Origin of the sequence: Microbacterium sp. ZW CA_36, from assembly GCF_044987475.1 — a bacterium.
Lineage (GTDB): Bacteria > Actinomycetota > Actinomycetes > Actinomycetales > Microbacteriaceae > Microbacterium.
In genome coordinates this window covers 1-56,987 of sequence record NZ_JBJDRL010000014.1, presented here as the reverse complement: position 1 = coordinate 56,987, position 56,987 = coordinate 1, and the positions used below count along the sequence as shown (strand labels likewise).

Below are 56,987 nucleotides of genomic sequence, written 5' to 3'. Positions count from 1 at the left end.
TCATGGCGAAGTTCAACGAGCGCGAGGGCAACAGCTGCCACATCCACCTCTCGGTGCGGTCGGTCGCCGGCGATCCCGTGATGGCGGGCGACGGCGAGCACGGCTTCAGCCCGCTCATGGAGCACTGGATCGCCGGCATCCTCGCCACCCTGCGGGAGTTCACGCTGCTGTTCGCCCCGAACATCAACTCGTACAAGCGGTTCGCGAAGGGCTCGTTCGCTCCCACCGGCATCGCGTGGGGGATCGACAACCGCACGTGCGCACTGCGGGTCATCGGTCGGGGTCAGTCGCTCCGGGTGGAGAACCGGGTGCCCGGCGGCGACGTCAACCCGTATCTCGGCATCGCGGCGATCATCGCCGGCGGCCTGCACGGCATCGAGCATGAGCTCCCGCTGCCCGACCGGCTCGAGGGCAACGCGTACACGTCCGGCGTCGACCACCTGCCGACGACGCTGCGCGAGGCCGCGCAGCTGTTCGACGAGTCGGCCATCGCTCGCGCCGCCTTCGGCGACGACATGGTCGACCACTACCTGAACCAGGCGCGCATCGAGATCGAGGCCTACGACGCGGCCGTGACCGATTGGGAGAGGGTCCGTGGTTTCGAACGGCTCTAGTGGCGAAGGGCGCCGGCCGGTCATCGGCCTGACGACCTACCTCGAGCAGGCGAAGCAGGGGGTGTGGGACGTCCGCGCCGCCTTCCTGCCGCAGCAGTACTTCGACTCGGTGACGGCGTCGGGCGGCATCGCGGTGCTGCTGCCGCCGCAGCCCGAGCCGGATGCCGCAGCGGCGGCGGTGCTCGAGGGCCTCGACGGTCTGATCCTCACCGGGGGGCTCGACGTCGACCCGTCGCTGTACGGCGCCCAGCGGCATCCGCTCACCGACCCGGCGCGTCCCGAGCGCGACGCGTGGGAGCTGGCCCTGTTCCGCGGGGCGGAGCAGCGCCGCATGCCGGTGCTCGCGATCTGCCGCGGGCTCCAGCTCGTCAACGTCGCGCGCGGCGGCACGCTGCACCAGCACCTGCCCGAAGCGCTCGGCACGGAGCGGTTCCGCGTCGGCGGCGGTGTGTTCGCGACGAACGAGGTCGTCGTCGACGAGGGGTCGCGTCTCGCGGAACTCGTCGGACCCGGGGGACTCGACGTGCACAGCTACCACCACCAGGGCATCGATCAGCTGGGCGCGGGGCTCATCGCCACCGCTCGCACCGACGACGGCCTCGTGCAGGCGTTCGAGTCCGACGGCGAGGGGTACGTCCTCGGCGTGCAGTGGCACCCCGAGGAGAACCGCGAGGACCGCCGCCTCTTCGCCGGTCTGGTGGCCGAGGCGTCGGTGTATGCCGTGACGGGTTCGCGGTCGTCGAGCGAGCGAGGAACGAGCGAGACGAAACGTTCCGAGTCAGGTCCCCGGTCGTTGAGCGAGCGAGGTACGAGCGAGACGAAACGTTCCGAGTCAGGTCCTCGGTCGTTGAGCGAGCGAGGAACGAGCGAGACGAAACGCGCCCAGCCGGGTTCCCGGTCGTTGAGCGAGCGCCCTTCGTCAAGCTCAGGAACCGCGAGCGAGACGAAACGCGCCCAGCCGTCGAACGGGGTCCTCGCATGACGTCGACGTTCACCGTGATCAACCCGGCGACCGCGCAGCCGATCCGCGAGATCGCGCGCGCCGATGTGGCGCAGACGGATGCAGCCATCGCGCGTGCCGTCACCGCCCAGCGTTCGTGGGCGTCACTGCCGCCGGTGGCCCGAGCCGACGCGCTTCGTGCCTTCGCCCGTGTCGTCGAGGCGCACGTCGAGGAGCTCGCCCGGCTCGAGGTGCTGAACTCGGGGCACCCGATCGGCTCCGCCCGGTGGGAGGCGTCGCACGTCGCCCAGGTGCTGAACTTCTACGCCGGCGCCCCGGAGCGCCTCAGCGGTCAGCAGATCCCGGTCGCCGGCGGGCTCGACGTGACATTCCACGAGCCGTACGGCGTCGTGGGCATCATCGTGCCCTGGAACTTCCCGATGACGATCGCGTCGTGGGGCTTCGCGCCGGCGCTCGCCGCGGGCAACGCCGTCGTGCTCAAGCCCGCCGAGCTCACACCGCTCACCGCGATCCGCCTGGGTGAGCTCGCGCTCGAGGCGGGCCTTCCTCCCGGGCTGTTCACGGTGATCACCGGCTCCGGCTCGGTCGTCGGGCAGCGGTTCGTGTCGCACCCGGACGTGCGCAAGGTCGTCTTCACCGGCTCCACGTCGGTGGGGACGGATGTCGCCGCCGGCTGCGCGCGCGAGCTCAAGCCCGTGACCCTCGAGCTCGGCGGCAAGAGCGCCAACATCGTGTTCGCCGACGCAGACCTCGAGAAGGCGGCGGCCGCCGCGCCGGGAGCGGTGTTCGACAACGCCGGTCAGGACTGCTGTGCGCGCAGCAGGATCCTGGTCGAGCGGAAGGTGTACGACCGGTTCCTCGAGCTGCTCGAGCCGGCGGTGCGGGCGTGGCGGGTCGGCGACCCCGCAGACGAGGGCACCGAGATGGGACCGCTGATCTCGGCATCCCACCGCTCCACTGTCGCGGGATTCCTCGACGGGGCGAACGTCGCCTTCCGCGGCTCCGCACCCGAGGGTGACGGCTTCTGGTTCGCGCCGACCGTCGTGCTCGCCGAGCCGGAAGACCGCATCGCGCGCGAAGAGGTGTTCGGCCCGGTCGTCGCGGTGCTCCCGTTCGACGACGAGGCCGACGCGATCCGGCTGGCGAACGACACGGCCTACGGTCTCGCCGGCTCCATGTGGACCGAGAACCTCGGCCGTGCCGTGCGGGTCGCGCGTGGCGTCAAGAGCGGGGTGCTGTCGGTGAACTCGCACTCGTCGGTGCGGTACTGGACGCCGTTCGGCGGCATGAAGGCGTCAGGGCTCGGCCGTGAGCTCGGCCCCGACGCCGCGGAGCACTTCACCGAGACCAAGAACGTCTTCTTCGCGACGGACTGAGAGGGAAGAGCATGGACCTGACCCAGCGATTGAAGGACCGGGTCGCGATCATCACCGGCGGCGCCTCCGGGATCGGCCTCGCCACCGCGCGACGCTTCGCCGCGGAGGGTGCGCGCGTCGTGATCGCCGACCTCGATCCGGCGACCGGAGAGGTCGCGGCGGACGAGGTCGGCGGCGTGTTCCGGGCGGTGGATGTCGCGGACGAGACCCAGGTCAACGCGGTGTTCGACGGCGTCGCGGCGGAGTTCGGACGCATCGACATCGCGTTCAACAACGCGGGGATCTCGCCCGCCGACGACGACTCGATCGAGACCACCGAGCTGCCCGCGTGGGACCGTGTGCAGGACGTCAACCTCAAGAGCGTCTACCTGTGCTCGCGCGCGGCACTGCGCCACATGGTGCCGGCGGGCACGGGATCGATCATCAACACCGCGTCGTTCGTGGCGCTACTCGGCTCGGCGACATCCCAGATCTCGTATACGGCATCGAAGGGCGGCGTGCTGGCCATGACGCGCGAGCTCGGGGTGCAGTTCGCGCGGCAGGGCATCCGCGTCAATGCGCTGTGCCCCGGGCCGGTGAACACGCCGCTCCTGCAGGAGCTGTTCGCGAAGGACCCCGAGCGCGCGCAGCGCCGGCTCGTGCACGTGCCGATGGGCCGCTTCGCCGAGCCCGAGGAGCTCGCCGCCGCCGTCGCGTTCCTCGCCTCGGACGACGCGTCGTTCATCACCGCCACCGCGTTCGTCGTCGACGGCGGCATCACCAACGCGTACGTCACGCCCCTGTAGGGTCTGCGCGATGTACCGAACTCAGGATGTCTTCGCCCGACGGGCGCCCCGAACGGCGTGTCGCGGCGCTTCGCGCCTTCCGGTCCTGAGTTCGGAACGGGGATGGGCGGTGACCGTATGACCGACGCCCCGCTGCACGAGGTGCGCAGGGCCGTGTACCGGCCGGTGCGCGAGGGCAACGCGCTCGAAGACACCGTCGCGCGCCTGGTGCAGACGATCCGGCTCGGCGTCGTGGCGCCGGGGGAGTCGCTGCCGTCGGAGCGGGAGCTCGCCGTGCTGTACGCGGTGAGCCGGGACACCGTGCGTGAGGCGATCCGCGAACTCGCCGACACCGGCTACCTCGTGCGCCGGCGCGGCCGGTACGGTGGCACGTTCGTCGCCGACCCGCTTCCGCAGCCCCCGCATCCTCGCGACGTGACGGCGGCCGAGCTCGAAGACGTCCTGGGCCTGCGTCGCGTACTCGAGGCGGGCGCCGCTCGCGCCGCCGCGGCCCGAAGCCTCGACGCCGCCACGCGCGACGAGCTGTGGGCGCGGTACGAGGTCGTCGCCGAGGCATCGGCATCCGACTACCGCCGCCTCGACACGCTGCTGCACCTCTCGATCGCCGAGCTCGCCGGCATCCCGTCGCTCGTCGCACTCGCGGCGGAGAACCGAGCCCGCGTCAACGAGTGGCTCGACACGTTCCCGCTGCTGCCGCGCAACATCGAGCACTCCAACGCGCAGCACGAGCGCATCGTGACGGCGATCCTCGCAGGACGACCGGATGCCGCCGAAGCGGCGATCCTCGAGCATCTCGCCGGTTCGGAGGCGCTGCTGCGCGGCTTCCTCGCCTGATCGGCCGCCCCGCCACCTGTCCTCGGGGCGATTACGCTGGATGGGTGGCAGGCAAGAAGCGCGCGAACAAGCACAAGGAAACGCTCGAGTTCCGCAACACGCAACTCGCGGACGCGCTGCAGACCCAGGATATGGCCGCTGTTGCCTTCGCGTTGCGCCACGGCCCGACGGTGGCGCCGCTGATGCGCCCCGGCGATCGCGACAACCCGCTCGATGTCGGCGAGGTGTGGACGTACCGCGACCCGAAGACCGGAGACATCGCCCTGCTGCTGTTCAGCGACGCTGCGCACAAGCCCGCGTCGCTGCCGCCCGGGGTCGCGCTCCAGCCGCCGGCGTGGCTGCGGGCGTTCCTCGCCGCGCACGAGGACGAGATCACCACGGTCTTCTTCGACATCGCGGGCCCGCACCCGATGCAGGCCTCGCCCACCGACCTCATCGCCGCCCTGGACGCCTGACGCGTCCGGCGCCGAGCCTCACCGGGTTCGGGGCGCGTCGCGCCCGTTTGGGGCGCGTCCGGTGCGCCCCGAGCGACAATTCGGCGCCCCAAACCCCCTGATGCGCCGGTGGGCACCCGCGCGACAGAAGTCGGACTCTCCGGGTGATGGGTTTGCATCACCGGGGACGACGGGGCAGACTCGCCGGGTGGAATTCCTGCTCGTCGGAATCGTGTGCGCGGCCGGATTGGTGATCCCCATCGTGCTCGGGTACGCCGACCCTTCGCGTCGACGCCGGACTCGGGGTCGCTGAGCGGACCGGCCGAACCTCAGAACTCGGGGATGTCTTCCCCTGGCCGGCCCTTGGACCGAGCCCGCACGTCGCTGACGGCGCCGCCCAGCGACCCCGAGCGGTGGTCGATGACGTCCCGATACCCGAGACGCGCGCCTTCGCTGCGCCGCTGCGTCGCCTGGGTGACAGGCCGCACCTCGCCGGCCAGGCTCAGCTCGCCGACCGCGGCGATGTGGCGGGGAATCGTCCATCCCTCGACCGCGCTGGCCACGGCGAGCGCGATGGCGAGGTCGGCCGCCGGTTCGGCGAATCTCACCCCGCCGACCGTCGAGACGTACACGTCTTGATCCGAGGTCTTGATCTTCATCCGCTTCTCGAGCACCGCCAGCACGGTCGCCACGCGCGCGGCATCGACACCGTTCACGATGCGCCGCGGGTTGCCCGACTTGCTGTCGATCGTCAGCGCCTGCACCTCGACCGGGAGCGCGCGACGCCCTTCGAGTGCGATCGACACGCACGTGCCGGGCTCGGTGCTGCCATGGCCGAGGAACAGCGCGCTGGGATCGGGGACCTCGGCGATGCCTGCGCCGGTCATGTCGAAGCAGCCGACCTCGTCCGTCGGGCCGAAGCGGTTCTTGAGCGCGCGCACGAACCGCAGCGACGTCTGCCGGTCGCCCTCGAACTGGCACACCACATCGACCAGGTGCTCCAGGATGCGCGGTCCGGCGATCGAGCCGTCCTTGGTGACGTGGCCAACGATGATGGTCGGGAGCCCGCGCTCCTTCGCGACGCGGATCAGGGTCGCCGCAACCTCGCGAACCTGCGACGGGTGCCCCGCCATGCCCTCGGACAGCGCCGACGACACCGTCTGCACGGAGTCGACGATCAGCAGGTCGGGCGCCACGTCGTCGACGTGCCCGAGGATGGTCGCGAGGTCCGTCTCGCTGGCGAGGTACAGCTCGTCGTGCAGCGCGCCGGTGCGCTCGGCACGCAGGCGCACCTGCGCCGTGGACTCCTCAGCGCTGGCGTACAGCACACGGCGCCCGGCATTCGCCGACCGCGCTGCGACTTCGAGCAGCAGCGTGGACTTGCCGACGCCCGGCTCGCCCGACAGAAGGATCGCGGCGCCCGGCACGAGTCCGCCGCCGAGGACGCGGTCGAACTCGCCGACGCCGCTCGTGCGCCGGGGTGCATCGGACGTGTCGATGCGGGTGATCGGCTGCGCCGCCCGCGCGGCACCCGGCGAGACCGGGGTGATCGAGCGCAGGATGCCGGTCTGCTCGGCGGTCTCGACCACTGTTCCCCACTGCTGGCACTCGCCGCAGCGCCCGACCCACTTGATGGTGGTCCAGCCGCACTCGGTGCACCGGTAGGGTGCGGTCTGCGTCGGGCGTCTGGCAGCGGGCATGGGTTCAGCGTACGGCGAGGGCACGACATGCGTCGGCGGCGGGCCGGGCGTCGGCAGCGCCGATCGCGCCGATCGCCCGCACGCTATTCCCTGCGGTCAGCGCAGCGAGTCGGCGACCTGCTTCAGCGCATCGGCGGAGGCGTGGAACAGCTCGAGCTCGTGGGCGTCGAACTGGGTCTCTCGGATAGGCACTGCACCGGCCGCGCTGACGATCGAGGGGACCGACAGCGCGACGCCGTCGACGCCGTGGAAGTCGCGCAGCACCGGTGAGACGGGCATGACCGCGCGCTCGTCGTTGAGGATCGCCTCGATGATGCGGGCGCTGGACAGGCCGATCGCGTAGTTCGTCGCACCCTTGCCCTGGATGACCTTGTAGGCAGCGTCGCGCACGTCGATCGCGATCTGGTCGAGCTCCTCGACGGTCAGCCGGTCGCCGCGGGGGGTCACCCATTCGAGGATCGGCACGGTGCCGATCGTCGCCTTCGACCACAGCGGGAACTCGGTGTCGCCGTGCTCACCGACGATGTAGGCGTGCACGCTCGACGTCGAGACGCCTGCGCGCTGGGCGAGCTTCCACCTGAGACGCGAGGTGTCGAGCACCGTTCCCGACGCGAAGATGCGCTCGGACGGCAGCCCCGTGTCCTCCTGGGCGAGCACGGTGAGGACGTCGCACGGGTTGGTCACGATGACGTAGATGGCGTCGGGCGCGACGCTGAGCAGCTGCGGCATCATCGTCTTCATGATGCGGGCGTTCACACCCGCGAGCTCGATGCGCGTCTGGCCGGGATCCTGCTTCGCGCCCGCCGTGATGACGACCACGTGCGATCCTTCGACGACAGAGAGGTCGCTGCCGCCGATGATGTCGCTGGATCCGGTGAACTGCGTGCCGTGCGCGAGGTCGAGAACCTCGGCCTCCACCTTCTGCGTGGCGATGTCATAGAGCGCGACATGGCGCGCGGACCCGCGGATCAGCGCCGCGTACGCGGCGCTCGAGCCGACGCTGCCGGCTCCGACGATGGTGACTTTCGAGTTCTCGATGACGGCCATGGAGCCAGTCTTGCAGGGGGCGGTGCCCACGCCCACTCCCGCCGCCGGGTGGCGGCATCCGTCGTGGTCAGAGTGCGGGCGGAGCGGTCGCCGCGCGTTGCGGATTGCGGATGCCGAGGAACGACGTGACGCCGCCGGCGATCATGAGCGCCGCGGTGACGATGGCCGCGCGATGGAAGCCGTCGAGGTCGAGGCTGCCGCCGACGATGGTGGCGAGCAGGGCGACGGCGATGAGTCCGGCGACGCGCGCGACGGCGTTGTTGACGGCCGACGCGATGCCCGATCGCTCGGGCTCGATCGCGCCGAGGATCGCCGAGGTCAGCGGCGCGACGGTGAGGGCGAGGCCGGCGCCCATCACGATCATGCTCGGCAGGATCTGCCACCAGTACGAGAACTCTGTGGTCGTCGTGAGGAGCAGCAGTGCGCCGATGCCCATCGTGATCGGGCCGACCGTCATGAAGAACCGCGGACCCCAGCGACCACTGAGGGCGCCGACGCGCGAGCTGAACAGGATCATGAGGATCGTCATGGGCAGGCTCGCCAGTCCCGCGAGAGTGGCCGGCAGGCCGGCACCCTCCTGCAGGTACACGACGACGACGAGGCCGTTGAGCGCGAGCGCCCCGTAGATGAACGCGGTCGCCACATTGCCCGTCCAGAAGTTGCGCACCCGGAACAGGTCGAGCGGCAGGATCGGGTGTCGTGTGGTGCGCTGACGGAGGATGAACGCCGCGAACATCCCGGCGCCGAGCACCAGCGTCAGCCAGATGACGGGCGAGCCCCAGCCGAGGTTGGGCTGCTCGATGAGGGCGTAGACCATTCCGCCGAGGCCGAGGGTGCACAGCGCTGCGCCGATCCAGTCGATCGATGCTCCCGGATGCCGGGTGTCGCGGAACCCGCCGCGCGCCAGCAGCACGAGCGTCACGGCGATCGGCACCACGTTGATCAGGAACGCGAGCCGCCACGACGCCAGGTCGACCAGCACGCCGCCGATGAGCGGGCCGACGATCATGGCGGAGGTCGTCATCGCGGTCCAGATGCCGATGGCGCGGCTCTGCGCAGCACCGGTGAAGTTCGACGTGATGAGCGCGAGCGAGCTCGGGACGAGGAACGCGCCCGCCGCGCCTTGGAGAGCACGGGCGACGATGAGGAACTCGGCCGTCGGCGCCGCCGCGATCGCGATCGAGGCGATGCCGAAGCCGATGAGCCCGATGCGGAGCACGAGCACGCGCCCATACGCGTCGCTGACCGAGCCCGCGACGAGGATGAGCGCGCCGAGCGTGATGAGGTAGGCGTCGACGACCCACTGCTGCGTCGTGATCCCGCCACCCAGCTCGTCGCTGATCGAAGGGAGCGCGACGTTCACGATCGTGCCGTCGAGGAAGGCCACGAACGAGCCGAGCACGGCGATCCACAGCACCGACCGCTGGATGGCGGTCATCGGGCTCACCGGCGCCGACGTGCCGGGGGCAGGCTGATGATCGGTCACCAGCCCACGCTAGACCCGGCCGACGACACCGAGGGCCGCCTGGTCGCACGAGGCTATCGGGAGCGACCGCACCGCCCTACGATGGCGGCAACGCCGCGCCGCGGTGTCGACGGACGACCCGGGAGGCTGCGATGTGCCGCTGGCTGGCCTACACGGGGGAGCCGCTGCAACCGGCCGCCCTCATCCTCGACGCCCAGCACTCGGTCGTCGCGATGGCGCAGAACTCGCCGCTGGGCGCCGAGACGGTGAACGGCGACGGCTTCGGCTTCGGCTGGTATCCCGTCGCGGATGGGGATGCCGCCGGGCTGCGGCATCCGTCCGTCTTCCGCAGTATCGAGCCGGCGTGGAACGACCAGAACCTGCGCGAGATCAGCCGGGCCGTCGTGAGCCCGCTGTTCTTCGCCCACGTGCGTGCAGCCGCCGGTCCGCCGATCCAGCAGACGAACTGCCACCCGTTCCGTCACGACAACTGGCTGTTCATGCACAACGGCGCGATCTCGCAGTTCGGTCTGATCAAGCGGGAGCTCGCGCTCGCCGTGGACCCGTCGTTGTACCCGCTGATGCAGGGCACGACCGACACCGAGGTGCTCTTCCATCTCGCGCTGACCTTCGGTCTCGCGGACGATCCGATCGGCGCCGTCGGAGCGGCGATCCGTCGCGTGGAGGAGGCCGGCCATGCTGCCGGCGTGCAATTCCCGATGCAGGGCACGCTCGCCGTGTCGGACGGCGAGACGCTGTGGGCGTTCCGGTACTCGTCACAGGGGCGCTCGCGCTCGCTGTTCCACTCGGCCGACGTTCCCACCATCCGGGCCATGTACCCCGACGCCGACCGGCTCTCGCTCTTCGGCGACCACGCGCAGGTCGTCGTGTCTGAGCCGCTCAACGACCTTCCCGGCGTCTTCCTCGAGGTCCCCGAGTCGACCGTCGCCGTGCTCGACCCCGAGGGGTACCACCACGAGGCGTTCCTCGACGCGTGAGCCGGTGCCGACGCCATCGTGCCGGGGCTGGGCGGGGTCGTAGCCGAGGTTCGGCGCCGATTCGCGGCATCCGCCCCGCGTGTCGTAAGCTTGTCGGCGGTGACGTGTCCGAGCGGCCGAAGGTGCAACTCTCGAAAAGTTGTGTAGGGTAACCCCCTACCGTGGGTTCAAATCCCACCGTCACCGCCATTTTGGGCCAGATCGACGTCCTTCTCGGACGGTCTCGATCTGGCCCATTCCTTTTGGTTCCGTCTCGTTCCTTCTCGGATGTGGGCACGGGCGTGGTCAGGGGTTTTCTCGTAGAGCGCCTCCGCTGCGAGGTCCGGAGCATCGGGCGGCCCCGGCGGGATGGAGGCGGATCGACGACGATCCGTACCGACGTGGAAATCATCCGTGCCCACAGAATGCCCACAAGATTTCACGTGGGAACGTTGCCCAGCGGAGGCCGAGTTCCAAATCCCTCCATCTCCGCCGAGAAGGCCCTGATCAAAGGGTATTTACTACGCCATGCGAACCGTTTGCGAAGATTTTGCATCGATTGGCGGTCACGTTGTGCCCGGCTGGAGCCTGACCTGCTTCCCCACAGCCACAGCCACAGCCACAGCCACGGGCAGGTCTCGTGACCGCCCACAGGCAGTTTCACATGGCCGTCAACGCGTCTCAGAGGGCCGGTGGGGGTGACCCCGGATACCGGACGCTGACAATGCGTCGGGTTCGCCTTCGCCGCCTCGATCAACCGCGAACCGCTCCTCCTCGACCTAGGACGTGTTGCTAAGAGCATCCTCCGTGCGCGCGTCACAGCAGCAGGGCGATGCCGGTGACGATCAACCAGAGGGACCAGATGATGTAGACAAAGGGGGTGGCCGCGGCGGCAGGCTTCCACCCCGTCGTCTCGAAGGGGCCGACGAACTCCAGCGAGCAGAGGGCGAGGGCGACGCCGATGATGATGCCGGCTACGCCAACCCATCCGTTGACGTTGGAGCTCTGCATAATCGCGACACCGACCAGTGCGGTCCACGCTCCGGTGAACAGGAACCCGAGGTGCTCCCCGACGGCGACGCCGAGGTAGCGGTTGAAGGACTGGAAGACGACGTCGATCGCCTCACGACGGGCCGGGGTGGTGTCGGGCTTCTCCGACTCCCGTGCCAGGTAAGGCACCAGGAACGGCCAACGGATCAGGCCAAGGAACTGCACCACGCTGGCAACCACGCCCACCCCGGCGGCGGTGAATAAGACCGCAGGCTCAGAACCCCGTAGCGAAACGGACACCAAAATCGCGAGCGGCGTCAGCAATGCCGCCGTCATCGCGAACCCCCACCACAGCAGCACTAGGGCCGAACCGCCCGCGCTGTATTTTGCCAACACCTCCGCGGTGGGCTTGCGCAGAATGTTCGGGTAGTCGAACTTCGCCGCGAGCGCGGCGAACGCTGCATTGAAGCCGATCGGCACCGCGATCAGCAGGACGCCGGCGATCAGGGTCGAGGTGGTGTCGCTCAGGGGATTCATCGGGCTGTCTCTCGTTTGATCCCTGTCATTCGACAGCAGTTCGGGCGGAGCGAGTGCTCCAGAGTGTCGCGCAGTCATCCCTCTTGGTTGTTACCGAGGACACTGATCACGATCTTCGCTCGTGCGTGCTGCTCAGCGAAATACCGGATCGCGTCCGCGGTGTGTTCAAGCGGGTAGGTGCGGTCTATCGCCGGCGTCACCAGACCGGACTCGATCAGTTCGGTCAGCTCGTCCAATGGGCGAGAGTCCGCGGTCGCGGTGGAGACGCGGAGGTTCTGCGTGACGAACAGAGACATGCTGAGGGCTCGGAGGATGCGGATCATGGGTCCGAGGACGCGTCCGCCGGTGCCGCTCGACAACACGAGCGTTCCTCGGGTGGTGAGTGCGCGACGCAGCCGGCGCAACGGGTGGTTCCCGATGCTGTCGAAGATCAGGTCGTAGCGCTGGCTGGCTTGGGTGAAGTCGGTGACGGCGTAATCGATCACATGATCGGCGCCAAGGGATCGGGCGAGCGCGAAGTTCTTCGCGCTGCATACGGCGGCTACCTCGGCGCCGAGTGCCTTGGCGATCTGGACGGCGAAGGTGCCGACACCGCCGGAGGCGCCGTTGATGAGCACCTGCTGTCCTGGCTGAAGGTTCCCGGCGTCGCGGAGGCCGTGGAGCGCCGTCGTCCCCGCCAGCGGGACGGTCGCTGCCTGCTCGAAGGTGAGGGTGGCGGGCATCAGCGCGACCTTGTCTTGGGGTGCGGGGGCGAACTCGGCGAAGCTTCCCGCCTCGAGTTCGGCGTAGACGTTGTCTCCCGGCGTGAATTGGGTTACTGCTGCGCCGACGGCTTCGACGGTACCTGCGACGTCCTTTCCCCTCACCTTCAGTTTCGGGGTTCGCATTCCGAAGGCAAGGCGGGCGAGGAGGGGAGTGCCGGTGGTGTAGACCCAGTCGGCGTGGTTGACGGATGCCGCGCGAACCCGGATCAGGACTTCTGTGTCGGCGATCCGCGGTGTGTCGATTTCAGCGAGCTTCAGCACGTCGGCGGTGCCGTAGGAGTGCTGGACGATCGCCTTCATCGTGGTCTGGGTGTGTGACTGGTTTGGCGGGCTGGTTGCCGCTGTCATTGCGTTCATGGCTCGGTTCCTGCGGTTCGGGGTGGGTCTGCGGGGGTCACGGCTGGCTCAGGAAGGGGAAGTGGACGTCGGTGAGCGCTTCCGAACTGTCCCAGAGCCGTGCGGCAGCGATCGGGTCGGTCGCGTTGGCGCCCGGTGTCGCGAGAGCCGGAGGTCCGGACATCTCGCGGCGGCGGCTCGGGCCCGAGTAGCTGCCGCCGGGGAGACGTTCTGTTGCCGCAAACAGCGTCGGGGTGGCGGCCATCACAGCATCCTGCGCGACGATGCGATTCAGCATCCGAGTCCCCGTGCTCATCACCGGGCCGTAGGAAGTTGAGCCGAGATTCGTTGCCGCCCACCCGGGATGCGCGGCCACCGCCAGCACCGGAGACCCGGCGCTGCTCAGCCGGCGCTGCAACTCGAGGGTGAAGAGCAGATTCGCCAGCTTCGAGTCCGCGTACGCGCGAGACCGGCTGTACCGGCGCGTTGTCCAGTTCAGATCGTCGAAGTCGAGACCGCCGATGCGATGAGCGTTGCTCGCAACAGTCACGACGCGCCCGCTGATCTGCGGCAGCAGCAGATTCGTGAGCACAAAGTGTCCGAGATGGTTAGTGCCGAACTGAAGCTCGAACCCGTCGACGGTCAGCGCGAACGGCGGCACCAGGATGCCGGCATTGTTCACCAGCACATCGATGTCTTCGCTCCACTGGGCGGCAAACGAGCGCACCGACGTCAGATCGGCGAGATCCAGGCGCCGCACCTCGGTCGACCCGCCGATGGCAGTTGCCGCCAGTCGCCCTCTGACCTCGTCGCGCACCGCGAGCACCACATGGGCACCCTTCGCGGCGAAGACACGAGCGGCCTCGAGCCCGATGCCGCTGTTCGCGCCCGTCACTACGACCGTCTTCGCGGTCATGTCCGGCATCCGGGAGGTCGTCCAATCACGAGTGGTGGTTGCAGTGCTCGCCGACATGATTCGCTTCTTCCCTTTACCTAACAGTGTTAGGCTCCAAGCAAGGTTTACCATACACTGTTAGATGGAGTCAATGCGTAGCGCGAAAGGGGCCCCCAGGAGTGAGCATCGCGGAGGAAGTCAGACCGGCAACGGTGAGCGTGTCGGGGCGCGCGCCGGTCACTCGCGACCGGATTCTGCAGGCTGCGATCGCTCTCGCCGACCGCGGTGGGCTCGAGTCGCTGAGTATGCGCAAACTGGCCGCCGACCTCCAGATCGAGGCCGCTTCGCTGTACTACCACGTGAGGAACAGGGGCGATCTTCTCGATGGGATGGCCGACGTCGTGTTCGGCGAGATGGGGCGCCCCTCCCCGGGTGAAGAGTGGAAGGCGGCGTTGGGCAAGCGAGCGGCATCGACTCGAGAAGTGCTCGTGCGGCACCCATGGGCGATACCGATCATCGATTCACGCACCACCCCAGGTGCCGCCACACTGCGGTATCTCGAGGACGCCATTGCCTTCCTCCGTGAGGCCGGGTTCTCGATCGCGATGGCCGCCCACGTGCTCTCGGTGCTGGACAGTTATGTGCGGGGATTCGCGATGCAAGAGGTCTCACTCCCGCTCGACCCGGGCGGCAGCATCGAGGCAGCGACCGAGAGCATCCTGGAGCAGCAGCCCATGATGTCGAACGCGTACCCGCATCTCGCCGAGATGGCCGGTGCACTCATCCTCCAACCGGGCTACGCCTACGGGAACGAGTTCTCGTTCGGCCTTGGCCTCATCCTCGACGGACTCGAATCAGCCCGCGCATCGGATCGCGACGTATCGGCCACGCAGCGAGACAGCGACGCTGGATGACGTACGCGGCGCCGGCGAGAGCGACCCCTCAGAGGGCAGGACGCCCGGACAGCGTGCGCCCGTCGGACCCAAAGACCGGGCTCGATCTGGCCCATTCCTTTTGGTTCCGTCCCGTTCCTTCCCGATGTGGGCACGGCCGGGTCTGGGCTTTTCTTGTTGAGCACGCCCTTTTCGACCACGCTGCCTGGAGTGGGGGGACGCGGCTATGGACCGCGTGGCCGGCGCAGCCGGGGCACTGGACTTCGTGCGTCGTCTCGCGGCGATCATGCCGCCGTCCGCTGCCTCCGACGCGACCTCTCCGTCCGGCAGCTGATTCCGGCCCGGACGGCCGATCTGCCGCCAACCTCCATGTCATTTCCGGGGCGGCGCAGTCGATTCGCGGACGACGAGCTCTGATGCGAGCTGGACGCGCGAGTTGGCGACGCCGTGTCCGCGCGAGATCGCGATCGCCATACGCGTCGCCTCTGTCGCCATGCCCTCGAGCGGCTGCCGCATCGTGGTGAGCTGCGGGGTCACCCACTGGCACAGCTCCACGTCGTCGAATCCGACGACCGAGAGGTCGTGGGGGATACTGAGGCCCCGGGCCCGCGCGGCCTGGTAGACGCCGTAGGCCTGCTCGTCCGATCCGCTGATGATGGCGGTCGGCGACGCGTCGAGGTCGAGCAGCTCGCCGCCGCGCGCGACGCCGCCGTCGACGAGAGAGTCGCCGACCCGGACCAAGTCGGGATCTTGCTGGATGCCCGCACGGCCCAGAGCGGAGAAGTATCCGTCGAGACGGTCCTGGTGGCACGCCTGGTCGATCGGTCCGGTGACGAACCCTATCCGGCGGTGGCCCAGTGACAGCAAGTGCTCTGTGGCGTCCCTGCCGGCATCCCAGTCCGTTGCCGACATGTTCGGGAACGACTCGGTGTCGACGCCCAGCGGGTCGATCATCACCACCGGCACTTCCAGGCGGGAGAAGAGCTCCTTGGCGGGGCGAGATCGTCCATCAGCTGATCGAGCAGGGAGCCGAGGTCGCGTTCCTGGATCTGGATGCCGGCGATTCCAGCCCTGGGGACGCCCGCTTCATCCGGTGCGACGTGCGCGACATCGCCGCGCTCCAGGGGGTGGTGCAGCAGGTGGCGGAAGAGCTCGGCACGATCGACATCCTGGTCAACAACGCCGCGCGGGACGACCGCATCCGCTTCGACGAGGTCGACGTCGCGCGGTGGGACGAGCAGATCGACGTCAACGTGCGCCACCACTTCTTCGCGACCCAGGCCGTCGCGCCGTTCATGCGCCGTGCCGGGGGCGGCTCGATCATCACCATGGGATCCATCAGCGCGCACATCGACCTGCGGGACCTCGCGGGATACGTCACCGCGAAGGCCGGGATCGAGGGTCTGACCCGCACTCTCGCCCGCGAGCTCGGACGCGATCGGATCCGCGTGAACTGCGTGATCCCCGGCTGGATCATGACGGAGCGGCAGCTGCGCGACTGGGTCACGCCCGAGGCGGAGGGGCTGATCGAGGCGAGCCAGGCGCTGCCCGAGAAGCTGGTGCCCGCGGATGTCGCCAGGCTCGTGCTGTGGCTCGCCGCCGAGGACTCCCGCCTCTGCACCGGGCAGCGGTGGATCGTCGACGGCGGCTGGATGTGAGGTCAGCCGCCGAAGGCGTGCACCGGCGCACCGGTGAATTCGGTCTCGACCGTGAACAGCCCGCCCGCCTCGGGCTCGGGGTCGGCAAGGCCCTGGCGGGACGTCGTGATGTAGAGGGTGCGGCGATCGGCGCCCCCGAACGCGCACGACGTCACGTTCGCCGTGGGCAGCGGGATCGTGAGGTCGAGTGCGCCCGTCGCGGTGTATCTGCGGACGCCACCGCCGCCCCACATCGCGACCCAGACGCCGCCGTCCTCGTCGATCGATATGCCATCCGGCATACCGCCCGTGCCGCTGAACTGGACGAACGGGCGGCGCTCGCCGAACCGTCCGGCCCCGAGATCGAAGTCGTACGCCCAGATCACTCCGTCGCGGGTGTCAGCGTGCAGGGCGACATCGCCGGCCGCAGTCCAGACCAGTCCGTTCGGGATCGTCACGCGCTCCCGCACCACGCGCACCGACAGGTCGGGGTCGAGCCGGTACACGCGCCCGCCGTCCAGCCGGGTGTCGTACGCCATGCTCCCGCAGTAGAAGCGGCCGGCGGCGTCGCACGCGCCCTCGTTCATGCGGATGTCCGCGTCCGAGAAGACGGCGATCTCGCGGTCGATCGAGAGATGGTGGTCGGTCAGCGCGAAGCCGCGCTCAGTCGCCACAACGTACCCGCCCGCCCTGCGCGCGCGGATCACCGCGGTCACCTCCGAGAGGTGCGAACGACGCAGCGTGGTTCCGTCCCACGTCATCACGTCGCCGCGGAGCATGTCGACGAACCGGATGCTGCCGGTCGCGGCATCCCAGAACGCCCCTTCGCCGTGGAACACCCCGGCCGTGTCGCTCGACACCAGCTCCGGCTTCATGCAGTCCTCCCGCGTCGTCCATCGCACGTCGCGCGGAGCCCCAGGAGCCGGGACTTGGCAACGTTGTACAACGACGCTACCCTGAACTGCAGAATTGTTGTTACAGAGAACAAATGCGCGGAAGGTCGAGGATGACACAGCCGACGGACGTCGTGGCCGCACGCGTGTGGTCAGAACCCACCGCCGACATCGACACCCGGGTCGAGGCACTGCTGGCGGAGATGACGGATGCCGAGAAGCTCGCGCAACTCGGAAGCTACTGGGCCGACAAGCGGGACTCGACCCAGATCATCGCCCCCATGCAGGACGTGCTCTCGAAGGGCCGCCCGCCGTTCGACGAGGCGACCGCCGAGGGCATCGGTCATCTGACCCGCGTGTTCGGCACGACGCCGGTGAGCGCCCGTGACGGCATGGCGAAGGTGCACGAGTCGCAGCAGCACCTCATCACGAGCACGCGTCTCGGCATCCCGGCGATCGTGCACGAGGAGTGCCTGACCGGCTTCACGACGCTCGGGGCGACGGTCTATCCGGCCTCGATGGCGTGGGCGGCGACGTTCGATGCCCCGCTCGTGCGCGAGATGGCCCACGCGATCGGCTCCGACATGGCCGCGGTCGGCGTGCACCACGGTCTCTCGCCGGTGCTCGACGTCGTCACGGACTACCGCTGGGGGCGCGTCGAAGAGACGCTCGGCGAAGACCCGTACGTCGTCGCGACCCTGGCCACCGCATATGTCGAGGGACTCCAGGGCGCCGGCGTCATCGCCACCCTCAAGCACTTCGCCGGCCACGCCACCTCGCGCGGCGGTCGCAACCATGCCCCGGTCGCGATGGGAGAGCGGGAACTCCGCGACCTCGTGCTGCCGCCGTTCGAGATGGCGGTGCGCATGGGCGGCGCGAAGAGCGTGATGAATTCGTACACCGAGCTCGACCGGGTTCCCGCGGCGGCCGATCGGTGGCTCCTCACCGACCTGCTGCGCGGCGAGTGGGGCTTCGGCGGCACTGTCGTGTCGGATTACTGGGCGGTCGCGTTCCTCAAGTCCAAGCACGGCGTGGCCGGGACGATGGCGGATGCCGGGCGCCTGGCGCTGCACGCGGGCATCGACGTCGAGCTGCCCGACATCGCGGCCTACCGCCTCCTCGCCGAGGCCGACCCCGACCCGGCGCGCACGCGGGACGACATCGACACCGCGGTGCGGCGGGTGCTGCGGCAGAAGATCGAGGTGGGCCTGCTCGACGACGGCTGGACTCCGACGGAGCCCGCCGACGTGGACCTCGACAGCGCACGCAACAGGCAGATCGCCCGCCGCCTCGCCGAGGAGTCGATCGTCCTCCTCGACAACCGCCGCGGCATCCTTCCCCTTGCCGAGGACACGCGGCGCATCGCCGTGATCGGGCCGTGCGCGGACGACCCCCGCGCGATGATGGGCGCGTACTCCTACCCGATCCACGTGATGCCGCGTCATCCCGAGCTGGGCCTCGGCATCGACGCGACGACCATCCCCGACGCACTGCGCGCGGCGCTTCCCGGTGCGGAGGTCGTCGTCGAGCAGGGGTGTCCGCTCATCGAGCCTGCGCATGAGCGGCAGATCGCGCACGCGGTCGTGGCCGCAGCAGCCAGCGACGTCGTCGTCGCCGTCGTGGGCGATCGCGCGGGGATGTTCGGCAAGGGCACGTCGGGGGAGGGATCCGACGCTCCGACCCTCGACCTGCCCGGCGACCAGGGCCGCCTCGTCGACGCGCTCCTCGCGACCGGGAAGCCCCTCGTGCTGCTCGTGCTGTCGGGTCGCCCGTACACGCTCGGCGCGTACACCCAGCGGGTCGCGGCGATCGTGCAGTCGTTCATGCCGGGTGTCGAGGGTGCGGCGGCCATCGCGGGCGTCCTCACGGGTGCGGTCAACCCCAGCGGGCACCTGCCGGTGCAGATCCCGCGCACCAACGGGGCGCTGCCGCACACCTACCTCGCCCCACCGCTCGGCCAGGACGGCGATCGCATCAGCAACCTGTCGATCGCGCCTGCCTTCCCGTTCGGGCACGGTCTGTCGTACACGACGTTCGAGCTCGGCGACGTGTCGCTCGACAGCGACGAGATCGCGAACGACGGCACCGTCCGAGCGACGGTGAGGATCGCCAACACGGGTGACCGTGCCGGAGCCACCGTCGTTCAGCTGTATAGCGCAGACCCGGTCGCTCAGGTGACGCGGCCCGTGCAGCAGCTGGTCGGGTACGCCCGCGTCTCGCTGGAAGCGGGTGCCGCGGCATCGGTCACGTTCGCACTGCACGCCGACCGGTTCTCGTTCGCCGGACTCGAGCGCCGGCGCATCGTCGAACCGGGCCTGGTGAACCTCACCGCGGGCCTCTCACTCGCCGACGTGACCACCCCTGCCGCCCTGACGATCACCGGTCTTGTGCGTGCCGTTGAAGACCCGGTGCTCGTGACCGGCGTCGAGATCACCGAGGAGGATGCCGCGTGACCGGCCTCACCGCCGACGACTGGCCGATCGCGGCCGCCGCCCTGCCCTTCGCCGGCCGCACGCCCGACGGGCGCACGATCGCGGCCGCCGGACCCGAGGAATGGGAGCGCACCCTGACCGAGATCGCCGACGCGGGCTTCGACCGCGTCGACCTCACCGACTCATGGCTGCGCGTCGCCGACCTGGACGAACCGGGTCTGCGCGATCTCACCGCCGTCGCGTCCGATGCGGGAGTCGTGCCGACGTCGATCTCGGCGATCCGCTGCAGCGTCATCGACCACGCCCACGGCGCCGAGAACCTCGCGTACAGCCACAGGACGCTGGATGCCGCGGCCGCCCTCGGCATCGAGACCGTGTCGTTCGGCCTGCACCAGGCGCTGACGCGGCAGCAGCAGGAGCAGCTGTGGTTCTGGACGGTCAAGGGCCACCACGACGACCCCGCCGACTGGGACCTCGCGGTCAGCAGACTGCAGGAGCTGGGCCGCCACGCGGCCGAGCTCGGCATCCTGGTCTCGCTCGAGATGTACGAGGACACGTTCCTCGGCACCGCCGACTCGGCCGTGCGCCTCGTCGAAGGCATCGGCTTGGACAATGTCGGGCTGAACCCCGACATCGGCAATCTCGTGCGACTGCACCGGCCGATCGAGCCCTGGTGGCAGCTCGTCGAGAAGACGCTCCCCTACGCCAACTTCTGGCACGTGAAGAACTACGCGCGCGATGAAGACACCGCGCGTGGCGAGTACTTCGCGGTGCCTGCGCCCATGCAGTACGGGCTGATCGACTACCGCCGCGCATTCCGGTACGCGATCGAGCACGGGTTCCAGGGCGTCATCTGCGTCGAGAACTACGGCGGCGACGGGCTGAGCGTGTGCGCCGACAACCGCGATTACCTCCGCCGGCACGTGCTGCCCAAGCGCGAGGGCTACGCGCTCGGGACCAGCAGGGTGCGCCAGCCTCGCCACGCGCAGGGCGGTTCACGATGACCCGCATCGCGAACGACCCCGCCGATTTCGTGCCCCAGGCCCTCGCCGGATTCGCCTCGGCGCACGGCGATCTCGTTCGCGCCGTGGATGGCGGCGTGGTGCGTGCCGTTCCCGCAGCCCGCGGGTCGGTCGCCCTCGTCGTCGGCGGCGGCTCGGGACACTACCCGGCGTTCGCCGGCGTGGTAGGTGCCGGCATGGCTGCCGGGGCGGTATGCGGCAACATCTTCACGTCGCCGTCGGCGGGGCAGGCGTATCGAGTCGCGAAGGCGGCGCATCGCGGCGGAGGAGTGCTGTTCAGCTTCGGCAACTACGCCGGTGACGTGCTGCACTTCGGCGAGGCCGAGGCGCGCCTGCGCGACGAGGGCATCGATGCCCGCACGGTGCTGTGCACCGACGACATCGCGAGCGCACCGCTCGACGAGATCGATCGGCGCCGCGGCATCGCCGGCGACTTCGTCGTCTTCAAGATCGCCGGCGCTGCGGCCGAGCGCGGCGACTCGATCGACGAGGTCGAACGCCTCGCGCGGCTCGCGAACCACCGCACGCGCACCCTCGGCGTCGCGTTCGGCGGCTGCACCTTCCCGGGAGCCGGCGAGCCGCTGTTCACCGTCCCCGACGGCATGATGTCGATCGGCCTCGGCATCCACGGCGAACCCGGCATTCGCGACGTGCCGCGCACCGACTCCGCCACGCTCGCCGCGACGCTCGTCGGCGCGCTCCTCGCCGACGTGCCCGAGCAGCGCGGCGATCGCGTCGCTGTGATCGTCAACGGCCTGGGCACCGTGAAGTATGAGGAGCTCTTCGTGCTCTACGGCGATGTCGCCGCACTGCTCGAGGCCGCGGGTGTCACCGTCGTGCAGCCCGAGGTCGGCGAGCTCGTGACGAGTCTCGACATGGCCGGGGCATCCGTCACCCTCTTCTGGCTCGACGACGAGCTCGAGCCACTGTGGGCGGCGCCCGCGTATACGCCCGCCTACCGTAAGGGCTCGGTCGAGGTCGCGGCCGCAACGGACGCCGGCGACGAGGTGTTCGAGGCAGGCGAGGCCGAGCAGCTGCCCGAAGCGTCGGAGTGGTCGAAAACGGCGGCCACCCTGGCGCTCGGATACCTCGACGCGGCACGCGCGACCCTCCACGAGCACGAGGCGGAGCTCGGCCGCATCGACGCGATCGCGGGCGACGGCGACCACGGCGTCGGCATGCGCACCGGCATCGACGCGGCCGGCGAGGCGGCGGACCCCGACGCCGGGTTGCGCGCGATGCTCGCCGCCGCCGGCGATGCATGGAGCGAGCGCGCGGGCGGCACCTCCGGCGCGCTGTGGGGCTCGATTCTCGTCGCGGTCGGGAGGGCTCTCGACCGCGAGGGCGCCGACCCGTGTACCGCTGTGGCCGATGCCGCGCGGGCCGCGCTCGACGCGGTGACCTCGCGCGGCGGCGCGCGCGTGGGCGACAAGACAATGGTCGACGCGCTCGATCCCTTCGTCCGGACCCTCGACGAGCGCCTCGCCGCCGGCGATGCGCTCCCCGATGCGCTCGACGCGGCCGCCCGCGCCGCGACCGACGCGGCCGCTGCCACCTCTGCGTTGCGGCCGGCCCTCGGCCGCGCCCGTCCGCTGGCCGAGAAGAGCCTCGGACACCCCGATGCCGGCGCCACGTCGTTGGCGCTGATCGCCACGGCGATCTCCGAAACCACGCGAAAGGAAGCTCGATGACCGACCCCCTGCGCATCGTCGTCGGAAGCGACGATGCGGGCTACGAGTACAAGACGGCGCTGAAGGCCCTGCTGGAGGCCGACCCGCGGGTCGCTGCGGTCTCCGACGTCGGGGTCCGCGGCGACGAGCACACCGACTATCCGCACGTCGCCGTCGAAGCCGCGCGACGTGTGGCTGCGGGCGACGCCGACCGGGCGCTGCTCGTCTGCGGCACGGGGCTCGGGGTGGCGATCTCGGCCAACAAGGTCCCCGGCATCCGTGCCGTCACCGCGCACGACAGCTACTCCGTGGAGCGCTCGGTGCTGAGCAACAACGCCCAGGTGCTCACGATGGGGCAGCGCGTCATCGGCCTCGAGCTGGCCAAGCGGCTCGTCTCGGAGTGGCTCGGCTACCGGTTCGACCCCGCGTCTTCGTCGGCGTCGAAGGTCGCCGCCATCGAGTCGTACGACCGCGGCGCAGCCGACCAGAACGCCGCGGAACAGCAGACCGCTGACCAGAACACGGAGGCAAGCTCATGACCCGGATCGCCGTCGTCGGCAGTGGCTACATGGGTGGCGGCATGGCGCAGGTCTTCGCGCTGGCCGGCCACGATGTCGTGATCTCGGACGTCACCGCCGAGATCGCCGCCTCCAACCTGGAGCGCATCCGCATCGAGACCTCCGAGTTCGAAGAGCAGGCACTCTTCCCCGTGGGCGCGACCGAGCTGATCACTGCCAATATCTCGGCGGCGGAGAGCATCGAGGATGCGGTGGCGGATGCCGAGTTCATCGAAGAGGCGGTGCCCGAGCGGATCGAGATCAAGCACGCGACGCTGCGTCGCATCTCGCGTGCGAATCCGACTGCGGTCATCGGCAGCAACACCTCGACCATCTCGATCACCAAGCTCGCCGAGGCCGTCGAGAATCCCGAGCGTTTCCTCGGCGTGCATTTCTCGAATCCGGCGCCGTTCGTGCCCGGCGTGGAGCTCATCCCGCACCCCACGACCGCCGAGAGCGCGATCGTCGCCACCGAAGAACTCGTCGCCGGCAGCGGCAAGATCGGCGCCCGCGTGAGGGACGCGACCGGATTCGTGCTGAACCGGCTGCAGTACGCGCTCTTCCACGAAGCCACGCAGCTCGTCGACGAAGGGGTCGCGACACCGGAAGACATCGACGCGATCGTGCGTTCGACCTTCGGCTTCCGCCTGCCGTTCTTTGGCCCGTTCGCGATCGCCGACATGGCCGGGCTCGACGTCTACGCCTTCTGCTACGCCTCGCTGCAGGGCGACTTCCCCGAGCGCTTCGCGACCCCGGCCATCCTCTCGGAGCGCATCGAGCGCGGCGAACTGGGCACGAAGACCGGCGGCGGCTTCCGCGCCATCGACCCGGAACGCATCCCCGAGCTGGTCGCCTACCGCAACCGGGCCTACGCCAAGATGACGGAGCTCCTCGACGAGCTCGGTCCCTCGCCGTTCGACGCGCCGGCCGCGGCGTCCGGCCAGGAACCCGCCGCGGCACCCGCTTCCGAGCCGGTCGCGGAGCCTTCGCGATGAGCATCGCCGGGCCGACGGCGGCCATGACGCGCAACTGGGCCTCCAACGTGGTCTACGGCGCGGCGAACGTCGTCGCGCCCGGCTCTCTCGGTGAGCTCGCCGACGTGCTGGGCTCGGCCGGGCGTGTCAAGGCGCTCGGCAGCCGCCACTGCTTCAATACGATCGCCGACACCGACGGCGTGCACATCGTCTCGAGCGCCCTTCCCGCCGAGATGAGCATCGACAGCGGGCGCCGCGTCGTCCGGGCGTCGGCGGGGATGCGGTACGGCGATGTCGCCCCCGCGTTGCACCGTGAGGGGTGGGCGCTGGCGAATCTCGCATCGCTGCCGCACATCTCGCTCGCCGGCGCGGTCGCGACCGGAACCCACGGCTCGGGCGATGCGGTGGGCTCCCTCGCGTCCGCCGTCGCGGGCGTGGAGCTCATGACCGCGGATGGCGAGCTGCGCACATACCGACGCGGCGACGCCGACTTCGAGGGCGTCATCGTCTCGCTCGGGGCGCTCGGCATCGTCACCGCGCTCGAGCTCGATCTCGTCCCCGCCTTCGAGGTCGCGCAGACGGTGTACGAGCGTCTGCCGCTGGATGCGGTGCTCGACGATTTCGACGCCGTCACCGGCCTCGGCTACAGCGTGTCGATGTTCCACACCTGGCGCGATCCCGGGGTCGTCGACCAGCTGTGGGTGAAGCGTCGCGCAGACGCGCCCGGCGGCCCGCCCGAGCGCGTGCTGGGTGCGGCGAAGGCCTCGGGCAAGAGGCATCCGCTCCCCGACGTCTCGGCCGAGAGCTGCACCGACCAGCTCGGCGAGCCGGGGGAGTGGTATGCCCGGCTGCCGCACTTCAAGCTCGAGTTCACGCCGTCCAACGGCGAGGAACTGCAGTCGGAGTTCCTCGTGCCTCGGCGCAACGCCGTCGCGGCGATCGCGACCATGCGCGACCTCGCCGGTCGCGTGGCGCCGCTGCTGCAGGTGTGTGAGCTGCGCACCGTCGCGCGCGACGACCTGTGGCTGTCGCCGGCGTACGGCACCGACGTGCTCGGCATCCACTTCACCTGGAAGCCCGATCAGCCGGGCGTCGAGCTACTGCTGCCGCTCATCGAACAGGCCCTCGAGCCGCTCGACGCGCGCCCGCACTGGGGCAAGCTGTTCACGCTCCATGGTGCAGAGGAGCGGATGCCGCGGCTCTATCCGCGCTGGAATGACTTCGTCGCGCTGCGCGAGCGCCTCGATCCGCGCGGGGTGTTCCGAAACGACTACCTGACGCAGCTCGGGCTCTGAGCCTCGCGCCCCCGTCGGCCCCCCGTGATGTGGGGCCGATGGGCGAGGCCGTCCGTGAACGTTCCGTAGGCGAAGTCACACACCTGTGCGTCTCGGAACCGCCGGCGAATAGGGCAGGTCGGTCTCGACGAAGGCCGTCGCCAGCTCAGCTGGCGCCAGGTCACCGCGGAGGGGGAGGATGCGATACAGATGGGTGAACGGTCCTTTGGCAGGGGTGTTGCTGTACTTGTCCGGTCGGGTGACCACATCCCAGTTGCCGCCGTGCATCCCCTCTTGAGCGGCGTCGACGCGGACGACCGTTCCCCGGGACTCGGGGACCTCGTGCCAGTGCCGTCGGTCGGCGAGCTCTGCCGGGGCGTGAGGCTGAGCGTTGAAGAACATGCTGCCGCCGGCGACGAACAGCACGCCGCTCCCGGTGTCGTCGACGAGGGCCGCCCACCGAGTGTCGGCCTTGTTCGCGGAGTCCTGCGGGCGGCTGTATCGCGTGACCTGATCGGCGACCGACCCGGAGTACCGCCCGAAGAAGGCAGAAGTGCGACGATCGGCTGTCGATTCGTGCGGCCCACGCCCGTACCACTGAATGGCACTGAGCTCCGGGATGAGGGTCAAAGTCGTGCCGATGACCTGCGGGTTGGGCGCTCCGGTGTCGGGGGCGAAGGTCGACAGCACATCGAGTTGGCCGTTGCCGTAGACGGTGTAGGTGATCGACTGTGATGAGGTCGTGATCTGAAAGCTCGGCCGGAAAGGCACCTTTGTGGTGACGGTGCCTCGGACGATGACGCGCACCCCACCCGGTATCGACTTCATCTCGACATCTTCAATGGCCCAGTCCTCACCGACGCCCCGCCATGGCTGCGACGGCTCGGGACGATTCACCCGGATGTCGGGGATGGCCAGTTCCGGATCGTTCGGGGTCCGCCAGTAATTCGGCGTCAGCTCACTCACCAGCAGTTCCCGGTCGTCATACTGCAGCGACGTCAGGCGGCCGGTGATCCGGGAGATCTCAACGGAGAATCGGTCTCCGGCCACGCGAACGGACGTCGCGCTGTCGGCGACGGTCAGATGTGACAGGCCCGCGGTCTCCAACGGCAGCCGGTCGAGAGGGTCCGCCACCGGGACGTCGAATTGTGCGCGCGCGACGACGTGTCCCCGCTCTGCCCATGTGGTCGCCTCCGAAAGTACGAAGACCACGTCGAGCCGGTATTCGGCGCCTGGTCGAGGATCGTCGGGGAGCGTGACCGGGACCTGGATCTGAGCGTTCTCTTGCGGTCCGATGTTCAGGTCGGTGCCCGGTATCTCGCCTCCCTGAAGGGGAGCGCCGTTCTCGGAGAGGACCCACTCCAGGGTGTACCTGTCCAGGTTGGTGAACAGGTGCTCGTTGGAGATGCGCAGCGTGAGACTGGAGGCGTCCGCCATGGTGACGGTGATGGGTTGATACGCGATTTTCGCTTCGGCAAGCTTCGCGGTGTGTGTGCGGTCCGAGAGCACCAAGCCACTCATGTGGGCGCTTTCCTCGTTGGGATCGTCGCCCCAGTCGCCGCCATACGAGAAGAACTCCTCCCCCGAGCGCCCGGGAACGGGCCAGGAGAGTCCCTTGTCCGCCCAGTCCCACAGGAATCCGCCCTGCAGCAGTTCGGGGTTCGCTCGGATGATGGCCCAATACTCGTCGAGGTAGCCGGATGAGTTGCCTTGTCCGAAGGCATACTCGATGAGCAGATACGGCCGCGGGTCCCGCCGGGCTCGGGCGAGCAGTTGCTCGACGGGAGGGTAGAAGTCCCCGTCGAAGTCGGACAACTCCGTCGGCACAACGGCAGAGCCAGAGCCGTTCGGGTCCTGGTAGCTGACGGGTCGACTCGGATCGTGCCGCTTCGCCCACTCGTACATGGCCTGCAGGTTGGAACCGACCCCCGACTCGTTTCCCGTGGACCACACGATCACACTGGGATGGTTCTTATCGCGGTCGACCATATTGCGCATGCGCCACAACAGCGGCTGCCGCAACTCCGGGCGGTCGCCTGGGATGTTGGGGTTTCCGGCTGCGTCGACGCGATTGATGTGTGTCTCGTTGTTCGCCTCGTCGAACACGTAGAGGCCATACGAATCGGCGAGGTCGTACCAGCGGGGGTCGTTCGGGTAGTGCGAAGTGCGCACGGCGTTGATGTTGTTCTGCTTCATGAGCCGGATGTCCGCGATCATGTCCGCCGTGGTCAGGGTGCGGCCGGTCCGTGGATTCCACTCGTGCCGGTTCACCCCGCGAATCGAGATCACCTGTCCGTTGAGGCGGAGAACTCCGTCGATGATCTCGACTCGCCGGAATCCGACCCGCGTGGAGACGCGTTCACGGACTGATCCGTCGCGGTCGAGGAGTTCCAGCACCAGTGTGTAGAGCTCGGGGTGCTCCGCCGACCACAACCGCGGCTGCGGCACTGATCCCGAGAGACTGGCCGACGCGTCACCGCCAGCGGCGGCAGCCACCGCGGCGGCATCCGCCCACAGCTCGCGAGCACCGGAGGTGACGCCGTCGAAGAGCCGCGCCCGCATGCTGTGATCGCGGGCGCCGCTCTCGGCGCCGTAGCCACGGACATCGGCCGCGACTTCGAGCCGCGCGTTCTGGAGGGAATCGTCCAGGTGGGTGCGGACGGTGAAGTCCCGGATCAGAACCTGCGCCCTCGAGATAAGGGAGACGCTGCGGAAGATGCCCGAGAGCCGCACATTGTCCTGGTTCTCCAGGTACGAGCCCGTGCACCATCGGTACACCTCCACCGCAACGAGGTTGCGGCCCGGGCGCAGGTGGGCCGTGACATCGAACTCGCCGGAAGTATAGCTGTCCTCGCGGTATCCGACCCGCTGTCCGTTCACCCACACGAAATAAGCCGATTCGACGCCATCGAACTGGAGAAAGGAACGGCGATTCTCCCAGCTGTCGGGCAGGTCGAACATGGTGCGGTACTGACCGACCGGGTTGTAGAGGGTGGGCGCGTGCGGGTAGTCGCCAGTGGGATCGGGCTGCTCATGATTCCCGTTCGCGCCGGTCCACGGGAGGGTGAGGTTCACGCCGATGGGGAAGTCGTAGCCGTGCAGCTGCCAGCTCGAGGGAACCGGGATGGTCGCCCATCCCGAGTCGTCGACGTCTTCGCCGGCGAAATCGAGCAGACGCGACGCGGGATTCGAGGACCAGTGGAACTTCCATTCCCCATCGAGGCTGAGACGGTAGGGCGAATCGCGGCGATCCGCGCGCATCGCCTCGTCCAGCGTCTCGTAGGGCATGAGAGAGGCGTGCGTGGGCTCGGTGCCCCATTCGTAGGCTGCAGGGTCGTTCCACTCCGGCGTGGTCATCATCTATCCTCAACTATTTTGATAATCGCGTGCGAGCGGCTCGGACCATCCTGCAGGATCCTCCGAGGAGTCATAAAGGTAAGATGAATACACCCTACCGCGAACGGGACCTGTGGACGAAGCATCCGCTCGGTTCAGGCTGTCAACGTCAGCAGGATCGGCATGGACGGGTCAAGTGGTCGGATCGTTCGTGAGAGTGCGACCATTCATTGGATGATTCGGCGCTACGATGGCGGATGCAAGACAAATGCCCCGACGGCGGTGACCAACGATCGAGAAGCGGAGTCAGCGTGACCATCCGAACCGGCTTCTGGAGTTCGTCCGCGGGCATCGACTGGGAGCACGGCCTCATCGCGGGCACGGGTTCTCTCGGAGCGGTGCTGTCCGGCACACCGACGCGCCACTCGATCCACGTGTGCCACGAGGAGTTCTTCCTGCCGGTGAACTCCGCGAAAGCGGCACCGCGCATCGAACCGGCGATCGCCGAGGTGCGGGCGGCCGCCCTCGCCGGCGATGCCGAGACTGCGACCGCGATCACCCAGCGTCTCGCGCGCGACGACGGCTACGACGCCTCCATGATCTGGACGGATCCGTTCGTGCCGATCGCCGAACTCACGTGGAGTCCCGACACTCCCGTCGAGGACGGGCAGTACCGGAGGATCGGGGACTTCACCACCGGCAGGGTTGAAGTCGGGTGGACCGATGGCGCAGGTGTCGGCAGCGGCATCGCACTGATCCCGGACCGGGCAACAGGCGGGATGTCGATCGAGCTCTGGTCCGATCACGACCACAGCGGCGTGCTGGCACTGGACTTCGGTGAGGCGCCTCGCGACCCCGGTGAATATCCGTCGACGGACTACGGCGTCTTCCTCGAACCGGCCGTCCCGACCATCGACGGCTCTCGCATGACCCTCGATGTCAAGGTCGCCGAAGGCAATCTGTCACCGTTCGTGCGCGAGAACCCGCCGAGCCCATGGCCGCCGAGGCACGCGAGGCTGATCGTCGACCTCCCCGCCGGCATCGACGCCGAGCCGGAATCGGGCGCCGTGCGTCTGCGTCTGACCGCCGGGCGGACCGTCCGACTCCCCATCCGAGTCGAATTGTTCGGCGGCATCGCCGAGGCCGAGGTCGCCGCGGCCGACACGCACGCGTCCCTGTTCGAGGCGTGCTCGCTCGACTTGAGCAGCGGCGTCGACGACGCCGTACCCTACGACGACGTGCTGCAGCGGGCGAGGGCCGGTGACCCGCAGGGGTTGCTTGCAGCCGTCGAACTCGCGTTCGCATCCGGGCGCCACACGATTATCTCGTCGACCGGAGTCCTGCCTCCCACGCTCGTCGGCATCTGGCAGGGAACTCGCCGGCCGGCGTGGTCGGGCGACTGGACGCAGAACGGCAATGTGCAGCACGGCGGTGTTGCATCTCTCATTGCGTCGGGCACGCCTGAGCTGCTTACGTCGTACCTGCGGGCGATCTTCCGGCACGTGGACGACTACGCTGCGAACGCGCAGCGGATCTTCGGCGCTCCTGGCTGGCTGCTCCCTGCACGTTTCGACTCGCACGGCAACAGCAACCACTTCGCCCCCGCCTTTCCCCACCTGTACTGGATGGCAGGCGGTGCTTGGGTGCTGCGCTTGGCATGGGATCAGTTCACCGCGACCGGTGACGTGGACATTCTGCGCGAATACGCCTGGCCGCTCGCGAGCAACGTCATGGCCTTCGCGCTCGCGGTCGCCCTGCCGGGCGATGACGGCCTCCTGCATCTCGCTCCGTCGTATTCCCCCGAGAACACCCCTGGCAACCGCGCCAGTCCCATTGGAGTCGACGCCACGATGGACGTCGCGGCGTTCCGAGATGCCGCGCGTCTCGCCATCAGGATCGCCGACATCCTGGGCGAGGAAGCCGACCGCGACGCTTGGCGTTCGTTCGCCGATCGGCTGCCGCCCTACCGGGTGACCGACGAAGGAACCTTCGCTGAGTGGCTCGATCCCACGATCGCCGAGGAGATCGGGCACCGGCACGTCTCGCAGCTCTACCCGTTCTGGTACGAGGACGACGAGGCAGCCAGCGCACCCGAGCTCCGCGCTGCTGCGCTCGAGACGATCAGGCGCAAGCTCGCCTGGCGCAACGAGAAGCCGTGGTCAGCCGGCGACGGTCGCATGGAGATGGCATTCGGCCTCGTTGGCCTTGGCCTCGCGGCAGCTCGGCTCGGGGATGCCGAAGCCGCGCGACAGTGCGTCGAGTCGCTCGCGCGCGATTTCTGGCGCTCGAACGCCGTGTCGACGCACGACGGCGACGCGATCTTCAACGTCGACGCGAGCGGTGGGCTGCCGGCCGTCGTCATCGAGATGCTCGTGCAGTCGCAGCCCAATCGGATCTCGTTGCTGCCCGCACTGCCGAATTCGTGGAGCCGGGGATCGATCAGCGGCGTCCGCGCGAGAGGCGGCGTCGTCGTCGAGAACCTCCGCTGGGACGAGGACGTCCTGGTGTCCACGCTGCGTGCCGCCGGGGGCTCTGCGGCTGCCCGGGACGGGGACGTCGTCGACGTTCGCGGCCCGGATGGCGAACACGTATCGGTCGATCTCTCCACCGGGCCGGTCACCGTCCAGTTCCCCCGATCCCATGCGGCCCGACCGGATTCTGGAGTCCCGCACGATGAATGACGCCAAGCAAGCGTCCCTGCTCGCTCCGCCGGCACTGTTGCGGTCAGCGTGCCTCGAGGTCGACCGAGGCCGACACGTACCCGGAAGCCGACGCCGTCACGGTGATTCGTCCGCCTGAGGTCGGACGGATCACGGCCAGCGCGCGGCCGTCGTGGAGTCGATGCTGCGCATCGGCGAAGGATTCCTCGGTGACCATCGCCGCGCTCCCGAATCCCTGGAGTGATCCAGGACCGTCGATCCGAAGTTCGACTTCGACGTCTGCATCGGTGGCCCTGACACCGTCGGCATCCCCGATCTCGATCACGACGTAGCCCAGATCTCGACCATCGACGGCGAGCGCCGCGTGTTCGGCTGTCAGTCTCAGACGCCGATCGACCCCCGCCGTCTGCAGTACCACAGACTCGGCACCCCGTCCATTTCGGATGGCGTGTGCCTCGATGCGGCCGGGAGTGTACTCGACCTCGAACAGTGCGCGATACCGATGGTCCGGCCCCGTCGGCCGACGTCCCAGGGAGCGGCCATTGACGAGCAGTTCTACTTCGGGTGCGTCGCTGTACACCTCGACTTCGAGCGGTTCGGTGCCGACATCTCCCCATGTCCACGACGGGATGCAGTCGGTCCACGACCAGGGAGCCGATCTCGTCGCCCTACCCCTCGTGTGCGGACGCCTGACCGCGATGTACGGCTCCGGTCGAAGGCCGTACACGATCTCTCGGTAGTACGAGGCAGGGCGACGCTCGCCGGTGATGTCGATGTCGCCAGAACCCGCAAGCATGAAGGGGTAGGGGCCGAGTGCGCCGTCGCCCGGTGGATCGTCCGCGTAGTGCATGCGCCCGAGGCCCGGCTCACCCAGATAGTCCCACCCCGTCCAGGTGAAGTCGCCGATCACCTGCGGGTTGGCGCGTACGAGTGCCCAGAGTCGGTCTATGTGCGTGGGGAAGGTCTCAGACCCGACGATCACGCGATTCGGGAACAGCTCGCGGTCCAGTTCGTACCGGCAGTCAAGATAGTTCATTCCCGCGATATCGGGGGCACCGTAGGCCTCCTCAGTGAGCGCGGTCACCGCGTCGGTGACGCCGAGCGCACTCATCCGATCCTCGAGGCTCGACTCGCGGGCGTTGATCTCGTCGACCGGGTGCAGCGGCGCCCCGCCCAGCAATTCCGGATCGACCTCCACGGCCGCATCCATCACGAACAGCGCGCCATTGACGGCGGCCGTGACATACCGGGTCGGATCCAAGCGGCGGACCTCGGCAGACATGCTCCTCGACAGGTCGGAGCCTGACCGGGTTGCCGCCTCCGGGATCTCGTTGCCGATCGAGTAGATGATGACACTCGGATGGTTGCGGTCCTTGGTCACCATCGCCTCGAGATCTCGCTGCCACCAGTCCGTGAACTGATCCGCGCCGTCGTCGGGCGACTTCGATCTGGTCCAGACGTCGGTGAGCTCATCCATGACGAGCACTCCCAGACGATCACAGGCATCGAGCATCGCTCGACTCATCGGTTGATGAGCGCTGCGGATTGCATTGAAACCGGCGGACTTGAGCAGGGCGACCCGGCGCGCCTCCGCGCGATCGAAGGTCGCGGCGCCGATCACCCCGTTGTCGGCGTGCACGCAAGCGCCGCGCAACTCGACCGGGTCGCCGTTGATGCGCAGGCCGCGGGCCGCATCGAGGTGAAGTGTCCGGATGCCGAACTGCACCTCGCTCCGGTCGAGGTCGATGTCACCGGTACCCGAGCTGAGGCTCGAGTCGACGCGGTAGAGGTCGGGCGTTTCGACGGACCACCGCCGTGGGGCCATCACCAGGATGCGCTGGCTGACTTGGGCGCTGCCGCCGGGCGGGACGCTCACCCTCGTGCGATCGACGCCGACGACCTCGCCTGAGGGATCCACGATGCTCGTCTCGAGCCGCCGCACGGCCGGGATCGTCTCGAGGTTTCGCACCGTGGTCACGACCTGTACGACCGACGCCTCGGCGTCATGCTCGGGGGTCGTCACGACGATGCCATCGAGCGGGACATGGACGCGAGGCGCGATTGCCAGGTGGACCGGCCGGACGATGCCGCCCCCGGTGTACCACCTCGCATCCCGGTGGGCACGCGCCTCGACGATGATCTCGTTGTCGCCGCCGTAACGCAGGTACCGGTCGAGTTCAACGGTGATGGTGGAGGTTCCCGACGGTCGCCGAATCGCGAGGTCGCCGTTCACGAAGACGGCGGCCGACCGGTAGACGGATTCGAATTCGAGCATCACATGACGGTCCCGCCAGTGCGCTGGTGCCGGGAGCCTCGCGCGGTACACCCAGTCGCCGCCCGGGAAGTACCCGGTGGCCTGGAGGGCCGGGTCGTCGAGTCGGCTCGAACCCAGCACCGCATCATGCGGGAGCACGACCGACTCGAACTCGGTATGACCGGCGGAATACCGCTCTCGGAACTCCCACGAGTGGGGGAAGAGCACTCGCTGCATCTGGAACTGCTGCCTCTCGGTTCGCCGTCACGCTAGCATCGCGGCTAGCATGTGTAAAGATCAGATCTTTAGGACTGGCCGTTGAAGTCGCATTCTTCGAGCGATGCGTCCGCGTCTCCACGAGGACTCGGCGCATCGTATGGCCTGTCGGGGCTTCCTCGGCGCGATGCGTTCCTACTGAGGTCGCCTCGCGGTGGCCTCTGCGACCAACTCGGCTTCTCAGTTCTGGCCGATAGATCAAATGACCTGGAGTTACCAACACCGCCACGAAGGGATGATTGATGCCGATCATCACCAATGTCCGCGTCCACGATGTGCGCTTTCCCACCTCGCTCGACGCTGACGGTTCCGACGCCATGAACAAGGACGGCGACTACTCGGCGGCCTATGTGGCGTTGGAGACCGACTCCGAGCTGTCCGGGTATGGGTTCACATTCACGATCGGTCGCGGCAACGATCTCTGTGCTGAGGCCGCACGGCAGCGAGCGCTGCCGCTGGTCGGGCGGGATGTCGACACATTGCTCGACGACCTGGGCGCAACCTATCGAGAGCTGGCTTCTGATACTCAGCTGCGGTGGCTCGGTCCGGAGAAGGGCGTGGTCCACCTCGCGATGGCGGCGGTGATGAACGCGCTCTGGGACATGGCAGCGCGACGAGCGGGCGTTCCGCTCTGGCGTCTCCTGGTCGAGATGAGTCCCGAGCAGTTGGTCGATGCCGCCGATCTCCGGTACCTATCCGATGCGCTGACCCGCGACGAAGCCATCGCGATGCTGCGTTCGGCGGCCCCGGGCCGGCACCAGCGCCTGGAGGAGTTGAAGGCGCGCGGCGGATATCCCTGTTACACCACAAGTGCGGGCTGGCTCGGCTACTCAGATGAAAAGCTTCGAACGCTGCTTCGCGAGGCGGTGACCGACGGGTACCGTCACTTCAAGCTCAAGGTCGGCGCAGACCTGGACGACGACCGCCGGCGGCTTCGTATTGCCCGCGAAGAGATCGGCTGGGATGCCGAGCTCATGATCGACGCCAACCAGGTGTGGGATGTGCCGCAGGCGATCGAATGGATCAACGCACTCGCCGAGTTCCGGCCGATGTGGATCGAGGAGCCCACGAGTCCCGACGACGTGTTGGGGCACGCGGCGATACGCAGAGCTGTTGCGCCCATCGGTGTCGCCACAGGCGAGCACGGCATGAACCGTGTGCTCTTCAAGCAGATGTTCCAGGCAGAGGCTCTCGACTTCTGCCAGCTCGACTCCGCTCGGCTTGCCAGTGTCAACGAGATCCTGTCGGTGTACCTCATGGCACACAAGTTCGGCGTGCCGGTCTGCCCGCACGCCGGCGGAGTCGGGCTGTGTGAACTCGTCCAGCACCTTTCGATCTTCGACTACGTCGCCGTGTCGGGATCACTCGACAAGCGCCTCACCGAGTACGTCGATCACCTCCACGAACACTTCGTCGACCCGGTGATCGTCTCCAACGGCCACTACGCACTGCCCTCGCGACCGGGATACAGCGCCGAGCTCCGCGACGAGGCTGTGCAACGCTACCGATTCCCGGACGGCCAGTACTGGCTCGAGCGAAAGGCGCAGGACCTGCTGGTGATTACTCGCTGAGCGGCTCGACCCGCGAGTCACCAGCGACGGGATGCTCGGCCGCGAAGACCTCGACGCCGAGCAGATGCGCCGCCATCCGGATGCGAGCCCGCTCGGCGTCGCGCGTGCGAAGCGCCGCGAGGATCGCCCGGTGCTCCGCGTGTGCCGCACCGAGCGAGTCGCGTTCGGTGATCGCCCGCCACAAGCGGCCGCGGAGCGTCCGGGTCATGAGGCTGTCGATCAGAGCGGCGAGGGCGGCGTTGCCGCTGGCGGCAGCGATCCGCTGATGGAATGCCGCATCCGCATCGATGAATGACTCGGGGCCGAGTTCGCCGGAGGCCAACCCGACGTCGATGTCCGAGAGGATCAGCTCGAGCTCGTCGAGATCGCGGTCGGTGAGCCGTACGGCGGCGAGTCCGGCGGACTCGGTCTCGAGCACCCTGCGCACGCCCAGCAGGTCGACAGACTGCGTCGCCTCCTGCAGTCCCGCCCAGAACTCCAGCGGGCGCAACAGCGAACCTGGGTCGAGCTGCGTGACGTAGGTGCCGTCACCCTGCTTCGTCTCGAGCACACCGAGCGCCGCGAGCGAACGGACGGCTTCCCGCAGAGATCCTCTCGAGACTCCCCACCGTGCGGCGAGCTCCTTCTCGATCGGGAGTCGGTCGCCGGCCTGCAGTTCACCCGACGCGATCATCTCCTTGACGATCGCGATCACGCGGTCGGAACGGGAGCCCGAGCCCGTTGCGGTGTCATCGGCGCCGGTTGCCACGCACGCAGTCTACCGATGCGGGGACCCGACCGACGCCTCGCACGACGCGAACGCGCCGAACGCGCCGACCGTAAAGGTTCAATCAATTACCCAGGACGCTCACGTCTCGCGGTATCGAGGGTGCAGATTGACACTCAATGATCAGACGTTTATCGTGAGAGGCCGGTGACTGCAACGTTGCAGAAAGGAACGCCCTGATGATGTCCCCCAGACCACCGCGCTGCACGTTCCATCGCGAGGTGCCGCGTGACGCGGGCCCGGTGGAGCACGCATGGTGACCCCGGTCGGCGGCATCGGACTCGATGTCGGCGATGTGACCCGCGATCTCCGCGACCGAGAGAGCGGACGCGGCTTCCGCGGGCTGAGGCGCAGTTTCCGGCGTCACTGGCAGCTGTACCTGCTCATCCTGATCCCGATCGCGTACTTCGTCGTGTTCAAGTACATCCCGATGGCGAACACGATCATCGCGTTCAAGGATTACAACGTTGTGGACGGTGTTTGGGGCAGCGACTGGGCCGGGGTGAAGCACTTCGAGCGCTTCTTCTCGAACCCGATCTTCTGGCCTGTGCTGCGCAACACTTTCGTGCTCTCGGCATACGTGGTGCTCGCAAGCTTCCCGATTCCGATCATCCTGGCCCTGGCGCTGAATGAAGTGCGTCTGAGGTTCTTCAAGAACACCGTTCAGATGGTGACCTACGCGCCGTACTTCATCTCGACGGTCGTGGTCGTGTCGATGACGATCCTGTTCCTGTCGCCCCGTGTCGGTCTCGCGGCTCACGTCACGCAGTTCTTCGGCCTCGGCACCATCGACTTTCTGAGCGATCCCGACTACTTCCGTCACATCTACGTGCTCAGCGACATCTGGCAGACAATGGGCTATTCCGCCGTGATCTACCTCGCCGCGCTCGCCGGGATCGACCCGACTCTGTACGAAGCGGCAAGGGTGGACGGGGCCAGCCGCTGGCAGAAGATCCGCCACGTGGACATCCCGGGTCTCCTGCCCACGGCGATGATCGTCCTCGTGCTCGGTGTCGGCAACGTCATGGCGATCGGATTCGAGAAGGCGTTCCTCTTCCAGAACAGCCTGAACATCTCTCAGTCCGAAATCATCCCGACTTACACCTACAAGGTCGGCTTGCTGAGCGCCGACTTCAGCCAGGCAGCAGCGATCGGCCTGTTCAACGGGGCCATCAACCTCGTGCTGCTCCTCGCCGTGAACGCTCTCGTCAAACGACTGACAGGAAACGGACTGTGGTGACCACGACTCTGGACGAACGCCGAAGCAGCGACGCCGAGCCGCCGGTGCGCAAGCCGAGACCGGTCAAGGCCCCGCGGCGCATCAAAGAGTCGCCGACCGACCGGATCTTCATGGTCGGGGTGTACATCCTGCTGACGACGTTCCTGCTGTGCGTCCTGCTGCCGCTGCTGTACATCGTCGCGAGCTCCTTCAGCGATCCCTTGGCGGTGTCATCGGGTCGTGTCACGTTCTGGCCCGTCGACTTCACACTCGAGGGCTACCAGCGGGCGCTGAGCGACAACTCGATCCTCACCGGCTTCACCAACTCGCTCATCTACACGCTGGCCGGAACCGCCATCAGCCTCGTGCTGACGGTCGCCATCGCATATCCGCTCTCCCGCAGCGACCTATGGGGTCGCCGCGGGATCACGCTCTTCGTGGTCTTCACGATGCTCTTCGCCGGCGGCATCATCCCGACCTACCTGGTCGTCCAGAACCTCGGGTTGCTCGACACGCGATGGGCGCTCATCCTCCCCCAGGCCATCGGCGTCTGGCAGGTCATCATCGCCGTCGCGTTCTTCCGCACATCGATCCCCGAGGAGCTCTACGAAGCGGCCCAGCTGGACGGCGCCAGCGATCTTCGATTCCTCCGGACAGTGGTCCTGCCGCTCTCCAAGCCGCTCCTCGCCGTGATCGCGCTCATGTACGCGATCTTCCAATGGAACTCGTACTTCGACGCGCTGCTCTATCTGCGGGACCCGAGTCTGTACCCGCTCCAGCTTGTGCTCCGCAACGTACTGATCCTGAACCAGGCCGCTCCCGGTCTCGACGCCGCCGCTGCGCTGGAACGCCAGCAGCTCGCCGACCTGCTCAAGTACTCGCTCATCGTCATCTCCACGGTGCCGGTGATGCTCGTGTACCCCTTCGTCGCCCGATTCTTCAACAAAGGGATCCTCGTAGGCGCCGTCAAGGGCTGACGCGCCGCACGTCGCACCGCGTCATGAATCCAGCACCACACCCGTCCCAATCACAGAGAGGCAAGACCTTGTTGAGACAACATATGTCGGACAAGATGCGACGCAGCCGTCGCTCACTCGCAGCCATCGCGGGAGTGGCGGCTTTGACCGCCGCAGTCGTCGGGTGCACCCCAAGCGCCGGAGACGATCAGAAGGTCATCACCATCTTCGGCGAACAGGGCGGCCAGATGGACCTCAACACCAACTCCTTCACGAAACTGCTGGAGGACAAGTTCGACGTCGACATCGACTTCCAGACCACGGGATACGACTCGGGCGCAGCGACCGAGGCCCGGCAGATCTCCCTCGCCGGCGGCGAACTGCCCGAGGCGTACATGCTCGTTCCGTGGGCATCGCAGTTCACGCAGGCCGAGCTGCAGCGCTACGGAGACCAAGGAGTCGTCCTGCCCCTGAACGACCTCATCGAAGAGCACGCGCCCAACATCGCCGACGCCCTTGCCGCTGAAGAGGGCTTCGAGACCCTTGCGACCGCGCCCGACGGGACGATCTGGGGGCTCCCGCAGTGGAACGACTGCTACCACTGCTCCTACCCGTACAAGTTCTGGATCAACACCGTCTGGCTCGAGAACCTCGGACTCGCGATGCCGACGACACCCGACGAGTTCTTCGACGTCATGACAGCTTTCAAGACGCAGGACCCGAACGGGAACGGCGTCGCGGACGAGATCCCCATCACGGGAAGCGCGCAGTGGTCGATCGTGCCGTTCATCATGAACGCGTTCATCGCGAACTCCTTCAATACCGGCGCCGGCGCGGCCAGTCAGCCCATCTCGCTGGGGCTCGAGGGTGACACCGTGCAGATGCAGACCATGCAGGACGGTTGGCGAGAAGGTCTGAAGTTCCTGAACAGGCTGTGGGCGGCAGGACTGATCGACCCCGCGGCGTTCTCGCAGGGCGGCGACACCATGCAGGCCACCGGCAACTCGGCCGAGGGCGTCATCGTCGGCGGCTTCACCGCCATCCACCCCTGGATCGGCGTGAGCATCGGTCAGGAGGATGCGCGGGACACCCAATACGACCCGCTGCCGCCGCTCGAGGGTGCAGAGGGGCCGATCACCACCTATCAGTTGCCGAGCGTGCCCGGTGCGACCTTCGTCATCACGAAGGCTGCCGACGAGGTGGAACAGCAGGTGATCATGGAGATGATGGACTACATCTTCACCCCCGAGGGTCACCTTCTCGGCGAGATGGGCGAAGAGAACATCGGCTGGCGGGCTCCTGAGGAAGGCGACATCGCCCTTGATCCCGAGCTCGAGCCCTGCTTCGTCGACCTGCCGCTGGATGAGGAGAACGAGGCGGACTACAACGGCAACTGGGGCCCCATGGCGCAGGTGTTCGACACCGTCGAGTGGCGCAACTGCCAGGTGCAGCCGCTGGACATCTACACGGAGGAAGGAGCCGAGCGCCGGCTCTTCCAGGCGACCGAGCTCTATGAGGGCAAGGAGTCCGACGCCAATTTCCCGTACTGGAACCTTTGGGTGCCGGCGGAAGAGGCGAGCGAACTCGCCACGCTCACGACCAACATCGAGAGCAACGTGGCCACCGCGACGGCGGAGTTCGTCACCGGGGTGCGTGACCCGAACAACGACGGTGATTGGAACGGCTACCTGGACGGCCTCCAGGGCCTGGGCGTCGACCGCTACCTCGAAATATGGCAGGCGGCGAACGACGCCAGCTGACCGACGACATCGACCCGGGGCGGGGCGGATGCCTCGCCCCGGGCCTCGACGCCGCACAGGTCATCGGAGGAACACCGCCATGCATACGCAGACGATCAGATGGCGCCCGGGCGCGTTGGAGTTGGACCTCGACCTCGGCGTCGACGGCCCCCCGAAAGTGCGGCGGCTCGCCGCGGTCGGCGGCGGCCGCACCGCCGCGCCTTCGGCGGCGATTCCCATCGCGGAGGTTCACCTCGGCGGCGAGGGCTCGGGCACGTCGTCCTCCGAGCGGCTGATGGGGAGCGCAGTCGGGCTCCGTCTCCGCACGGTGGATCACCGCACCTGGACCGACGGTGACATGGCACACCTCGAGGTGACGGCGCGGGACGCGATGTCAGGCATCCTGGTGATCGCACGATGGTCGAGCTGGCGCGACCTTCCGGTCGTGCGCTGCGCGACCGAAGTCGTCGCGGGCGACGAGGCCGTCCACCTGCGCGCGGTCTCGTCCGTCGCCATCGGCGGCATCTCAGCGGATGGCTCGCACTGGTGGCACGATCACGAAGTCGGCTTCGCGCACAACACATGGTTCCGCGAGCTGATGTGGCAGCGGCGGACGCCCGCCGAGCTGGGGCTCGACGACACCGGGCTGCGCACATGGGGCATCCCCAGCTCGCGGGCGTCGTTCGCCCTGGGGCAGCGGGGCAGCTGGTCGACCGGCGGACATCTGCCGATGGGCATCCTGCGATCCCGCGTGGAACGGCGGTCGCTGCTATGGCAGATCGAGCACAACGGTGCATGGCGGTGGGAGCTCGGCGATCAGGACGACGCGCTCTATATGGTGGCGAGCGGACCGACGGACCAGGGCGCGGCTTGGTCGCATCGGCTCGGTCCAGGCGAGCGGTTCAGCTCCGTGCCCGCGACGCTTGTACTGGGCGGTGACGACGACGAGATCTTCGGTGCCCTGACCGAGGCTCGGCGGCGGGTGCGGCGCCCACACGTGGACCACGAGAACCTGCCGGTGATCGTCAACGACTTCATGAACGCGCTCATGGGCGACCCGAATGCCGAGAACCTGCCGCCCTACATCGACGCAGCGGCCCGCGCGGGAGCCGAGGTCTACTGCATCGACTCCGGCTGGTACACCGACGGCCCGGCATGGTGGAACGACCTCGGCTCGTGGCAGCCATCCTCCCGACGATTTCCCCGCGGCCTCGATCAGATGACGCGCCGGATCCGCGACGCGGGCATGGTAGCCGGCCTCTGGCTCGAGCCGGAAGCCGTGTCGGCTGCGAGCCCGATCGCCGGGCTGCTGCCGGCCGAGGCGTTCTTCCAACGCGATGGGCAGCGCGTCGTGGAATCGGGGCGACTGCAGCTGGACTTCCGCCATCCGGCCGCACTCGCACACATCGACGCGGCGGTCGAGCGACTGATCATCGAACTCGGACTGGGGTATCTGAAGTTCGACTACAACATGGACGTCACGCAGGGCACCGACCTCGACGCCGACAGTCCCGGTGACGGAGCATTCGGTCACCAGCGCGCGCTGCTCGAGTGGGTGAGCGAACTCATGGACCGGCATCCCGGCCTGGTGATCGAAAGCTGCGCGAGCGGTGGACAGCGGATGGACGGCGCGACGCTGCGAGTGCATCCCGTGCAGTCCACGAGCGACAATCAGGACCCGCTGCTCACGGCCGCGATCGCCGCAGCCGCGCCGACCGCCGTCACACCTGAGCAGGGTGCGGTGTGGGCGTATCCCGATCCTTCCTGGTCCGACGAGCGGATCGTCTTCTCGCTCGCGAGCGCGCTGCTCGGCCGGGTGCATCTCGCAGGCCGGATAGACCTGCTGTCTGAGGCGCAGATGCGGCTCGTGCAGGAGGCGATCGACGCCTATCGCACCACGCGAACCCGTATTCGCACCGCGCTGCCCTTCTGGCCTCTGGGACTGCCCGGGTGGCATGACCCCGTCGTGGCGCTGGGCGTGCGCGACGACGACGGCGAACTGATCACGGTCTGGCGCCGGGCTGGCTCCACCACCGTGCGTGTGCCCCTCGCCCGGCACTCCGGGCGCCCGCTCGTTGTCGAAGCGGTCTTCCCGACCAGCCTCCCGACGAGCGTGCGATGGGATGCGGATGCCGGCGAGATCGTGCTCGAACTGCCCGACGAGCCAGCGGCGCGCACGCTGCGGCTGCGAGGAGAAAGCTGATGTCGGTGATTGCGTGCCGGTCGTCCAATGCAGGTGGACCGCACGATCGATCTCGCGCTCACGATGGGCGGCTGGATCAGGACGCCTTCCTAGCGCGGCTCGAGGAGGCCGAGGAACTCGGTGGTGAGGTGAGACGTCCTCTCGGAGTGGGCGTAGGCGGCGCTCACCGTCCAGACGGGGTCACGCTGCTCAAGACTCAGCGTGCGGAGGTCCGCCGCGATCGTCTTTCGTGACACCGACTGCGGAACGACCGCCACACCGAGGCCTCGGTTGATCATGTCGACCAGAGCGTGGATGTCGCCGACCGTGAAGGCCACTCGCCTCGGGATTCTTCGTTTGGCGAAGATCTCGTCGGTGACGACCCTGATGGCCCAGGTGCTGTCGAGGTCGATGAAGGTGCGGTCCTGGAGGTCGTTCCACGCGACGGACTTCTGTGACGCGAGCGGATGCTCCGGTGGTGTGAGCAGTACGAGTGGCTCCGTTGCGAGCGTCACATGGTCCAGCCCCGTGAGCCGAAGTTGCGGGGCGGTCGTCTCGGAGGTGCCCGCCACGAAGGCGAGATCGATGTCGCCGCTTCGCATCCGCTTGAGAAGATCGCCGCTGCCCGCCTGCGTGAAGCTGATCTCCACCTCACGGTGCCTGCGGTGGAATCGCTCGACGATCTCAGGCACATTGACCGACCCGAGGCACTGCTCGGCGCCGACGCGCAACGCGCCGGCGAATTCCGCCGTCGTCGCGGCGACGGCGTCCCGGCCGGCGTTGGCCTCCGCGAGGAGATTGCGGGCATGAGGGAACAGCGCATGCCCCGCCGGTGTCAGTTCTACCCGCCGCGTCGTGCGGACGAACAGCTTCGCGTTGAGGTCGTCTTCCAGGCTCTTGATGGCTGCCGACAGCCCGGATTGCGACACCCGGGTGATCTCCGCTGCTCGCGTGAACTGATTCTCTTCGGCCAGCGCAACGAAGTACTCCATCTGCCTGAGATCCATATGTCGGCCATCCATTCATGATTGGCAGTTGTGAAATCGACAATATTCTTCTGTTGGACAGATGGCAAGGCTGCACCTAGCTTGAAAGCAGATCCACTGAATAGCTCATGATCAAGGAGATATGTAGATGAATCATCGCTTCATCGGAGACGTGGCGGTCGGCGCGATCGGTCTCGGCGGCATGCCGATGTCGATCGAGGGCCGGCCTGATGAAGCCCGCTCGATCGCGACGATCCACGCCGCGCTCGAGGTCGGCGTGACGCTCATCGACACCGCGGATGCGTACCACCGCGACGCCGACGAGGTCGGCCACAACGAGGTCCTCATCGCGAAGGCGCTCGGGACCTACGGGGGCGACACCAGCGAGGTGCTGGTGGCGACGAAGGGCGGGCACCTGCGCCCCGGAGACGGCAGCTGGACGTTGGACGGTCGACCCGAATACATCAAGGGCGCGGCGAAAGCCTCCGCGACGCGGCTCGGCGTCGAAGCGATCGGCCTCTACCAGTTCCACCGACCCGACCCCCACGTCGACTACGCCGACGCGGTCGGTGCGCTGCGCGACCTGCTCGACGAAGGCGTCATCCGGATGGCCGGCATCTCCAACGCGAACGCCGACCAGATCCGGCTCGCGCAGGAGATCCTCGGCGGGCGCCTCGCCTCGGTTCAGAACCAGTTCTCACCGGCGTTCAGATCCAGCCAGGCAGAACTCGAGCTCTGCGCGGAACTGGGCATCGCGTTCCTGCCATGGAGTCCACTGGGAGGAATAGCCCGCGCCAGCACCCTGGGTGGGAAGGGCGCCGCGTTCGAACGGATCGGCGCGGAGCTCGGAGTCAGCGGGCAGCAGGTCTGCCTCGCCTGGGAGCTCGCGCTCGCGCCGGTCGTCATCCCGATCCCCGGCGCCTCGCGGCCCGCGAGCATCCAGGACTCCGCACGGGCCGTCGACATCACCCTCACCGACGATCAGATCAAGGAACTCAACGCATGAGCGCACCGCAGCAGTCAGCCGGCTATCGCACACTCGGCCGCAGCGGAGTCGTAGTCTTCGAGCAGGCCCTCGGGACGATGACCTTCGGTGCCGAGGCGGACGAGACGACGTCTCACGCCATCATCGACGCGTACGTGGACGGCGGCGGCAACTTCATCGACACCGCCGACGTCTACAGCGCCGGTCGCAGCGAGGAGATCATCGGCCGATGGCTCGCCGCGCACCCCGCCGAGGCGGCGCAGCTTGTCATCGCCACCAAGGGCCGGTTCCCGATGGGTGCCGGACCGAACGATCACGGGACCTCCCGACGGCACCTTCGGACTGCGCTCGAAGCTTCGCTGCGTCGCCTGGGGGTCGAGCACATCGACCTCTACCAGCTGCACGCCTGGGATGCGATCACCCCCCTCGACGAGACGCTGCGTTTCCTCGACGATGCGATCACGCAGGGGAAGATCGGGTATTACGGCTTCTCGAACTTCACGGGCTGGCAGCTCACCAAAGCATCCCAGCTCGCTGAGCGGCACGGCTGGAACCTGCCGGTGACACTGCAGCCCCAGTACAGCCTTCTCGTGCGAGGCATCGAGCACGAGATCGTCCCCGCGGCTCTCGATGCCGGCATCGGCCTGCTGCCGTGGTCGCCGCTGGGCGGCGGCTGGCTCAGCGGCAAGTATCGACGTGACGTGTCCCCGACCGGCACGACGCGGCTCGGCGAGAACCCGGAGCGTGGCATGGAGGCGTGGCAGCAGCGCAACGCCGATCCCCGCACCTGGCAGATCATCGACACCCTCACCGGCATCGCGGAAGAGCGCGCCGCGTCGCCGTCGCAGGTCGCGCTGGCCTGGCTCGCCGCGCAGCCCGCGGTGACATCCGTGATCCTCGGCGCGCGGTCGGTCGAGCAGCTTCGCGACAACATGGGTGCGGTCACGCTCGAATTGGATGCCGCGGAGCTCGAGAGCCTGACCGCGGCCAGTGCGCCGCGTGCCGACGACTACCCGTACGGTGCACCGGGCATCGCACAGCGTCACCGCAACATCGGGGGTGGCCGGTGAGCGGGATGACCATCGCCGTCACCGGCGGGTGAGCGTGCGGCCGGGTTCGTGCAGGTTGACCTGACGGACTACTGACGCCGGCCCCCGCGGAGGCGGAGCCCGGCGGGACCTTCGGCCCTCACGCTGGAATCGCGGATGCGGTGGACTCGTCGAAGGAGGTGACAAGATGAACGACACTGCGACTTCGACCGGTTCACCCGGAACGCGGCGCCGGCACGACGTCTGGGATCGCCCGATGACCGCCGTCGCGGCGATCGTCATCGCCGCCGTGCTCGCGTCGCGGTTCGCCCCCGACTTGGTCACCGGCCGGGAGCACGAACACCTCCCGCTCGTCGCCCTTACCATCTGGCCCTGGGCCGCCGCTGCGATCGGATACGTCCTGATGGCGGGTCGGCGAAGCCGGGCACGCGAGCTTGTCCTCGGGGTCATCTTCGTGTGGGCGGCAGCCGTGGTCCTGGCCATCGCTCTGCCCGCCATGGTGACGGGTACGGACCCCACCCGCGTCCCGCTCGCCGCGCTCATCGTGCCGCCGTTCGCCGCCATTGCGACCGGGTTCTTGGCGATCGCGCACGTCCGCGCGGATGCAGCCCTCACCGATTGACGGTCGGGGAGAGGGGCCCGGGATGCGTCGCCGAGTGATGGGAGCCGCCACCGCGGTGCTGCTGCTGAGTGCTGCTGCGTACGGCCTCGTTTCTCGCGGCCCCCTGGGTTTGCGCGGCGAGTACCGCCGCCGCATCGCTGAAGTGGTGACCAGCGCGTCGGCCTCGATGCCCACACCCGTCGTCACCGAAGCAGACCTGCGTCATCTGCCGGCGCCGGTTGCGACCTATGTGCGGCGCAGCGGCGCCATCGGTCGTCCCCGGGTAACCGTCATGCACGCGTTCATGCACGGTCGGATCCGCTCCGGCCCCGACGCGCCGTGGATGCCGTTCTCAGCGGAACAGGTCAACAGCTTCGTGGGGAAGCGGCGACGACTGTTCTTCATGGATGCGACCATGAGAGGACTGCCGGTCGACGTACTCCACGTCTACGACGGCGGCCACGCGACAATGCGGGCGAGAGTCCGTTCGCTCATCCCGGTGGTCGATGCCTCCGGCCCCGACATGAGCCGAGCTGAGCGTGTCACCGTGGTGAACGACATCTGCGTGCTGGCCCCGGGTGTGCTGCCGTTCGCGGACGCCGTCTGGGAGGAGGTGGATGCCCGCCGCGCCCGCGCCGTCTTCCATATCGATGGGCAAGACGTACACGTCGAGCTGACGTTCGGCGAGGACGGCGCCCTGGTCGATTTCGTGTCCGACGATCGCCGTCGTGCAGATGACCGCGGCACGTCGTTCGCACGTCAACGCTGGTCGACCCCGATCTCGCGCACGGCTGAGCAGCACGGCTACATGCTCGCGAGCCATGGCGAAGCGCGTTGGCATGCCCCCGAGCCGGAAGGAGAATTCGCGTACCTCGAGTTCACGATCGACACCATCGACTACACCGCAGACCATCGCGCTGGTCAAAAGGTGACGACACGACCGGCCGGTCGTCGTGTGCCAACACCATGACGGCGTCGTCGGAGATCACGCCGCGACCTGTACTCGGCAGGCCGGGTCGACCGCCGACACGTTCGTTCGCCTCCTGCTCTCGACCTCGCCTACTTTTCGCAATCGTCGCCACGCTGCTGGGTTGGATCGTGCTGTCGGTAGGACTCGGCATCGGTCTACCACGTGCGGGTAGCGGCGTGGCGGGCACGACGCTGGCGGTCGTCGCTCTGGTCGTCGGGGTGACCCTCGTCGCCATCGCCGGAACGCTGCTGTTCCACGCGGCTCGCGGCTGGGCGCGCCTGACCTTCGTTCCCGGGAGCCTGGCGATCCTCGCCGGGCTCTACAGCCTGTCGATTGCGCTGGCCGCGGTCTACCCGCCCCACGCATCGTCCGACGGCCCGCTGCCAGCCGATGCGACACGGGTCGAGATGACCTCCGCCGACGGCGAACGCTTGGCGGGCTGGTACCTCCCATCACGCAACGGCGCCGCCGTCGTGCTGCGCCACGGAGCCGGATCCACGACCGCAGATGTCAGGCAGCACGCGCGTCTGCTCAACGACGCCGGGTATGGCGTGCTGGCCACGGACGCCCGCGGTCATGGGAAGAGCGGCGGACTGGGCATGGATCTCGGCTGGTACGGCGAGCTCGACATCCAGGCGGCCGTCGATGTTCTGGCGGGTCGCACGGATGTCGACGCGGGGCGAATCGGGGTAGTCGGGCTCTCGATGGGCGGTGAGGAGGCCATCGGTGCCGCCGGAGTCGACCGACGGATCCGAGCGGTGGTGGCCGAGGGTGCGACGGGTCGCACGGCGGCGGACAAGGCATGGCTCGCCGACGAATACGGTGCGCTCGGGCTCGTGCAAGGCGTTCTCGACTCGGGGACGTACGGTTTCGTGGACCTGCTCACGCCTGCCGATCCGCCGGCGACGCTCGAGGAGTCGGTCCGCGATTCCGCGCCGACGGCGATGCTGCTTGTCGCGGCCGGAGACCGCCCCGACGAGGAGTCGGTCGCGGTGCGGCTCGCTTCACTCGCCCCCACGCGTGTGCAGGTCTGGGTCGTTTCGGGCGCCGGCCACGTGGCAGCACTTCGCACGGACCCCGCCCGCTGGCGGGAGCACGTGATCATCGGCTTCCTGGATGTCGCGCTGGCAGTCGAATCGCTGCGGTGAGGGCTTCTGCCGGCTCCTCGGGCGCGAGTCTCCGACGACACCCGCCACTGGGCCGAACGAATGAGTGGAACGGCGCAGCCTGGCCTGCTGCGCCACCTCGCAGACACTCACACGACCGGCGGGGAAGAACTCCGCCCCGGCAATCGGCGGGGTCATGGCGCTCCACTGTGCGTCGCGGGACGTTCGGCCTGCGCGTCGCACAGTCTTGCGACGATCGTGTGCAGCATGATGAACATCAGGATCACTGAGCACCCCCAGCAAGCGACGGCAGCCGTGCGGGAGAAGGTGCCGATGGCTGAATTGACCGAGTTCTTCTCTCGGGCGTTCCAGGACACCATGACCGCGCTCGAAGATCAGGGCCTGCACCCGACGGGAGCGCCATTCGGCAAGTACTACGGTCGCCCGAATGCGATGGTGGACGTCGAAGCCGGCTTCCCCGTCGGGACGGCCATCACCCCCGCTGGCAGCGTGCTGCCAGGCAGTCTGCCAGGCGGAAGAGTCGTGGAAGCGATGCACATCGGACCGTACGACACGATGGAGAGCACGTACTCCGCGGTCGAGCGCTATTTCGCCGATGCGAAGCTCACCCCCGGCGCCGCGATGTGGGAGAGCTACCTCACCGATCCCGAGGCCGAACCGGACCCCGCGAAGTGGCACACACAGATCTGCTGGCCGATCGACTGATCAGCGACCGCCGGCTTGTCCACCGCTGTGCATGAAGGTGCCCGCGCTCTGTCCGGACTCCGCATAGCGAGCTCGTTGCGCTCCTCGGAAGGAGTAGAGCCGCAGACTCGGATCAGGTGTCGCGGATGCTCGGCGCGTCGTCTTCTCGGTGATCGTCGTCTCCGCCTGCGGGGTACGCGGCCAGTTCGGGGCGCGATCGCAGGAACAGGATGCTGGCGATCAGCCCACCCCAGACCAGTACGAGGGCGAGCAGCAGGAAGGTGATGGCGATGCCGGTCATGAGCGCCCCTCCTTGGTGAGGACAGCGTACTCGGGCCATGCGGTGAAGTCGTCCGGGTCGCGTTTCCACCGCAGCATCGTGAAGGCGACCGCTGCGACGATGATGAAGGCGATCGTTCCCCAGCCGACGAGCCCGAGGTACCACGGTGGAAGGTCCGCGTAGCCGTCGACGATCAATGTGATGGTCCGGGAGATGAGCATGTAGGCGAGCACCACGGGTGCGAGGATGCCGACGAGGAAGATCCACACCTTGCCCACGCGGAACGTCGAGACGGCATTGAGGTGGAACCGCAGCTCGCCGCCCTTTCGCAACACCCAGATCACCAAAACGGTCGACAGAACAGCTGAGGCGACGATGCCGATGTTGTTCGCCCACTGATCCGCGGTGTCGAGGGCCAGCAGGCCGGTCGTCGTCGAGAAGATGAGGATCGAGAGGATGGCGGACACTCCGCCGACGCGCACGGCGGCCTGGCGGGGCGACAGGCCGAACTTCTCCTGGAACGCCGCGGAGACGACCTGCAGCACCGACAGCAGAGATGTGAAGCCGGCCATCGTGAGGGAGCCGAAGAACAGCACCCCGAAGATCGGTCCGCCGGGCATCTGCGAGACGATCGCGGGGAAGGTGATGAACGACAGCCCGACGCCCGTGAGCCCGTCCAGCTCGCTCACCGCCACACCCTGCTGGAACGCGAAGAAGCCCAGGGTGGCGAACACTCCGATTCCCGCGAGGATCTCGAACGATGAGTTCGCGAACGCCACCACGAGCCCCGGCGCCGTCAGATTGGCCTTGCGCTTGCGGTACGACGCGTACGTGATCATGATGCCGAACGCGATCGACAGCGAGAAGAAGATCTGACTGTAGGCGGCGATCCACACGTTCGGATCCCCCAGCGCTTCCCAGTTCGGCGTGAACAGTGCGTTGAGACCTTCGGCCGCACCGTCAAGGAAGAGAGCACGCACGACCAGCACCGCGAACGCCACGACCAGAAGCGGAAGGAAGATCACATTCGCCCGCTGAACTCCCTTGGCCACACCGGCGGCGAGGACTGCGATGGTCACGATCCAGACGATCGCGAGCGGGATCAACACGCCGGGCACGAACTCGAAGGAGAAGCCGGGATGGCCGACCTGCAGGTACTCGCCGGTGAGGAACGAGGCGGGGTCCTCGCCCCAGCGCAGGTCGAACGAGAAGACGAAGTAGCTGAGCGCCCAGGCGATGACGACCGTGTAGTACAGGCCGATCACGAACGCGATCGCCACCTGGAACCACCCGAGTCCCTCGAGCCAGCGTCCCGATCTGGGCCCGCCCAGACGGCGGAACGCGGTGGGTGCGGATCCGCGGAAGCGATGGCCGATCGCGTAGTCGAGGAACAGGATCGGGATGCCGGCTGTGATCAGGGCGACGAGGTAAGGGATGAGGAACGCGCCCCCGCCGTTCTCGTACGCGACACCCGGGAAGCGCCAGATGTTGCCCAGGCCGACCGCGGAGCCGATGGCGGCGAGGATGAACCCGACCTGCCCTGTCCACTGCTCCCGGGGCGGTGCTGAGGGCTGCGGTGCGGGTGCTGCGGACATGGGATCTCCTCGACATCCGGCCCGGTACGACGGTCGTCGCACCGGTCGATACGCCTCAGGCTAGACAAGAAAGCACGCGTACCCAAGGGTCGACGCGCGTGCCCGTATCCAGCGGGTCCCGGCAGTCCGGGTGCCTACCGGTGTGGTTCGGCGACGGGAAGACTGTGCCACGTCTGGAACGCGAGCGCGGCCGCGCCCTCGGCATCCGCGGCTTGGCACATCGCGATCAATGCGGCGTGGCGTTCGCGCGAGGTGAATCGGTCGATCGACACGAAGCGCAGGAACTCGGCCCGCCGCACGACGGGCTCGAACTGTTCGAGCACAGCTGCGAGCGAGGGATTGCCGGACGCCCGGACGAGCGCTCCGTGGAATTCGTCGTCGGCTTCGACGGCGGCGATCGCGTCGCCGGACTCCACGGCCGCTGAGAACCTCTCGTTGGCCGCACGCATCTCTTCGAGGACCGAGGGGGCCAGGTCGGGTACTGCCAGACGCGCGGCGAGTTCGTGCATCGCGGCGACGACGTCACGGGCGTGGCGCACGGTGGCCTCTTCCATCTCCGCCACGACCGTCGAGCGTCCCGGCCGGGCCACGATCAGTCCGCTCGCTGCGAGCCGCAGAAGCGCTTCGCGTACCGGCGTCCGACTCACGCCGAGCCATTCCGCGAGCTCGCCGTCCCGGAGACTCTCGCCGGGCGCGAACGTGCCGTCGACGATCGCGTCCCGCAGTCGTACATAGACGTCATCGCGGAGGAGCGAGCGGCCCACTGGTGGGTGGTTCTGCGGGATGGGCATGCGATGTATTGCACACAGAATCCCACCATCAGTCAAGTCAGGGCAGTCAGCGGCGGGCATGACCCGGGCCGCCGACATCCCGGAATAGCATCTGCGACATCGTTGTTACTGAGTGCAACATGCAATATATTGCCGCTGTCGGCCTGGCCGGCTAGCGAGCACTCGCTCCGGATACACCGGACGAGAGACAGGAAGGAAGAGAAATGAGCACCACCGATCAGCAGATCAAGAACGTTGTGCTGGTGCACGGCGCCTTCGCTGATGGTTCGGGCTGGCGTGGCGTCTATGACGACCTGACGTCTCGGGGCTTCAAGGTCGCCATTGTGCAGAACCCGCTCACCTCGCTCGAGGATGACGTGGCCGCGACCACGCGGGTCCTCGATCGACAGGACGGCCCTGCGATTCTCGTCGGCCACTCCTGGGGCGGCACGGTGATCACCGAGGCCGGCGTCCACCCCAAGGTCGCGGGGCTGGTCTATGTCTCGGCACTGGTACCTGATGCCGGCGAGACCACCGGCCAGCAGTACGAGGGTTTCGCCGCGACGCCGGAGTTCGTCATCGATGTCGTCGACGACGGCTACGGCTTCCTCAATTCGGAGAAGTTCAAGGCCGGCTTCGCCCACGACGCGAGCGACGCCGACGCCGCGTTCCTGCGGGACGCGCAGGTGCCGATCAACATGTCGGTCTTCGACACGCCCGTGAAGAACGCTGCGTGGCGCGCAAAGCCCACGTGGGCCGTCATCGCCACGGAGGACAAGTCGTTCGATCAGGCGATGCTGCAGCACATGGCCACGCGGGCGGGCGCGAAGATCACGAACGTCTCTGCCAGCCACGCACTCTACGTGACGCAGGCCGGGGTCGTCGCCGACACCATCGCTGCCGCCGCAGAGGGCGCCGCAAGCACCGGTAACTGAGAGTGCGGGGCACCGGACTCGCCGGTGCCCCGCAGTTCAGCTGGCTTACCTCTTGACGATCGCGGCGTACGTCCTACGTCGGCTCGCTGACCTCCGCCCCAGCCCGACGCCTGACGGGCGCCACGGGCACCGGACGGATCAGCTGCACGGTCGCCCAGACGCACGGCAGGAGCACGAGCAGGCTGAGGACGATGTAGGGCACGTCCGCGGAGAAGGGGATGAGACTGAACAGCGGCGGCAGCAGGAACAGCAGCGGAACGATGATGGGCAGCACCCCGCTGCGCCAGAGGGCGAGGGCGAGAATCGGCAGCGCCAGGGAGTACCCGCCGAGGCCGGCCATCAGCAGGATCAGGAAGACCGGACCGTTGAACAGCGCTACAGCCGTTGCGACCGCAGCGTCCGTGTCCGTAGCGGACTTCAGCGCAATGAGCACGGCCGATTCGAATCCCAGCACCAGAAGAAGCGTGATCGCACCCAGCATCCCGATGATCAGGCCGATGACGCCGAGTGTCCGACCGCGACCTCGTGCGATCACGAAGCCTCCGATCCCGAGTGCGGCCGCCATCACGAACACCGCACCGAAGATCTGGAGCACTTGCCCTTCGTAACCGCCATGGCTTCCTTCCGCGATTGCTCTGAACTGCTCCTCATTGGTCTCGAACGTGCCTGAGTACATCAAGCCCGGAATGACGAAGATGCAGAGCGGGGCGAACGCGATTCCGATCGCTCCGATCCAGCGAAGCACCGATTCACTGCGTTGCATGACTACCTCCGGATGACGCCGCGCCTCGGGGTGAGCCGCGTGTGTGGTGATCATGTCCGGCTTGCCCGTGTCGACGCGTCCGGCCAGACGCCCGGCCGTCTAGGTCGAAAGTCTCGCCGGCGAACGCGTGAGGGGGGATGCGGGGTCAGACCTGGGTCTGATGCGGTCCCGTCGGCACCGCAGTACGCTCGCGCCATGTGGCTACGCCGCCCTTCCGTCGCGGATGCCGTCCTCGCTGCGCTGTGCGGACTCACCGTGGCGGCCAACCTGCTGCCGGCGACGATGTGGGGACTGCCTGCTGCGGCGGTGGTGGGGGGACTCATCGTGGTGATGCCCCAACGACCGCTCACGGCCGGCGCGCTGCTGGCGGCGGTCTACGTGACGCTGTCCGTCACCGGCCTCACCCTGGGCAACGCCGCCTGGCTGACGCCCCTCTTCGTCGGGGTGTATTCACTGGGCAGATATGCCCCGCTGTGGCGGGGCGGCCTCGTCGCGCTCGTCTTCGCGATCGCGTCAGTGGAGATCTGGACTCCGCAATCGATCGCCTTCTCCGTCGTCCTAACGGGGTGCCTCTTCGCTTACGGTCGCGTCGTCCAGCTCCGCGCGCAGAGAGCTCGACGCGCGAGAGCGTCGGAGACGGAACTGCAGGCCGCGGATGCCGCGGCAGTCGCGGCCCGGATCGTGTCAGACGAACGGGCGCGCCTGGGCGGACAGTCGCTGACACTCCTGCGCGGCGCGGTCGAGGGAATGCGGTCCGATGCCGCCTCAGCGAGAGTCGAGCTGGACGGGCGCCTGATCGAGTCGGTCTGCGAGCGAGGGCGACTGGCCGTCACCGAGTTGCGGTGGCTCCTCGGGATCCTTCGGTCCGAGTCCGTGCCCGACCGCCCGAAGAACGCCCGCGATCTCCGAGGGCGGGTCGTCAACATCGTCGTCGCGGCCGCCCTGCTCGTGCTCTGTACCTGGGAGCTCTGGAACCAGGTGTGGGAACCACCGGCGCCGCTGGCATGGGCGCTCGCAGTGGTGCTCCCGGCCTGTGTGGTCGTACGGCGGCGGTTCACCACCCTCGCGTGCAGTGTGGCCGCAGCCGGTGTGGCAGCCGCGCTGCTGACCGGCATCCTGCCCACCGTCGGGAACCTCTTCTGCATGGTCCTGCTGGCATGGTCGGCCGGTTCGGCCCGGCGCCCCGTGGTGTGGGGGATCTTCGGAGCGCTCGCCGCGGGTACCGCCGTCTGGGGTGCCCGCCATGATCCGGCGAACTGGGAGTTCACTTTGGCGCTGCTCGCGCTGCCGGCGTTCGCGGGCTTCGAGTGGTCCGCGCATGATCGCGTCGCCCGCGCCGCCTCCGCTCACGCCGATGAGTTGCGCGCTGAGATCGATGCCCGTGTCGAATCGGCCCGCCGCGAGGAGCGACTTCGCATCGCCCGCGAGCTGCACGATGTCACGAGCCACGCTGTCGGTGTGATGGTGATGCAGGCCTCGGCCGCCTCCGCACTGCGCGAACGCGACCCTGCAGCCGCAAGGAGCGCGCTGAAGACGGTGGACGAGGCCGCCGCGCAGACTCTGGAAGAGCTCGACATGATGCTTCAGCTGCTCGATTCCGGTGCGATCGGCGGTCCGGGTCTCGCGAGCGCGACCGCCGAGCCGCTCCAGGCCCTCGTCGACCGGATGCGCAGGACGGGCCTCGACATCTCGCTCGAGCAGGCGCCGATCCCCGCGCACTTGCGCGGTGTCGTCTATCGAATCGTCCAGGAGAGCCTGACGAACGTCGTGCGTCACTCCAACGCCCGGCATGTCCGGATCAGCGTGGCGCGGGATGAGGGACAGCTCTGTGTGCGTGTCGTGGATGACGGGACGCGCACCCCGGACGGACCGGCCCTGGGCGACGAGACGCCGGGGTTCGGGCTCACGGGTCTCGGCGAACGGGTGAACGGTGCAGGCGGGGCGTTCCGCGCGGGGTGGGACGCACAGGGCTTCACCGTCGAAGCCTCCCTCTCGATCGAACCGGTGAAGATGTGATGGACGATTCGACCATCCGCGTGCTGGTCGCCGATGACCAGCACCTCATCCGAGGCGGCCTGCGGGCGATCATCGACGCGGAACCGGACCTGCGCGTGGTCGGGGAGGCGGTTGACGGAGCGTCGGCGGCACGGGAGGCTGTCGCATGCCGCGCCGACGTCGTGTTGATGGACGTGCAGATGCCCGGGGTGGACGGCATCGACGGCGTCCGGCTCGTCATCGAAGCCCGACCGGAGGCGCGGGTGCTGATGCTCACGATGTTCGATCTCGACGACTACGTTCTGCGCGCACTGCGCGCCGGGGCCAGCGGCTTCCTCCTCAAGACCACTCCACCCGCCGATCTCACCGCCGCGATCCGCGCGTCCCGCAATGGGACGATGCTGTTCGCCCCGTCCGTCACCCGACGCCTGGTGGAGTCCTACGTCAACCAGCCCGCCCCGGTGGACGGGGTGCCGGAGCGGTTGGCGGGTTTGACGGCGCGCGAACTCGACGTGTTCCAGGAGATCGCGCGGGGACTGTCGAACACGGAGATCGGCGCTCAGCTCTATATGGGCGAAGCGACCGTCAAGACCCACATCACCCGGATCCTGGCGAAGCTCGGCCTTCGCGATCGGGTGCAGGCCGTCGTGCTCGCGTACGACTGCGGATTGATGAGGCGGGCGCTCGACTGATGCGCAGCGACCTCACATGGGGTGCGCCGATTCTCTCCACTCCTCACGTGTGAGGAACGCGAGTCGCCCAGACTTCCCCGGCAGCTCGACGCGCGGTCCGAGGGTGAATCCGAAGAGGCCGGCGCGCGCGAGCGCGCGGTCGTTGTCGACGTCCGGCTCGATCACGATCCGCTTCGCACCCGGCTGCGAGAACAGGAAGCCTGCGATCGCGTGGGCGACGCGAGTGGTGAACCGGGGCGCGGGCGCGCCGCGGTCGCCGAGGAGGAAGTGGATGCCGACATCGCCGGCTTGCACCTCATAGACCTCGCCGACCGGGTCGTTCCCAGGCTCGTAGGTCTGCAGAAGCACGATCGGGAGGCCGTCGCGTCGGATCAGGAACGCGTGGTGGGTCGTCAATCCGTCGACGTAGGCGTACAGGTCGCCGAGCGCGTCGGGCGTCAGGTCGCCGAGGCCCCAGAAGCGGGCGGAGGGAGCGGTCACCCAGCGGTGGATGGTGTCGAGGTCGCCGACGGGGTCGAGCACCGACACCTCGAGTCGGCCGAGCCCGGGCACGTCGGCGGCGTGCACGAGGGCGCCGGCGGCCCCGGTCGCGAGACGTGCGGTGGATGTCGTCGTCATGCTGCTCCGGTCGGGGTATCGGCGCGCAGGCGCGTCCAGTCGGTGAGGACGCGCACAGGACGGACGTGCGTCCAGGCCGCCAGCTGGTCGGCGAAGTGCGGGGAGGCGGGGTCGCCTGCCGCGCCGAACGGGACGGACCACCGGCTGTTCTCGCGGTCGGCGAGATCCCACGCCCACCGTGCGACCGATCCCCGCCAGGCCCGGTCGGTAACCCCTGGTGTCGAACCCGTGCAGCGCACCGTGTCGCCGTCTCCCGAGAGCGGAACGTCGAGGCCGGCGCCGGGATCCGCGGCGCCGGGCACCTCCGCGAGGACGTGCAGCGGGAGGAGGCGATGCGTCGTCCCCCAGCTCGCCGCGTCGGCGGCGTCGTCGAGCGCCGCGGCGACCAGGGCGGGGGCGTCGTCACGCAGGGCAGGATGCTCCAGGAGCCGTGCGAGCGCGGCGGCGACCTGACCGGTGACGCCGAGCCACGGGTCGAACACCGCGCCGAATCCGTGGGGCCTGTGCAGCGCCTGCAGCGCGGGGTGCGCGGCCACTCGCCGCACGAGGGCGGCCCGCCAGGCGGCGAACGTGCCGGCGGCGGCGGATGCGGCATCCATCCGCCCGTCCCAGGCGGTGAGCCGATCGCGGGCCGCAGCCGCGCGCGACGGCAGTGCACCCGACGGCAGCATGGCGCGCAGCGCTGCCACGGATCCGCCGGCTGTGTCGCCCCAGATCGGGAGGAATCCGTCGACGGAGCTCGGCCGGAGATCGTCGAGCAGGACGCGGATGCGGTCGGCTCGGTGCGACGACGGGTACGCCCAGCCGAGGTCGATCGCTGCGTCCGCGGGACGTTCGTTCGCGTCCGCGGCGACGTCGGCGACGGCGCGGACGCGAACGAACGTCCCGCGGACGCAGCGATCGACCTCGGC

Annotated in this window: 48 protein-coding genes and 1 tRNA gene (1 of these 49 running past the window's edge); 31 read left to right on the top strand and 18 right to left on the bottom strand. The window is 68.3% G+C overall.

Annotation, left to right across the window (positions count from 1 at the left end; genetic code table 11):
* From ACI3KX_RS08610 to ACI3KX_RS08585, 6 genes are all read left to right on the top strand, one after another.
* Nucleotides 1-614, top strand: the final stretch of a protein-coding gene (locus ACI3KX_RS08610; protein WP_404909419.1) for a glutamine synthetase family protein. Its footprint begins 742 nt before the window's first position; 614 of the gene's 1,356 nt are visible here — the last part of the coding sequence; the start codon falls outside the window, past its left edge; it ends in the stop codon at nt 612-614.
* Entirely contained in the window at nt 595-1,596 is a 1,002-nt protein-coding gene (locus tag ACI3KX_RS08605) for a gamma-glutamyl-gamma-aminobutyrate hydrolase family protein (RefSeq protein ID WP_404909418.1), read from the top strand. The genes ACI3KX_RS08610 and ACI3KX_RS08605 overlap by 20 nt, the downstream gene beginning before the upstream one ends.
* Complete coding sequence (locus tag ACI3KX_RS08600; protein WP_404909417.1) at nt 1,593-2,951, top strand: aldehyde dehydrogenase family protein; 1,359 nt, start codon at nt 1,593-1,595, stop codon at nt 2,949-2,951. Before ACI3KX_RS08605 ends, ACI3KX_RS08600 begins: the two co-directional genes overlap by 4 nt.
* A gap of 11 nt (nt 2,952-2,962) precedes the next feature.
* Complete coding sequence (locus ACI3KX_RS08595) at nt 2,963-3,736, top strand: 3-oxoacyl-ACP reductase (RefSeq protein WP_349426040.1); 774 nt, start codon at nt 2,963-2,965, stop codon at nt 3,734-3,736.
* Nucleotides 3,737-3,853: 117 nt separating this feature from the next.
* Nucleotides 3,854-4,570, top strand: coding sequence for a FadR/GntR family transcriptional regulator (locus ACI3KX_RS08590; RefSeq protein WP_404909416.1), 717 nt, complete (start codon nt 3,854-3,856; stop codon nt 4,568-4,570).
* Nucleotides 4,571-4,614: 44 nt separating this feature from the next.
* Nucleotides 4,615-5,025 (top strand): dehydrogenase, encoded by a 411-nt coding sequence (locus ACI3KX_RS08585; protein WP_363356544.1) that lies wholly within the window; start codon nt 4,615-4,617, stop codon nt 5,023-5,025.
* Between the two features lie 308 nt (nt 5,026-5,333).
* Here the strand turns inward: ACI3KX_RS08585 and radA are convergent, their stop codons facing one another.
* The 3 genes from radA to ACI3KX_RS08570 all read right to left on the bottom strand — a co-directional run bounded on the left by radA (nt 5,334) and on the right by ACI3KX_RS08570 (nt 9,189).
* Nucleotides 5,334-6,704 carry a DNA repair protein RadA gene (gene radA, locus ACI3KX_RS08580; protein WP_363356545.1) on the bottom strand — a complete coding sequence of 457 codons (1,371 nt, stop codon included), beginning with the start codon at nt 6,702-6,704 and terminating at the stop codon, nt 5,334-5,336.
* Between the two features lie 96 nt (nt 6,705-6,800).
* Nucleotides 6,801-7,751 carry an L-lactate dehydrogenase gene (locus ACI3KX_RS08575; protein ID WP_349426044.1) on the bottom strand — a complete coding sequence of 317 codons (951 nt, stop codon included), beginning with the start codon at nt 7,749-7,751 and terminating at the stop codon, nt 6,801-6,803.
* Between the two features lie 67 nt (nt 7,752-7,818).
* Nucleotides 7,819-9,189, bottom strand: a complete 1,371-nt coding sequence (locus ACI3KX_RS08570) for an MFS transporter (protein WP_404909433.1) — start codon at nt 9,187-9,189, stop codon at nt 7,819-7,821.
* Nucleotides 9,190-9,368: 179 nt separating this feature from the next.
* Between ACI3KX_RS08570 and ACI3KX_RS08565 the strand changes: the two genes are divergently transcribed.
* Together ACI3KX_RS08565 and ACI3KX_RS08560 are read left to right on the top strand one after the other, a co-directional pair.
* Entirely contained in the window at nt 9,369-10,214 is an 846-nt protein-coding gene (locus tag ACI3KX_RS08565; protein ID WP_363356546.1) for a class II glutamine amidotransferase, read from the top strand.
* Between the two features lie 98 nt (nt 10,215-10,312).
* Nucleotides 10,313-10,403: transfer RNA gene (locus ACI3KX_RS08560), tRNA-Ser, on the top strand.
* A 606-nt stretch (nt 10,404-11,009) separates the two neighbouring features.
* Here the strand turns inward: ACI3KX_RS08560 and ACI3KX_RS08555 are convergent.
* From ACI3KX_RS08555 to ACI3KX_RS08545, 3 genes are all read right to left on the bottom strand, one after another.
* Entirely contained in the window at nt 11,010-11,720 is a 711-nt protein-coding gene (locus ACI3KX_RS08555) for a DUF4386 domain-containing protein (RefSeq protein WP_363356547.1), read from the bottom strand.
* Between the two features lie 74 nt (nt 11,721-11,794).
* Entirely contained in the window at nt 11,795-12,784 is a 990-nt protein-coding gene (locus ACI3KX_RS08550) for an NAD(P)-dependent alcohol dehydrogenase (protein ID WP_404909415.1), read from the bottom strand.
* A gap of 94 nt (nt 12,785-12,878) precedes the next feature.
* Nucleotides 12,879-13,847: an oxidoreductase gene (locus ACI3KX_RS08545; protein ID WP_404909414.1), complete on the bottom strand. Its 969-nt coding sequence runs from the start codon at nt 13,845-13,847 to the stop codon at nt 12,879-12,881.
* Between ACI3KX_RS08545 and ACI3KX_RS08540 the strand changes: the two genes are divergently transcribed.
* A complete protein-coding gene (locus ACI3KX_RS08540; protein WP_404909413.1) occupies nt 13,820-14,629 on the top strand; it encodes a TetR/AcrR family transcriptional regulator C-terminal domain-containing protein in 810 nt (269 codons plus the stop codon). The two genes, ACI3KX_RS08545 and ACI3KX_RS08540, sit on opposite strands and share 28 nt — an antisense overlap.
* A 351-nt stretch (nt 14,630-14,980) precedes the next feature.
* Here ACI3KX_RS08540 and ACI3KX_RS08535 read toward each other — a convergent pair whose 3' ends face one another.
* Nucleotides 14,981-15,568, bottom strand: coding sequence for a substrate-binding domain-containing protein (locus ACI3KX_RS08535; protein WP_404909412.1), 588 nt, complete (start codon nt 15,566-15,568; stop codon nt 14,981-14,983).
* On the opposite strand from ACI3KX_RS08535, the gene ACI3KX_RS08530 reads away from it, so the two are divergent.
* Nucleotides 15,466-16,266: an SDR family NAD(P)-dependent oxidoreductase gene (locus tag ACI3KX_RS08530; RefSeq protein ID WP_404909411.1), complete on the top strand. Its 801-nt coding sequence runs from the start codon at nt 15,466-15,468 to the stop codon at nt 16,264-16,266. The two genes, ACI3KX_RS08535 and ACI3KX_RS08530, sit on opposite strands and share 103 nt — an antisense overlap.
* Before the next feature lie 2 nt (nt 16,267-16,268).
* Here the strand turns inward: ACI3KX_RS08530 and ACI3KX_RS08525 are convergent, their stop codons facing one another.
* Nucleotides 16,269-17,120, bottom strand: a complete 852-nt coding sequence (locus tag ACI3KX_RS08525; protein WP_404909410.1) for an SMP-30/gluconolactonase/LRE family protein — start codon at nt 17,118-17,120, stop codon at nt 16,269-16,271.
* 131 nt (nt 17,121-17,251) lie between these two features.
* Here ACI3KX_RS08525 and ACI3KX_RS08520 point away from each other — a divergent pair, with 131 nt between their 5' ends.
* From ACI3KX_RS08520 to ACI3KX_RS08495, 6 genes are read left to right on the top strand one after another with little or no spacing between them, the layout of a single operon-like run.
* A complete protein-coding gene (locus tag ACI3KX_RS08520) occupies nt 17,252-19,591 on the top strand; it encodes a glycoside hydrolase family 3 N-terminal domain-containing protein (RefSeq protein ID WP_404909409.1) in 2,340 nt (779 codons plus the stop codon).
* Nucleotides 19,588-20,574: a sugar phosphate isomerase/epimerase family protein gene (locus ACI3KX_RS08515; protein WP_404909408.1), complete on the top strand. Its 987-nt coding sequence runs from the start codon at nt 19,588-19,590 to the stop codon at nt 20,572-20,574. The genes ACI3KX_RS08520 and ACI3KX_RS08515 overlap by 4 nt, the downstream gene beginning before the upstream one ends.
* Complete coding sequence (locus tag ACI3KX_RS08510) at nt 20,571-22,283, top strand: dihydroxyacetone kinase family protein (RefSeq protein ID WP_404909407.1); 1,713 nt, start codon at nt 20,571-20,573, stop codon at nt 22,281-22,283. The genes ACI3KX_RS08515 and ACI3KX_RS08510 overlap by 4 nt, the downstream gene beginning before the upstream one ends.
* On the top strand, nt 22,280-22,801 hold the full coding sequence (locus tag ACI3KX_RS08505; RefSeq protein ID WP_349426091.1) for a ribose-5-phosphate isomerase: 522 nt from the start codon (nt 22,280-22,282) through the stop codon (nt 22,799-22,801). Before ACI3KX_RS08510 ends, ACI3KX_RS08505 begins: the two co-directional genes overlap by 4 nt.
* Nucleotides 22,798-23,814, top strand: a complete 1,017-nt coding sequence (locus ACI3KX_RS08500) for a 3-hydroxyacyl-CoA dehydrogenase family protein (RefSeq protein WP_404909406.1) — start codon at nt 22,798-22,800, stop codon at nt 23,812-23,814. The genes ACI3KX_RS08505 and ACI3KX_RS08500 overlap by 4 nt, the downstream gene beginning before the upstream one ends.
* Nucleotides 23,811-25,088, top strand: a complete 1,278-nt coding sequence (locus tag ACI3KX_RS08495) for a D-arabinono-1,4-lactone oxidase (RefSeq protein ID WP_404909405.1) — start codon at nt 23,811-23,813, stop codon at nt 25,086-25,088. The genes ACI3KX_RS08500 and ACI3KX_RS08495 overlap by 4 nt, the downstream gene beginning before the upstream one ends.
* A 75-nt stretch (nt 25,089-25,163) precedes the next feature.
* On the opposite strand, the gene ACI3KX_RS08490 is transcribed toward ACI3KX_RS08495, so the two are convergent.
* Nucleotides 25,164-28,424, bottom strand: coding sequence for a glycoside hydrolase family 2 TIM barrel-domain containing protein (locus ACI3KX_RS08490; RefSeq protein ID WP_404909404.1), 3,261 nt, complete (start codon nt 28,422-28,424; stop codon nt 25,164-25,166).
* Nucleotides 28,425-28,714: 290 nt separating this feature from the next.
* On the opposite strand from ACI3KX_RS08490, the gene ACI3KX_RS08485 reads away from it, so the two are divergent.
* Nucleotides 28,715-31,084 carry a glycosyl hydrolase family 95 catalytic domain-containing protein gene (locus tag ACI3KX_RS08485; RefSeq protein ID WP_404909403.1) on the top strand — a complete coding sequence of 790 codons (2,370 nt, stop codon included), beginning with the start codon at nt 28,715-28,717 and terminating at the stop codon, nt 31,082-31,084.
* Nucleotides 31,085-31,127: 43 nt separating this feature from the next.
* On the opposite strand, the gene ACI3KX_RS08480 is transcribed toward ACI3KX_RS08485, so the two are convergent.
* Nucleotides 31,128-33,554, bottom strand: a complete 2,427-nt coding sequence (locus tag ACI3KX_RS08480; protein ID WP_404909402.1) for a glycoside hydrolase family 2 TIM barrel-domain containing protein — start codon at nt 33,552-33,554, stop codon at nt 31,128-31,130.
* A gap of 281 nt (nt 33,555-33,835) precedes the next feature.
* Between ACI3KX_RS08480 and ACI3KX_RS08475 the strand changes: the two genes are divergently transcribed.
* Nucleotides 33,836-35,164: an enolase C-terminal domain-like protein gene (locus tag ACI3KX_RS08475; RefSeq protein ID WP_404909401.1), complete on the top strand. Its 1,329-nt coding sequence runs from the start codon at nt 33,836-33,838 to the stop codon at nt 35,162-35,164.
* Here the strand turns inward: ACI3KX_RS08475 and ACI3KX_RS08470 are convergent.
* Nucleotides 35,154-35,912: a FadR/GntR family transcriptional regulator gene (locus tag ACI3KX_RS08470; RefSeq protein WP_363356565.1), complete on the bottom strand. Its 759-nt coding sequence runs from the start codon at nt 35,910-35,912 to the stop codon at nt 35,154-35,156. The two genes, ACI3KX_RS08475 and ACI3KX_RS08470, sit on opposite strands and share 11 nt — an antisense overlap.
* A gap of 271 nt (nt 35,913-36,183) precedes the next feature.
* Between ACI3KX_RS08470 and ACI3KX_RS08465 the strand changes: the two genes are divergently transcribed.
* The 4 genes from ACI3KX_RS08465 to ACI3KX_RS08450 all read left to right on the top strand — a co-directional run bounded on the left by ACI3KX_RS08465 (nt 36,184) and on the right by ACI3KX_RS08450 (nt 42,047).
* Entirely contained in the window at nt 36,184-37,170 is a 987-nt protein-coding gene (locus ACI3KX_RS08465; RefSeq protein ID WP_404909400.1) for an ABC transporter permease, read from the top strand.
* Nucleotides 37,164-38,126 carry a carbohydrate ABC transporter permease gene (locus ACI3KX_RS08460; RefSeq protein WP_363356566.1) on the top strand — a complete coding sequence of 321 codons (963 nt, stop codon included), beginning with the start codon at nt 37,164-37,166 and terminating at the stop codon, nt 38,124-38,126. The genes ACI3KX_RS08465 and ACI3KX_RS08460 overlap by 7 nt, the downstream gene beginning before the upstream one ends.
* Nucleotides 38,127-38,209: 83 nt before the next feature.
* Complete coding sequence (locus ACI3KX_RS08455; protein ID WP_404909399.1) at nt 38,210-39,865, top strand: ABC transporter substrate-binding protein; 1,656 nt, start codon at nt 38,210-38,212, stop codon at nt 39,863-39,865.
* Nucleotides 39,866-39,944: 79 nt separating this feature from the next.
* Nucleotides 39,945-42,047 (top strand): glycoside hydrolase family 36 protein, encoded by a 2,103-nt coding sequence (locus ACI3KX_RS08450; protein ID WP_404909398.1) that lies wholly within the window; start codon nt 39,945-39,947, stop codon nt 42,045-42,047.
* 89 nt (nt 42,048-42,136) lie between these two features.
* Here ACI3KX_RS08450 and ACI3KX_RS08445 read toward each other — a convergent pair whose 3' ends face one another.
* Complete coding sequence (locus ACI3KX_RS08445) at nt 42,137-43,033, bottom strand: LysR family transcriptional regulator (protein WP_363356570.1); 897 nt, start codon at nt 43,031-43,033, stop codon at nt 42,137-42,139.
* 127 nt (nt 43,034-43,160) lie between these two features.
* Between ACI3KX_RS08445 and ACI3KX_RS08440 the strand changes: the two genes are divergently transcribed.
* From ACI3KX_RS08440 to ACI3KX_RS08415, 6 genes are all read left to right on the top strand, one after another.
* A complete protein-coding gene (locus ACI3KX_RS08440; protein ID WP_404909397.1) occupies nt 43,161-44,018 on the top strand; it encodes an aldo/keto reductase in 858 nt (285 codons plus the stop codon).
* Nucleotides 44,015-45,067 (top strand): aldo/keto reductase, encoded by a 1,053-nt coding sequence (locus tag ACI3KX_RS08435; RefSeq protein WP_404909396.1) that lies wholly within the window; start codon nt 44,015-44,017, stop codon nt 45,065-45,067. Before ACI3KX_RS08440 ends, ACI3KX_RS08435 begins: the two co-directional genes overlap by 4 nt.
* A 166-nt stretch (nt 45,068-45,233) precedes the next feature.
* Entirely contained in the window at nt 45,234-45,668 is a 435-nt protein-coding gene (locus tag ACI3KX_RS08430; RefSeq protein WP_404909395.1) for a hypothetical protein, read from the top strand.
* Nucleotides 45,669-45,690: 22 nt separating this feature from the next.
* On the top strand, nt 45,691-46,617 hold the full coding sequence (locus ACI3KX_RS08425; RefSeq protein ID WP_404909394.1) for a DUF6544 family protein: 927 nt from the start codon (nt 45,691-45,693) through the stop codon (nt 46,615-46,617).
* Nucleotides 46,618-46,793: 176 nt separating this feature from the next.
* Nucleotides 46,794-47,765, top strand: coding sequence for an alpha/beta hydrolase (locus tag ACI3KX_RS08420; RefSeq protein ID WP_404909393.1), 972 nt, complete (start codon nt 46,794-46,796; stop codon nt 47,763-47,765).
* A gap of 225 nt (nt 47,766-47,990) precedes the next feature.
* Nucleotides 47,991-48,449: a GyrI-like domain-containing protein gene (locus tag ACI3KX_RS08415; RefSeq protein WP_404909392.1), complete on the top strand. Its 459-nt coding sequence runs from the start codon at nt 47,991-47,993 to the stop codon at nt 48,447-48,449.
* 112 nt (nt 48,450-48,561) lie between these two features.
* Here ACI3KX_RS08415 and ACI3KX_RS08410 read toward each other — a convergent pair whose 3' ends face one another.
* The 3 genes from ACI3KX_RS08410 to ACI3KX_RS08400 form a co-directional block, all read right to left on the bottom strand.
* The gene (locus ACI3KX_RS08410) at nt 48,562-48,729 is read right to left on the bottom strand and encodes a MetS family NSS transporter small subunit (RefSeq protein WP_404909391.1); all 168 of its coding nucleotides are present in this window, start codon (nt 48,727-48,729) and stop codon (nt 48,562-48,564) included.
* On the bottom strand, nt 48,726-50,303 hold the full coding sequence (locus ACI3KX_RS08405) for a sodium-dependent transporter (protein WP_404909390.1): 1,578 nt from the start codon (nt 50,301-50,303) through the stop codon (nt 48,726-48,728). Before ACI3KX_RS08405 ends, ACI3KX_RS08410 begins: the two co-directional genes overlap by 4 nt.
* Nucleotides 50,304-50,437: 134 nt before the next feature.
* Nucleotides 50,438-51,094: a GntR family transcriptional regulator gene (locus ACI3KX_RS08400; protein ID WP_404909389.1), complete on the bottom strand. Its 657-nt coding sequence runs from the start codon at nt 51,092-51,094 to the stop codon at nt 50,438-50,440.
* A 203-nt stretch (nt 51,095-51,297) separates the two neighbouring features.
* Between ACI3KX_RS08400 and ACI3KX_RS08395 the strand changes: the two genes are divergently transcribed.
* The gene (locus ACI3KX_RS08395) at nt 51,298-52,008 is read left to right on the top strand and encodes an alpha/beta fold hydrolase (protein ID WP_404909388.1); all 711 of its coding nucleotides are present in this window, start codon (nt 51,298-51,300) and stop codon (nt 52,006-52,008) included.
* Nucleotides 52,009-52,081: 73 nt separating this feature from the next.
* Here ACI3KX_RS08395 and ACI3KX_RS08390 read toward each other — a convergent pair whose 3' ends face one another.
* Nucleotides 52,082-52,825 carry a hypothetical protein gene (locus ACI3KX_RS08390; protein ID WP_404909387.1) on the bottom strand — a complete coding sequence of 248 codons (744 nt, stop codon included), beginning with the start codon at nt 52,823-52,825 and terminating at the stop codon, nt 52,082-52,084.
* A gap of 141 nt (nt 52,826-52,966) precedes the next feature.
* Between ACI3KX_RS08390 and ACI3KX_RS08385 the strand changes: the two genes are divergently transcribed.
* Both ACI3KX_RS08385 and ACI3KX_RS08380 read left to right on the top strand, forming a co-directional pair.
* On the top strand, nt 52,967-54,787 hold the full coding sequence (locus ACI3KX_RS08385) for a sensor histidine kinase (protein WP_404909386.1): 1,821 nt from the start codon (nt 52,967-52,969) through the stop codon (nt 54,785-54,787).
* Complete coding sequence (locus tag ACI3KX_RS08380) at nt 54,787-55,458, top strand: response regulator (protein WP_404909385.1); 672 nt, start codon at nt 54,787-54,789, stop codon at nt 55,456-55,458. Before ACI3KX_RS08385 ends, ACI3KX_RS08380 begins: the two co-directional genes overlap by 1 nt.
* Before the next feature lie 12 nt (nt 55,459-55,470).
* Here the strand turns inward: ACI3KX_RS08380 and ACI3KX_RS08375 are convergent, their stop codons facing one another.
* Complete coding sequence (locus ACI3KX_RS08375) at nt 55,471-56,076, bottom strand: GNAT family N-acetyltransferase (RefSeq protein WP_404909384.1); 606 nt, start codon at nt 56,074-56,076, stop codon at nt 55,471-55,473.
* Nucleotides 56,073-56,987 (bottom strand): penicillin acylase family protein (locus tag ACI3KX_RS08370; RefSeq protein ID WP_404909383.1); only part of this gene is annotated, 915 nt, incomplete at its 5' end. The genes ACI3KX_RS08370 and ACI3KX_RS08375, both read right to left, overlap by 4 nt.

Excerpts from the sequence above, each read along its gene's own strand:
- ACI3KX_RS08475 (WP_404909401.1), top strand. The coding sequence starts at position 33,836 with ATGCCGATCATCACCAATGTCCGCGTCCACGATGTGCGCTTTCCCACC.
- ACI3KX_RS08385 (WP_404909386.1), top strand. The coding sequence starts at position 52,967 with ATGTGGCTACGCCGCCCTTCCGTCGCGGATGCCGTCCTCGCTGCGCTG.
- radA (WP_363356545.1), bottom strand. The coding sequence starts at position 6,704 with ATGCCCGCTGCCAGACGCCCGACGCAGACCGCACCCTACCGGTGCACC.
- ACI3KX_RS08465 (WP_404909400.1), top strand. The coding sequence starts at position 36,184 with ATGGTGACCCCGGTCGGCGGCATCGGACTCGATGTCGGCGATGTGACC.
- ACI3KX_RS08600 (WP_404909417.1), top strand. The coding sequence starts at position 1,593 with ATGACGTCGACGTTCACCGTGATCAACCCGGCGACCGCGCAGCCGATC.
- ACI3KX_RS08415 (WP_404909392.1), top strand. The coding sequence starts at position 47,991 with ATGATGAACATCAGGATCACTGAGCACCCCCAGCAAGCGACGGCAGCC.
- ACI3KX_RS08375 (WP_404909384.1), bottom strand. The coding sequence starts at position 56,076 with ATGACGACGACATCCACCGCACGTCTCGCGACCGGGGCCGCCGGCGCC.
- ACI3KX_RS08520 (WP_404909409.1), top strand. The coding sequence starts at position 17,252 with ATGACACAGCCGACGGACGTCGTGGCCGCACGCGTGTGGTCAGAACCC.
- ACI3KX_RS08570 (WP_404909433.1), bottom strand. The coding sequence starts at position 9,189 with ATGACCGCCATCCAGCGGTCGGTGCTGTGGATCGCCGTGCTCGGCTCG.
- ACI3KX_RS08510 (WP_404909407.1), top strand. The coding sequence starts at position 20,571 with ATGACCCGCATCGCGAACGACCCCGCCGATTTCGTGCCCCAGGCCCTC.
- ACI3KX_RS08390 (WP_404909387.1), bottom strand. The coding sequence starts at position 52,825 with ATGATCACCACACACGCGGCTCACCCCGAGGCGCGGCGTCATCCGGAG.
- ACI3KX_RS08555 (WP_363356547.1), bottom strand. The coding sequence starts at position 11,720 with ATGAATCCCCTGAGCGACACCACCTCGACCCTGATCGCCGGCGTCCTG.
- ACI3KX_RS08450 (WP_404909398.1), top strand. The coding sequence starts at position 39,945 with ATGCATACGCAGACGATCAGATGGCGCCCGGGCGCGTTGGAGTTGGAC.
- ACI3KX_RS08550 (WP_404909415.1), bottom strand. The coding sequence starts at position 12,784 with ATGAAGGCGATCGTCCAGCACTCCTACGGCACCGCCGACGTGCTGAAG.
- ACI3KX_RS08590 (WP_404909416.1), top strand. The coding sequence starts at position 3,854 with ATGACCGACGCCCCGCTGCACGAGGTGCGCAGGGCCGTGTACCGGCCG.
- ACI3KX_RS08500 (WP_404909406.1), top strand. The coding sequence starts at position 22,798 with ATGACCCGGATCGCCGTCGTCGGCAGTGGCTACATGGGTGGCGGCATG.
- ACI3KX_RS08395 (WP_404909388.1), top strand. The coding sequence starts at position 51,298 with ATGAGCACCACCGATCAGCAGATCAAGAACGTTGTGCTGGTGCACGGC.
- ACI3KX_RS08505 (WP_349426091.1), top strand. The coding sequence starts at position 22,280 with ATGACCGACCCCCTGCGCATCGTCGTCGGAAGCGACGATGCGGGCTAC.
- ACI3KX_RS08405 (WP_404909390.1), bottom strand. The coding sequence starts at position 50,303 with ATGTCCGCAGCACCCGCACCGCAGCCCTCAGCACCGCCCCGGGAGCAG.
- ACI3KX_RS08430 (WP_404909395.1), top strand. The coding sequence starts at position 45,234 with ATGAACGACACTGCGACTTCGACCGGTTCACCCGGAACGCGGCGCCGG.
- ACI3KX_RS08490 (WP_404909404.1), bottom strand. The coding sequence starts at position 28,424 with ATGACCACGCCGGAGTGGAACGACCCTGCAGCCTACGAATGGGGCACC.
- ACI3KX_RS08575 (WP_349426044.1), bottom strand. The coding sequence starts at position 7,751 with ATGGCCGTCATCGAGAACTCGAAAGTCACCATCGTCGGAGCCGGCAGC.
- ACI3KX_RS08565 (WP_363356546.1), top strand. The coding sequence starts at position 9,369 with ATGTGCCGCTGGCTGGCCTACACGGGGGAGCCGCTGCAACCGGCCGCC.
- ACI3KX_RS08455 (WP_404909399.1), top strand. The coding sequence starts at position 38,210 with ATGTCGGACAAGATGCGACGCAGCCGTCGCTCACTCGCAGCCATCGCG.
- ACI3KX_RS08525 (WP_404909410.1), bottom strand. The coding sequence starts at position 17,120 with ATGAAGCCGGAGCTGGTGTCGAGCGACACGGCCGGGGTGTTCCACGGC.
- ACI3KX_RS08435 (WP_404909396.1), top strand. The coding sequence starts at position 44,015 with ATGAGCGCACCGCAGCAGTCAGCCGGCTATCGCACACTCGGCCGCAGC.
- ACI3KX_RS08545 (WP_404909414.1), bottom strand. The coding sequence starts at position 13,847 with ATGGTAAACCTTGCTTGGAGCCTAACACTGTTAGGTAAAGGGAAGAAG.
- ACI3KX_RS08445 (WP_363356570.1), bottom strand. The coding sequence starts at position 43,033 with ATGGATCTCAGGCAGATGGAGTACTTCGTTGCGCTGGCCGAAGAGAAT.
- ACI3KX_RS08495 (WP_404909405.1), top strand. The coding sequence starts at position 23,811 with ATGAGCATCGCCGGGCCGACGGCGGCCATGACGCGCAACTGGGCCTCC.
- ACI3KX_RS08425 (WP_404909394.1), top strand. The coding sequence starts at position 45,691 with ATGCGTCGCCGAGTGATGGGAGCCGCCACCGCGGTGCTGCTGCTGAGT.
- ACI3KX_RS08595 (WP_349426040.1), top strand. The coding sequence starts at position 2,963 with ATGGACCTGACCCAGCGATTGAAGGACCGGGTCGCGATCATCACCGGC.
- ACI3KX_RS08480 (WP_404909402.1), bottom strand. The coding sequence starts at position 33,554 with ATGCAGCGAGTGCTCTTCCCCCACTCGTGGGAGTTCCGAGAGCGGTAT.
- ACI3KX_RS08410 (WP_404909391.1), bottom strand. The coding sequence starts at position 48,729 with ATGACCGGCATCGCCATCACCTTCCTGCTGCTCGCCCTCGTACTGGTC.
- ACI3KX_RS08440 (WP_404909397.1), top strand. The coding sequence starts at position 43,161 with ATGAATCATCGCTTCATCGGAGACGTGGCGGTCGGCGCGATCGGTCTC.
- ACI3KX_RS08400 (WP_404909389.1), bottom strand. The coding sequence starts at position 51,094 with ATGCCCATCCCGCAGAACCACCCACCAGTGGGCCGCTCGCTCCTCCGC.
- ACI3KX_RS08380 (WP_404909385.1), top strand. The coding sequence starts at position 54,787 with ATGGACGATTCGACCATCCGCGTGCTGGTCGCCGATGACCAGCACCTC.